This is a genomic window from Bacteroides sp. DH3716P (assembly GCF_025914115.1).
Taxonomy (GTDB): Bacteria; Bacteroidota; Bacteroidia; order Bacteroidales; family Bacteroidaceae; genus Bacteroides; species Bacteroides ovatus.
Window position 1 is genome coordinate 3,261,963 of sequence record NZ_CP083673.1, and the last position, 51,476, is coordinate 3,313,438.

Consider the following 51,476-nt stretch of genomic DNA (forward strand, 5'->3'; position numbering starts at 1 on the left):
CAAGCTTGGGGATAACCAATGATCTCCTTTACTGTCGGTGACTACGGAATATTGACTGATATTATCCAGATAAAGGAAACGGGCTGAACCGAAGGCGTCGTTACCAACTTTTCCCCAAGAAGCTCTTAACTTCAGATTGGTCAAAACCGGATTATCCTGAAGGAAGCCCTCATTAGTAATCAGCCAACCGAAAGAGGCAGCCGGGAAGAGACCAAATCGTTTGTCCGGTGAAAATTGTTCAGAGCCGTTATAACCTACGTTGACCTCTGCAAAATAACGTCTGTCATAGTCATAAGTTGCACGTCCGGCAATACCGATGACGTTGTAAGGAAGCAGTAGGTCACCGGATGTTTCTTTGGATTCTTTGATGTCCCGTTGAGCTAGAAACATAGCAGTGACATTATGCTTTCCGGCGAAGGTCTGGTTATAGTTGATTTGTCCCTGTAAGTTCATAACCCAATAAGATTCGGAAGACTTTGTGAGTTCAATCGGGCCGTCTTCGTCCTCCAGGCTAGGATGGCGATTGATAAACAAATGCTCTCCTGAAGCTAATGTCTGATACGTATACCAGGTATAGGAACGTTTTCCGATTGTTTTCCCAAATCCTTTGGAGTCGAAAGATACCTGGCCTTTGACAGAGAGCCCTTTAGTGATAAATCCCAAATCTATTTCTACTCCTCCGATAACATTGATTCCCGATCTGGTTTCCAGTTGATAGCCCGAACGGTTGATTAGCGGATATGCACTCAATGAATTGTTGGCGGGATCTTCTACGGATAATCCGGCACCAATAGGGAAAGTACGTATAGCATCAGTAGCGTATGCACCTTCCGGGGTGAGATACATGGAAGTAGGGCGTGAGGTCAAAGCGCTGTTGAATACACTTGACATACTTGCGGAAGTTCCGTTGATCCGTTCCAGATAAGAGGAAGCGTTTAAGTTAATCTTTACCGACTTATTGACTTTGTAGTCGATATTTGAGCGGAAGTTGTAGCGGTCTAATGAAGACTGGGCATTGTATCCCAACCTGGATTTAGGTTCTACGTTGAACATACCTCCCTGATGCAGATAGCCTGCACTTACAAAGTATTGAAGTTTGTCCGAACCTCCCGAAACGTTCATGTTGGCTCTGGTCATGGGAGCATAATCTCTGAACAAGATATCTTGCCAGTTATTATTCGGATAAAAATCCGGGTCTACAGGATTACCTGTTTTCCATGAGTCGAACTTATCAATGTCCGGCCCGAGGAATTCAGCGGAATTTCCGTCGTTCACGAGTGCTTCATTGCGAAGTCTGACCCAGTCCCATGAATCCAGACGTTCGGGCTTGAAAGCGATTTCCTGCATGCTGAATTCTACATTGGCACTGATACGGGCAGTTCCTTTTTCACCTCTACGAGTGGTAATCATTATCACTCCGTTGGCACCACGTACTCCGAATACTGCTGTTGCGGAAGCATCTTTCAATACGGAGATATTAGCAATCTCGTTCGGGTCGATAGATCGCATATCGTCTACAGCTACTCCATCTACCATAATTAATGGGTTTGTTCCGTTTGTAGTGGCAGCACCACGCAGGAACATGGTGACTTCGTCACGTCCCGGTTCACCGGAGGTCTGGATAGTTGTCAATCCTGGGAGTTTTCCGGATAAAGCGGAACTTAGGTTGGGCGATGAGGATTTCATCAAATCTTTTCGATCAATGGAAGCTACGGAACCGATGACAGAAACCTTTTTCTGGGTACCGTAAGCTACCACTACAACTTCCTCCAGGTTCGCTACGTCCGGATGCATGATGATACGCATGTCTTTTTTAGCAGGAATGTCCTGCTTTTGATAACCTACATAACTGATTTCCAGTATAGCGTTGGGGGCAACCGATAAAGAGAAACGACCGTCTATGTCTGTAATAGTACCATTCGTTGCTGCTCCTTTTTCTATGACGGAAGCTCCGATCAGGCTTTCACCGGACTCGTCTACGACGACTCCAGAGGCTGTTATTTTAGACTGTTGCTGTGTCAGGGTAGCATCTCCGATATCCGATGCATTTCCTGTAACGGGAATACAGATTCCCAACCCAAGCAACAGGCACATTTTGTATAGCCAATAACTTTTTTTCATAACTATAACGTTTAAGATTGTTTTCTGTCTAATTAAATGAACTCAACATTTTATCCTTGTCGTATCCTATGTATTCATAGCGTTCTATCCGGACACCTTGATTCTTTGCGGTAATACATGGGCTTGTGCCATTCCATGGGCTATCCATCCACCATTCTTCTACTAGTAGCTTCCTTTGAGTTGAAGAGCTGTCGGTAAATGAGAACTGAACTTTTGAGGCATCTACAGCTCCACCGGAGTAACCTAGTACGGAATAAGTACCTGCCAGATTACGCAGATCAACATAAGTGAGCGGACAACCGGATGCATTTAGTGATGTGATGGATTTGCACCGGTTTATATCCAGATATGCTAATCCCGGATTGTTGCTCACATCTATAGAGGTTATCATATACTGATCGCCAGAAATGAATTTGGTTAATCCTGCATTCTTGGCACTGAAAGTCTGAATTCCTTTCTCATCTACCGGACCTGCCGTGTAGCTGGTACTGATTGCGTATTTACTAAGATCGATTTCTCCCAGATTATTTCCATCCAGAATGAGGTTTTTGTATCCGCAGAAGTATTGTAGTCCTTCCAGATTAGTGATTCCCTTATTGCTAAGATCAAGGGTCGTGTTATTCCTGAAGTATTCAGTATTCAGAGCAGCCACTGTCAGAACTTTATCTCCATCGAATACATCCGGAACCAATGCTTTGAGTGCGTTTCGCAGATTGATATCAGGAATTTCTCCGTACTTTTTCATTGTCTTCTGATATTTTCCGTAACTGTAATAATAGTTGTTGTTTCCATCGGGATAGTCGTGCATCCAGTCGTACCCTTCCACTGTCACTCCATTATTGATGGCATCTACGATAGAACCGCTATTGCTGTAGTATGAGTCCATCCACCAGGATTCCATTTTCAGGAGTCGTTCTTTACTTGCGTCATCGCTGAAAGTAAATTTGAAGTCTGTGCTGTTGTAGTTCAGACATCCGCCATAGATACTGTGGTAATTGCGTACATCCAGATATACCAGTTTACAGTTTAGAGCAGAGAACTTCTCAATGTTATAACAATAATACAGGTCGACAGATTCTAGTTTGGTACTTCCATCTATGTTGAGAGATACCAATGTCGTGTTCGGCTGTTCCGAAGTGGCTAGTTCCAGTTTGGTCAGACCAGTGTTTTGTGCAGTCAGTTCAGACAGTCTGGATAGTACTTCTGCAGGAATTTCACTGATATCATTATTGTTGCAGATCAGTTTCCGAATGTTGCTGAAATATTCGAGTCCCTCCAGAGAAGTGATATTTTTATCGCTGATATTTAGTGTGCCATCAGTGAAAGTGACATATTTAGCACTGGAAGATATCTTTTCTCCTTTAAATATATCAGGGAAAAGAGCAGACAAGGCATTACGCAGGTTTTCGTCGGGCATAACTCCAACAGTACTGTTGATGACGCCTAATGTTCGCATTTTGCTACCGCGTACCAATACAAGTCCATAAGAATCTTTGGTGGCCGTAGAGGGGTAAAGTACCGTGATATGATCGGATTGTACTTCTCTGGTTTCCATGTAGATGGGCTGTTCGGTTCCTCCTGAAAGGGGAGAAAGAGCCAGTACATCACAGTCGATAAAGCCATTTCCCTGAATGGTAATCTCTGTGCCCAGGGATTCTTCCGAAATATCCGGAAGCACTACATTGGTTACTCCTAGGTCTGTGCCTAACTTTTCGTCTTCACATCCCAAAAGGAATACCATTCCAAGCATTAATAAAATGTAGAAATGTGTTTTCATAAATACTATTTGTTTAATGAATAAATAGAGTACATAGTTATTCTTGTTTTAAGACGATCACAGAATGAGCCGGAAGTAAACATAGAATTTTATCGTTCACTTTGAGAGGCTGGGCGTCCGGAGCCAACATTTGGTCTGTGGTAGGTAAACCGTCTTTGATATAACGGTAAACCTGATAATTCCCTTTGGTTTGCGTATGTTGGTTGATTAGGCTTATTGCTTTCTCCTGGTCCATTCCATTGGCGAAAACATATACCCATTTGCCATTTGTGTTTCGAACAGCAGTTCCTGCATACCATTCTTCCGGTGTTGCTATCGGATAGATTTCAGCTCCCGGGCGTATGAAACGTGTCAACAGAGAATAGGCATAGTACTGTGGGCGTACCTCGTAATCACTTTTGATATCGTTGTAGTATGGTTCCGAAGCGTATGTTTTCTTTACATACTTCCATAAACCCAGTTGCTGCATTGCTCCGTAGTCTGCATCCTTACCATAGTATTGGTCTATCAGGCTCCAATAGCTAACACCGCTTGCTCCTGCATTGAGTAGATTGATGGCTATGCGTGTCATGAGTACTCCTCGTTCATACAAGTCGATATCTTTTTGTCTGGTGGCACCTACGCATTGATTACCTCCGAATTCACCGATGAAATGGGCTTTTCCAACTGAAGAGGCCAATTGAGAGTTTTGTTTTTCCCAATCCAGAATTGTGGAGTTCGGAGTTTCGTAGCCGAAGATATAGGTGTGGGAGTTGAATACGTCAGCAACGTTCGCCAGTCCTTTCGTGCAGGCTGCCAGATATTTATGCGTTCCTGTACCTCCGTCTGAATTGTCAGAAAGGCTGAAATGTACTTTATTTCTTATTCCATCCTCTTTGAAACGTCTGTCGAGTACTTTACACATTTCAATATAGTCGGCGGTGGGAGCAGCTTTACCTTTGATGATATATGACCAATCTGGTTCGTTGATCGGAGTAATCTCTTTGACGCACGTGTATTTTTTGTTGTTGAGCAGGTGTTGTACAAGTGCGGAAAAGTTCTCGCTCCATTCTTCATAGTTAGTCGGGGCTACTACCCAGTTACCATAATTCCCTTCGGCCAGGAAATGTCCCGGAGGGGCTCCCCAAAGTACAAGGGTGACTTCCATTTTCTGTTCTTGTGCCATATCCAATACTTTGTAGAGTGATTGCATTTCTACAGAGTTGAAAGTGAAATTATGCCAGTCGATTTTGGATGCATCCGGATTGTCATTCTTTGGCTCATACCATTGTGGCATCACCATCACCCGTAAGCTTTGCAGTCCCATTTCTTTGACACGTTTCACAACGATGCGATCCCAGTCTTCAGCTTTAGCTCCATCATTGCGGGTCACATTTTGTGAGAGAAAGTGGGGATCTAGTTCTGCACCTATAGCACGGAGCTTTACACCGGTTTTCTTTCCTACAGAAAGTTTCTGTATGGCAGTTGTTGAACTTTGGTATTTGATTATCAGACTACTTTGCGGGTTATCCAGTGTCAGCGTGAAGCCGTTAGCCAGTTCTTTACCGGTTTTCTTTATAGCTTCTCCTGTATCTTTATTGGTGAGTATATAAGTGTGGTCAGGGTGTAGCCCTGATAAATTGACAGTATAGCTCTTGTCCGGATTGTCTTTGCGGCGGAAAGCTACGATGTATCCGCTGTCATCCGACGGACGATAAAGTTGGTATGCTAGCCAGATATTTTCCGAAGTAATGTTGTTTATTCCACTCAACGGATAGTAATCTTCATAGAAATAGGGGCGGAGTTCTTTGAACTCTGCCTGGCGGTCGCGCATATCATAGATGGATTGTCCGGCTTCGGTTATTTTCCAGTTGTAGATAATAGAGGTTCCGAGGCTGGAACGGAAAGTGAATTTATCGGCACTCACAGTTCCTGTACCATGCAGGGGAAGGTATAAGTTCAATCCGTAAGTATGGCATTGATAGCCGATTGGTTCTCCATAACTGTAATCTGTTCTCCACATCGGTGCACTGCGTGAGATACTTTCGAGGTCAATACGGCGTCCGCCACTGGCACAATTATCAACCAGCAAGCCCGGAAAGCGGTTCAGCAGATATTCCCAGAAAGAATAAAGTCCTTCAATGTATCGGATTTCGCAGATACCTTGTCTGCCAGGTTCATCATTGGCAGCCCAGAAACCTTCCGGCTCTATATTGAAATCCTGGCGGTAGTAGTCTATGCCATTTTCTTCGAGGAAGTCTCCGATATATTTACTCATCCATCGACATGCCTCCGGATTTCCGAGATTGAATAGATAAGAGTCGTGCTCACTATCTTTTGTCCAGTCTTCCTGTTTGGCTTTTCCTCTGGCATCCAACATCCATTGAGGGTGTTGCAGTGCCCAAGCTGAGCCTTTCATAACACGCTCCGGTTCAAACCATACCATGAACTTGGAACCAACTCTATGCACTTCGTCGGCGATGGGGCGTAATCCTTCGGGGAAACGAATAGAGTCGACGGTCCAGTTTCCTACGGTGTTCGCCCAATTCTTATGATTGGCTACATCTGCAGAGTGATTGTACCATCCGGCATCCAGCCAGAATACTTCGGGTACTAATTTGAATTGTTCATACCGTTTCACCATAGCAATGGCATAATCTGTAGTCAGGCAGGTATATTCATTACAGGGAGTAGGATCACCGTAGTTGAAACTGGTCGATATTGGATATACGGTCGGTTTACCACCTACTTTCCAAGTGTGGTGGGCTTGCACGAAACGGCGGAACTGGTTGTGTCCTTTCATCCGGTCGGAACCGTTCCAGAATGACAGGCATACACTGGAAGTGCGGATGCTCTCTTCCGGATACAGATAGGTTTTCAAACGTTCAATTCCGGAGGTAAGCGCTACGCTTTGCTGGTCTGCACAGCGCACATCGGCAAACCAGGTTCCTGTCCATCCGATGGCTACGATAACTCCTTGATTAGCCGGAGATTCAATATTGAAGAATGGCATACGCATTTGTGAAGAGCGTCCACCTTCCGGTCTCATATAAAGATTATCACCCGGAGACAAGATTGTAAGTTGCTGGCTGAAATCTGATTTGGATGCATGGCTGCCTTCGGAATGATGAAGGTTGAATGCTCCCGGATGCTGGTAGCGGAATGTGATATCAGACACTTTTATGTTGGCAATCTCCGGCGTATTTTTCTTTCCCTGGTTGGTGAAACGGAGTACCCATTCCACCGTATTGAAGTCGGTAAAGCCTTTCACTTCACATTCGACTTTTAATCCTCCGGATGGTTCACGATAAGTATAAAGGTATTTCAGAACCTTGGGATCGTCACTTTTCTGACGCGTAGCCGTATAAGACCAGCTTTTGATAAATTCCTGTGAAGGTTTACCTCCATATTCGAAAGAGAAAGGAGGGACCACACCGCGGGCAAAGTGGGTGGTTATCCATTGGCTGGTGTTTACCGGGCGGTCGCTCATGCGGGCTACCGTCTGTCCTGTTCCATTATGAGGGAACAGAAGCAGAATGAATAGATAATATAGTATTCTTTTTTTCATTCTTTATTCGGTTTTTCGTTGGTAACTTTATATTTTAGTAATAAGGAACTATGTGGCTTTTCGAGGATCAGTGGCAACTGACTGGTCAGTTCTTTTCCCTGATAGATTTTGCTCTGTCGGCTATCCATGTCTGTCACTGTATAGTATTTTTCCGGATCCACTCCTGAAAGTCTGACGGTGATTTTTTTGTCTTTGGAGGCGGTTCTGCGGAAAGCAACGATAATACCACTGTCGTCCGACGGACGATGCATTTGATAGGCTAGCCAGATATTATCCCGCGTCATGTCTTCTGTACCCGTCAGTGGGTAATAATCTTCGTAATAGTAAGGTCTGATTTCGTGGAATTCTTTCAGACAACGTTGCATTTCGTAAACGGAGGCATTTTTATCGGTTATTTTCCAGTTATAAATCAAAGCTGTGCTGACGCTTGAGCGGAAAGAATACGGATCGGTCTGTAAACTACCTGTTCCATGTAAAGGTAGGAAGAAATTCAGGCCATACGTGTGACATTGGTAGCCGTCCGGATCGTCGTAATGATAATAATCACTCCTCCATAGTGGTGCGCTTCGGCCGATTGTTTCCCAGTCAATACGTCGTCCCCCACTGGCACAGTTGTCTATGAGCAGGTTCGGGAATCGGCTCAGCAGATAATCCCAGAAGTAGTATAGTCCTTCGATGTGTCGTATCTCTTTCATTCCTGTACGTCCGGGCTCATCGTTGGCTGCCCAGTAGATATCCGGCTGCATATTGAAATCCTGACGGTAATAGTCTATGCCGTTTTCTTCGAGCATATCGCCTATATATTTACTCATCCAGTGGCAGGCTTCCGGATTTCCCAGATCGAACAGTAGGTAGGTGTCATTGTTGTGTTCGGGAATGTCGAGCATCCAGTCGGGGTGTTCTACTGCCCATTGGGTACCACGGATGACACGCTCGGGTTCGAACCAGACCATAAATTTAGCTCCTACTTTGTGTATTTCGTCGGCTACAGGACGAAGTCCTTTGGGGAAGCGCAATGTATCTACAGTCCAGTTACCGGCTGTGTTGGCCCAGGTCTTGCCATGTTCGAAGTCTGCAGCATCGGTGTTCCATCCGGCATCCAGCCAGAATACTTCGGGTTTCAATCCGAACTGTATGTAACGTTTCACCATGGCAATGGCATAATCGGCTGTCAGGCATGAGTATTCCGTACAAGGTGCGGGGTCCCGATAGTTGAATCCGCTGGAAAGAGGATATTCGGCAAATTTTCCGTTGATTTTCCGTGACTTGTGTGCCAGGACAAAACGGCGGAATTTATTGTGTCCTGCCATCCGGTCGATATTTTCCCAAAACATCAGACTGATACTTGGGGTACGAATTGTTTCCTGTGGACGTAAGTATAATTTCATGGTTTTCATTCCCGAAGCCATGGATATTGTACGATTATCTTGTGCGCATACATCTGCATACCAGGTGCCCGACCAGCCTACTCCTAATATGACTCCCTGTCCGGCAGGTGATTCAATGTTGAAGAAAGGAAGATAGTCCCCTTCTGAAGAGCGTCCTCCTTGTGGAGACATCTGTTTGGTTTCACCCGTTGCCAGAGTAACCGAACGTGGATGGAAATCATATTTGGAGATATGGTTTCCGTCTGCATAGTGTAACTTGAATTCTCCTTTAGAAGCGTATTGCATGGCAAGGTCCACTACTTTCACTTGTTCCAGAGTGGGAGAGTTGCTCGTACCTTTGTTGGTGAAGTTCAATACCCATTCGGCAGCCTGATAACTGGGATAGCCTTTTACGGTACATTCTACTTTCAGTCCGTTGGTAGGATTGTAGTAGGTAAAGAGATACTTTATCACATCCGCTTCTTCGGATTCTATCTTTTGCTGGGAATAGTCCCATTGGCGGATAAATTCTGCGGAAGGTTTCCCGTCACATATAAACGAGAACGGAGGTGTTTTTCCTTTAGCGAATTGTTTCTGAATCCATTTTTCGATTTCAGGAATGTGTTTGGAGATTTTAGCCGTCGTCTGACCCACGGCTATGATGCTCCACACACTCATAATCAGTAATGAGAACAGGAATTTCGATTCGATTTTCTTGAAATGTTTCATTAGAATATAGGTTTATGTGGTTTTTATTTTTCTCATTATTCCGATCAGATAGCACCATACAATGGCAAGTACTATGATTGCAGATAACTGACTGTGGAATGAATCGGTAATTACTCCTAAAATAGGCGGGAGGACGGCACCGCCAGATACACCGACGATAAGAAGTGCAGATACTTCGTTCGCTTTCTCGGGAACACGTTTCAAAGACAGAGAGAAGATGATGGAAAACAGATTGGCATATCCTATCCCGAAAACTGCTACACATCCGAGGATAAACCAGAGATTAGTGCTAATGGTCATCAGTATCAATCCTGCGAGAGCTATCCAGACGCTATAAATATAGAATTTACTTTCTGAATATTTCATCAGTAGGATACCACCCAAAAAGGCTCCTACAGTGCGGGCGAAGAAATACACACTATTTCCCATTCCTGCATCTGTCAGTGGTAGATCACAACGTTCCATCAGGAATTTAGGGAAAGTCATATTGATACCTACGTCTACACCTACCAGCACGAGAATACCGATAAAGAAAGCAAGAATGTATTTGTCTTTGAATAATTCAAGAGTGACTTTGAAAGAAATGTTCTTCCGTTCCTGTTGTTTTTCTTGTATAGGGGTAAGCCATAGCCATATCAAAGCGAGCAGTGACAGTCCGGCATAAATGGGGAATATCATTTTCCATCCGAAAAAACTACCAGTCACCCAAGCTGCCAGGATAGGACCCAGGAATGAACTGACTGCTTTGACAAATTGTCCTAGGGTTAATGTACCTGTCAACTTATCGTTTGCAACGACATCCGTTACTAATGGATTGAGTGAAACTTGCAATAGAGTGTTACCGATACCTATCAAGGCAAATGCGATTAATATGGCGGTAAAGTCGTATGCAACGAGTGGAAGGCACATGGCTAATACATGGAATGCGAAGCTAAGTAGTACGGTTTTCTTGCGTCCGATGCGATTCATTAACATTCCGGTGGGAATAGAAAGCACCAGGAACCACAAGAAACAGGATAGAGAGATGAGATTAACCATCGTATCGGTGAGATGGCTGAAATCATTCTTCACATAGCTCGTGGTTATTCCGACAATGTCAACAAATCCCATAACGAAGAATCCGAACATGACGGAGAGCATTTTTACTATGGATATTTCTTTTTTCATTCGTGTACTTTTGATGATAAATTACTTGGTTGGTGGGCATATATATCCAGCACGGTGGATATATATGGCTAACATGGTGAATATATATGCCCAATACGGTGTATATATATCCCCACTAAATGGGGTGTATATACTTCTATTTTTGTACTAATACCCTGATTGATGAACGAGATAATTTAAGTTTTAGGTTATTCTCTTGCGTGTTGACCGTTTCTGTTGATTCTATAAGATTATCACCTTCCGGTAGGCGTCCTTCCATATATTTGTAGACATTGTATTCTCCATTGGCACCTTCTTTATCATTTTCCAACTGTATCATCTTGTCTTTGTCTGTAGCGTTGGAAAGTACATACGTCCATTTTCCCTCTGTGTTGAGAAAAGCACTTCCGGCTATCAACTCGTCGCCGAGATCCAATGGATATACTTCGTCGCCCTGGCGGACAAAACGTGTCAACAGACTATATGCATAGTATTGAGGACGTACCTCGTAGTCTTCCTTGATTTTGGAATATACATCTGGGTCTTCGGTATAAGCGGATTTTAGATATTTCCATAAACCGAGTTGCTGCATTTCCGAATAGGAGGCATTGCGGTTATAATATTGATCGATCAGACTCCAGTAGCTTACTCCGCAAGCACCGGCATTCAGATAGTTCAGAGCAACGCGGATTATCTGTACCCCTCGCGTATACGTGTCTATACCATATTGACGGGCACTTCCGTATCCAGGAAAACCGAATTCTCCAACAAAATGTCTTTTACCTCCTGCAGAAGCTATATTTTGACGTTCCCAATTTACGAGAGTCGAATTAGGGGTGTTGTAGTCAAACTTGTATACATGAGAGTTATACAGGTCGGCTTCATCGTTTGTGAAAGCGGAAACACAGGCGGCGATATATCCGGGTGTACCGTCTGTATTGTCAGAAAGGTTGAAGTGTACCTTACTGCGTATTCCATCTGCTTTAAACTTGGCATCCAGTGCTTTCACCATGGGGGCGTAGGTGTCCTGCCAACCCATGGTTTCAAAATCACCTTGCCACATGATGCGGCCGTAACCTGCTATATGACTGTCAGGTTCATTGAATGGAGTAATTTGATTGATACAGGTATAATGCTTTTCTTCAATCAGGTATTTCACCATTGTGGAGAAGTTTTCAGCAAATTCTTCATAGTTATCTATACCGGCAATCCAACCCGGATTAACGTTATAACTTCGTGCATCACACAAGAAATGCTTTTGACCATTGTTAATGCCTGATAGTAAGTCGATATTGGTAATGGCTCCCCATACGACTAATGTCACTCCGATATTATTCTCCTGGGCCAGATCCAATACTTTGTATACAGATTGCATTTCTTCCGAATCAAAAGTGAATTTGCTCATATCCGCGACATTAGGATCGTTGTTGTCATTGGAGGGTTCCCACCATTGTGGCTGCATCATGATTCGGAATTGTTGTACTTTCATTTTCTTTACCCGTTGTACAACTATATTTTCCCAATCTTCAGCCTTTGAACCATCATTGCGGGTGATGTTTTGTGAGAAGAAGTGTGGATCCATCTCGACACCGATAGCATGAACCGGAGTTCCTGTTGAATTCCCTACTGCAACAGGATAATAGTTGCAAGCCGGGCAATCGTCATATTTGTTATAATCATCCGAGCAGGCGGACATTCCCCAAAGTGTGCAAACAATACTCAATAGAGTTTTACTGATATGTGTCATTTTCATTGCCATATTGATTAAATTTAGTAGGTTATTATTCAAAGCCTAATTCTGCCTCAATTGCCTGAATCAGAATGTGGATAACTTTGATGTGAATTTCTTGTATTCTGTCGGAATGTGCTGCTCGTGGCGCGCAGACTGCAATGTCTGCCAGTCGTGACAGTTCATTCTCTCCTTTTGAAGTCAGCGCTATCACTTTCATTCCATTGTTGTGTGCTTGTACGGCAGCTTTCAGTATGTTCTCGGAATGTCCGCTTGTGCTGATGGCCAATAATACATCTCCCTTACATCCCATAGCTTCTACATAGCGGGAGAAGATCTCGTTGAACGAAAAATCATTTCCCACACAGGTCATGTAAGCCGGGTCATTGATTGCAATTGCCGGTAGCGGGATGCGGTTGTTGCGGTAACGTCCGGTTAGTTCTTCTGCAAAGTGGGTGGCGTCACATAAAGAACCTCCATTACCACAGCTGATAATCTTATTTCCGGCTTTTAATGCTTCGGCGCAGGTAGAGGCTGCCTGTGAAATAATCCCGACTGTTGTTGTTTCCTCAAGAAAGCTCTCCAACGTTTGCCGAGCCTCTTCCAGTGTTGTTTCAATAAGCTCTTTCATAATAGTTAATCGGTTAAGTTAGCGGCTACAGAAAGAGCTGCATAATCTCCTATCTGCTCTCCCAAGGCGGCTGGTTTCACTTTACATACTCTGTTTGCACAGGATAATGCTTCCTGATCGATTATCTTTTGCATGATGGGTTCCATCATATTTTTATTCCGGGTATAGATGCCACCTATCACAATGACTTCCGGATTCAAGATATCGATCACCATGGATAATCCTTTTCCCAGATAAATAGCAGACGTCTCATATATGCTTTGGGCTAATTTATCACCTTTGGCAGCTTCTTCAGCCACTTTTCGGGCAGTAAGCTGATCTAGTTCCTGTAAGGTACACCATTCAACTTTCTGTCCGGTCTGCAATTTCTCCATCACATACATTTTGGAGAGTTGAGCAATACCTCCACCGCTGGCAAATCCCTCAAAAGAGCCCTTTTTACCGTAACCTATCGGACCGAAATCCGACAGGCGGATATGTCCCAGTTCTCCGGCATTGTCATTGGTGCCCGTATACAGTTTGCCATTTAATATTAATCCTGCTCCCAGTCCCGTACCGAATGTGAGAAAGACCATATTCTTAGTTCCTTTTCCTGCTCCGAACTTCCATTCGGCTAAAGCACAGGCATTGGCATCATTGTGTAGATTGGTTTTAATGCCCGTCTTTTTTTCCACCATTGCCACAATGGGGATGTTGTCCCATCCCGGTAGGTTAGGGGGAGACATCACGATGCCTGTTTCACTGTTGAGAGGACCTCCGCAACAGATTCCAATCGCTTTTGTGTTAGTAGGGGTTAGCTGGTGGAGGTTCATCATCTTTTCGGTTTCACAGAGAATTCTGTCTATTGTTTCGTCGACTGTGGTCGTATCAAATTTCTTTTTGTCGATGATATGTAGCTCGTCGTTTTCTTTGATACCGTAGATGATGGCGCATTTGGTGCCTCCTACGTCAATTCCTAACAAGTTCTCTTTCATAACTATTATTTTTTAGCGTATAATCCGGTTTTTTGTAACAGCCGCTTGTATTCTTTCAAGTTGAAAGGTGCCTTGCCGTATAGGTAATGATTCATGAATTTCTGATTACCGATCTGGTATTGGATCAGATAGATTCCTTGACCGCTTTCTTCCGGTAGTGAGGCTATTCTGACCTTTTGATTGGCTGGAATACGGAAAGTGCTCTCATAGATTTTACGTCCCGAGGATGTATCTGTTACCGTTACATTACCACTTTGTACGTTGCGTGTGTCATTCGTTCCTATCAGTGGGTAATTTCCGCCTTCTGCATCATTGATTAGTACACAAACATCCTGTTGAACATTCTTGATGAAATAATATGCCATCTTCTTTGAATTGTAGTAGTCAACAATCGCATCAGAGATCACTGGCCATCCATCCCGCAGGTTCCACCAGACAATACCAGTCTTGTCGTCAAACTTCTTTCCACGCCACATTTCTATGAAATATTTCATAGCTTCTGCCTGTACGGATTGAGAAGCGAATATAAAATCATCCAGTTTGGAGGGAACTTCACCAAAAAGTAAACGTACCTGATTAATCATAAGATTATTGCGATCGAATGTCTTTCCCCATTCTGGGAATCTACGAACAGATTTGGTAACCCATTCATCATTCCATTCATGATTTTTTGTCCAGGGATATACGGCATCTTTTGTCATCATTTTCTGGAGACTTTCTAAATTAGGGCAGCCGTGATAGCCGATTTCACTGACAAAGCAGCAGGTAGCATCCGTATAGAATTTGTCTTTGTAATATCCTCTGGGACCCCATAAATGGTTTTCTGGTAAATATTGGTCAGCACTTCCTCTTTCATATACCGCTTGGCTGTAGTAAGGAGAGCTGGGAAGATAAGGGCGAGTAGGGTCAAACTCATAAATAACTGCCGGGAGGACCTTGCGGCTAACTACATCCTGATTTGGATTAATATTAAATGGTTGCAAAGACCAGCGCAGTGCACAATCGTCTTCATTATTTCCTGACCATAAAACGAGTGATGGATGATTGCGTAACTTGCATACAACGGAAATGGCCTCTTCTTCCAATGCTTGTGTAAATGAGCTGCGTTGAGGATAGAAAGTGCATCCCATCGTAAAATCCTGCCATACCATAATGCCGTTTTCATCGCATAAATTAAAGAAATGATGATCTTCATACACGTTGCCACCCCAACAACGTATCATATTGCAGTTTAATTCTACAGCCATGCGGATAGATTCGTCTACGAAAGAATGATCCCGGCTATGGAGTGCATCCATGGGTACCCAATTGGTTCCGTGAATAAAAATAGGTTCTCCATTGACTATGAAACAGAATTTACCCGGATGATCCGGTGGGAGGTTGATGTCTGTAATGTCTAGTTGAATCGTGCGGAGGCCTACCCGTTTATTATCTGTTGATAAAATAGTGCCGTCAGAATCTACTAACTCTACTTTTGCATCATATAAAGCCGGTTCTCCATATCCTCTTGGCCACCATAAATCAGCATTCTTGATTTCCATTATATATCGGAATGCTGGGGAAACGACAACAGAGCTTCCTTTATATATTTCTTTCCCATGGCGACTTAATGTATATACGGCTTTCACTTTGTCGAACTTTTCGAAAGGTAGTTTTACTTGTACATCAGTATACAAACGTACATTTCTGGTAGCAGTGTCTACATTGGCGACCATATAGTGAACATCTGTGAGACGTGCCGGATTCAATACGCGTAATTCTACATCTCTCCACAAACCTGCACTGACTAATCGTGGCAGAATGTCCCATCCATAGGTGTGCGGAGCTTTTCTGATGAATACGGATTCTTCAGACGGGAAGTTTCCAATACTGAATGTCCCTAACAGATGTTTTTGTCCTTCAATAACAGATGAACGGAGTATCACTTGGAGTTGATTGCTTTCTCCTGCTTTTATTTCTTTAGTTACATCAAAAGCATGTTCAATCATCATATTTTCTGCTTTGCCAATGTGCTTTCCATTCAGCCATATATCGGCCAGACAGTCTATTCCGGCAAAGAAGAGTTGATATTGTTGTCCTGGTTTTAGTTGTGGCGCTACGAATGATTTGGAATAACACCATTGATAGCCTTCCCATTTGCGTAATTCATTTACATTACTGCCAATCATCGGATCTTTAATTAAGTTGGCAGCCATTAGGTCTAGTTCTACATTACCGGGGACTTGGGCTGATAGATGTTTCACTTCAGCTAGTTGCATGTCCTTGGGCGAAGTTATAGGTTCTTCAGGTTGCATCCAATAAGAGAGTTCCCATGTTCCATTTAAGGAGATGGAACTACCGGAATCGGCAAAAACACCACTTGTACAAGTGAGAAATATCAAAAATAGCAGTGTACTGATTTTATTCATTGTTAATAGATTTGATTGATGGTGTGACAAAGTAACTAGTGTTATATTTTTATAGTATTACATAACGGTCTCATTTTTGCTTCTTTATATACCTCTATTAAACCTCCTTTCTTTTGTTTCAATTAAAATGTGAGTTGATGTTTTCCTGACCTTAAATCTATCTTTTTACCATTATATTCTACTGTTGCATTCGTATTGACTGGGATCGTGACTTTGAGAATCACTTGTTCTCCTTTACGTTCCCATTCAGAACGAATGATTCCGTTTACAGATTTATATTCTGCTTTTACCCAGTCAAGACCTTTTACGAAATGAGGTTGGATAAGAATATGTTTGAATCCGGGTTTCTGTTCATCATAATTAATGCCTGCCAATATATTGTACATCCATGCATTAATGTCTCCAAGAAACATGTGATTTACGGAGGCATCTCTAAATTCAGGTGAAAGTATCCATGTTTCTGCTAGTGTAGTGAAACCTTGTTTTATCCAATTGCCCCAAGATGGAGCTTCTTCTTGTGCGGCCATCTGATATGCCAAGTCAGCATATCCATATTTGGAAAGCATCCGCAGGACTGTTTTACTGCCTAAAACTCCAAAATCGAGCAGGTTTTTATTGGCTTTTATCATCGTAGAAAGATTATCTGCAACCTGCTGTTCGTATTCTTTAGGAACGATTCCAAGGTATAAGGCAACTCCTTGTGCTGCTTGCGAACCATTGGCATAAATAGCTTTGGATGTGTCGAAGTATTTGTGATTGATAAGCAATTTCAATTCTTCTGCTTTCTTAGCATAACTACTACCATCTTTTCCAATGAGTTCTGCAAATTTAGCCATATACAGATTGTCTAAATAATAATAGCAGGTAGTGGTGAATTCTGTAGGGGTTTGTGTTTTATGGAATACCCAGTCACCAATTCCGTAAGTTACGGTTCCTTCCGCGTCCTCGCGTCCTGCGAGGTAGGCAAGGTATTTGGTGCATACAGGCCATAGTTTTTCGATGCTTCTTGTATCTCCATAGTAGTGGTAAATTGCCATTGGCACGATAAACATGGCAGCATCCCATACAGGACCTATCCAGTCATCATAGCCCCATCCGGAACTAGGAATGATTCCCGATATACGTCCTTCTTCATTTTGATTATCAATCATATCATCCAGCCATTTTTCATAGAAAGTAATACCATCGAAGTTTAATAATCCTAAATCCATTGTTATGTGTGCATCGGCAGTCCATCCATTTTTCTCTCGTTGGGGACAGTCAGTCGGGATACTCATCAGATTTGATAAATATGATTGATTAGCAGCTTTCCATATTTTATTTAATAGTTCATTTGAACAACTGAATTTACCAACAGGAGGAACAGCCGTATGTATGAATTGAGCGGTTAAGCTCTCTTTAGTAAGTTTTACAGGACGATCTGAACGAACTTCTACATATTGAAATCCATGATATGTAAAATCTGGAGTGAATGTACCTTGTTTTCCGTCCAATATATAAGTGTCTGTTTGAAAAGCGAGGCCAGGTAATGGTTTGTAGTAAATATCTAAGTTGCGCATTTCCAAGCGTCCGTTATCTTTTAGCAATTCGCCGTGTTGCATACTGACTTTAGTGCCTTTCTTGCCATTGATAGAAAGAGTACAGACCCCTGACATATTAACTCCAAAATCGTATACATAGACTGTATCACCAAAAGAACGCATATTGATTGGAGTGATAAATTGTTCCGTTTCAATAGCAGGCATGTTTTGTGATACTAGTAGGGGAGAAGGGGCAGCCACCTGAATTGCATTTGTCCATTTAGAGTCATCAAAACCCGGTTTGTCCCATCCAGCAATTGCAAGACATGCATCATAGGTATCACCACTATAAATATTGTTTTGTATATAAGGACCGGTACTCGTTTTCCAAGTAGAATCTGAATGGATGGTTTGCTTTTCTCCATTTTTATATAATATCTCCATTTCGCAGATCATTCTTGGGCGGTTACGCCAGCGGGCTTGCTCATAGCTCCATGTTGCTACAGGGGCCGATTCGTTGTAGAATCCGTTCCCAAGTATTGCAGATAGTACGTTCTCTCCTTTGAGCAGTTGTGAAGTGACGTCGTATGTGTTATACAGATTTCTTTTATCATAATGAGTAAAACCCGGATTGAGATGTGATGATGTTATTGATTTACCATTTAATGTCATTTTATAATATGCAGCGGCACTTACATATAATCTTGCTTGTTGTATATCATCTTGAGCGATAAACGACTTGCGCAACATGGGCGCTGGCGTATAATCTTTATCATGATTATCAGTAATCCATACTCCTGTCCAGTCACTTTGGTTGAGTTGAGCTGTTTCAAAACTGGATATAGGAGAGATAATCTTATGTTCCTTTGTTTTATCCCATGCTATTACTTGCCAGTAATAACGAGTTCTGGATTTCAATTTTTCTGATCCTTGATAGGTCGCATGAGGAGTGTCAGAGTAAATAGTGTCAGATTGCCAGCTATTATCGGATGAGTTTCTCAAATCTTGTTCCCGGGTGGCGATATATAGCTGATAGCTGTCTTGAGAAAACTCTGTTGCATCTTCATTATTGGTTGTGTAATTCCAAGTAAAACGCGGTGCTGGTGAATCAATGCCAATTGGAGAAATTTGATATTCACATCGCATATTTTCAATATCAATGTTGTTACTGCTGCATGCCCATACTAGAAGTCCTAATAGAGCCAGCATGTATTTTTCATTTTTAATTTGGAACTTCATAATTCTGTATCTTTATGTTAATAATTAGAGGGCTATTTTCTTTATTGTTACATTTGTTAATTTGATATCATTATTTATTTTCACTAAACCGGTTAAGTGATTGAAGAAAAAATGTAAAATCATGACTAGGGTAATGAACATGGCAGGACAAGTGTTTCTACTTCTTTTTTTTCGGTCGAATTTTCCAAGCGATATTTGATATCGCCAAGTAGAATCCTTACGGCATTCTTACCGATCTCTTCTATTGGCATTCTTGCGATGTTCATATTAGGTGCTAAGACACGGAATGCTGATACTCCATGAATACAAGCCAATTCATATCCTTTATTTATATTGATTCCTTTTTCATAAAAGTAACGGAATGCTTCCAGAGCCAAAATATGGGTTGTGAAGAAGAACCCATCTACATCAGGTACTTTGCTGAATATTTGATCAAGAGTCTTGAAAACATTCTTCTCATAATCAACAAAGGTCACCTCTCCATATAGATCAGGATCAACGGGTAGGTTGGCTTCAATTAAAGCTCTTGCATACCCTTCTCGTCTCATATTCATTGTGCGGAGATGAGGATTCGTGGTAATAATAGCTATTTTAGATGAACCGTTATCGATCATTTTCTTTACTAACTCGTAGCTACTGCCTTCATTGTCAATAATGATGTAGTTTGTCTGCATCTCAGGAAAGTAGCGGTCAAATAAGACTAATGGATAGCCTTCTTTGACTAGATTCTGTATTTCAATTTTAGAAACTTTTGTGGGGGCTACTATAATTCCATCCACCTGTTTCGCTTTGAATAACCGGATCATTCTGTTTTCTCTTTCTATTTCAGATTCAGAGCTACAAATCATTAATGAATAGCCTTGTGTTTCCGCTTCCTTTTCTATAGAACGGGCAACTTTGGAGTAAAAAGAGTCTGTAATATCCGGTATGATTAATCCGATTGTGCCTGATATACCCGTATTTAGGCTTCTGGCTAATAAATTAGGCTGGTAATTCAACTGTTTGGCGCATTGAAAGACTTTTTCTTGTGTAGCAAGACTAATACCTTTTTCATCCCCCTTACCAGAAAGTACCCAAGAGATTGTTGTCTTGGATAATTTTAAGGTTTCTGCTATGTCTTTAAGGGATGTTTTCATAAACAGTATCTATTTAATCGGTTAAGTGATGGCAAATATATGAAAAAATATCTCATTATATAATAGTTGAGTAATATTTAACTAAATATTATTTTTTGATATAATAATTTGCAATTTAAAAATAACATAGAAATAAGGTGTAAACCAAAGAAAGTAACTATATTTGTATCATTCAAACGAAAGATATATGAAAGTAAAGAAAATTAGTGCGGCTAACGTGGAGGCTTGTTCGCTTCCTAAACTATTCGATGAAGAAAAAATAGATTTTCAGTCGATTCAGTGTGTCAATTGGGCTGAATATCCTTACAAACCTAAAGTGAATTTTCGAATTGCTCACACACAGAACTCGATTTTGCTACATTTTAAAGTGAAAGAGGAGAGTGTACGTGCCAAGTATGGAAAAGATAACGGTTCTGTATGGACTGACTCCTGCGTGGAATTCTTTTCCATACCTGCAGGCGACGGGATCTATTATAATATAGAATGCAATTGCATCGGAACTATTCTGGTGGGTGCCGGACCTGTGCGTAACAACCGCGAACATGCACCGAAAGAGGTGACTGCTCTTGTACAACGCTGGTCTAGTCTGGGTAATCAGCCTTTTGCTGAACGCATCGGTGAAACGGACTGGGAAGTGGCCCTTATTATTCCGTATTCTGTGTTCTTTAAGCACCAGATTGATTCGCTCGACGGAAAGGAGATAAAAGCTAATTTCTATAAATGTGGCGATGAATTGCAGACCCCTCATTTCCTTTCATGGAATCCGATACAGATTGAACAGCCGGATTTCCACCGCCCTGATTTCTTCGGAACGTTGGAGTTTGAATAGTGAATTGAATCTTTGAATTTGAATATAAAAAAGAAGGTTGATACTTGAAAAAGTATCAACCTTCTTTATATGGACTCACTTTGTTTATTTCACAATCCCTCTTTCCGAGTTCTTCACGAAATTTACAATATTCTCGATCTCCTCACTCATAGGAACCTGATCGATGATCTTCTGTACAGCATCCTGAACGCTAAAATTACCCTGATAAATCAAACGGTATGCGTTGGCGATGTGACGGAGGACTCTTTCCGATGTATTGCGATGTTGCGAGAGAACCACAGCATTTACACCGTGATATGCCACCGGATTTCCTGACATGATAACGTATGGAGGCACATCCTTAGATATACGGCATCCACTTTGTACCAGTGTCCAGCTACCTATATGACAATATTGGTGTAAGGTGACATTGCCACTTAGGATAGCGCAGTCATCCAGCATACACTCTCCTGCAATGGTAGTACCTATGCCTACTACACAGTTATTGCTGATTTGTACATCATGGCAAAGGTGTACCTTATCCATCAGGTAGTTTCCATTTCCGATTTTGGTAGCATTGCCGGCAAATGTAGCGCGGCTGATTACCACATTCTCACGAATATCGTTGTTATCTCCAATAATCAGGCTACTTTCTTCTCCTGTGTAGTGGAAATCTTGCGGTTCCGCTCCGAGGACGGCATTCTGATGTACCTTATTTCCTTTTCCCATTTTAGTACCTTGCAAGATACTAGCGTAAGACATGATGACGCAGTCATCTCCGATCTCTACATTCTTTTCGATGTAGGCAAAAGGCAGAACAGTTACATTCTTGCCCAGCTTTGCTTCGGGATCTACGTAAGCTAACGGACTAATCATAATAGTATATGTTTAAAGTTATTCTTCTCTTCCACCACCCAGTGCCTGGTAAAGGCTTACTACTGCCTGCATTCGATCAAAGCAATCAGAAACCTGAGAGATTTGTGCGCTCAGGTAAGACTGTTGTGCAGACAATACTTCCAGGTAGGTTGAGGTCCCTAAGTTAAACAATTCTTTTGTATCTTCCGAAGCTTTTTTAGCAGATTCTACCTGCATTTGGCGAGATTCTACCTTTTCACTGGTCTTTTGGTATAAACTTAGCGCATTGCTAACCTCACTACCAGCATTCAATAAGGCTTGTTGGAAAGATAATTTCGCTTGTTCTTCCTGCGCTTTAGCAGCTTTCAGGCGAGCGATGTTCTGTCCGCGGTAGAACAATGGCTGTGTCAGTGAACCGACAACAGAGGCCAACAATTTGCCGGGATTAACGATTCCGGCTCCTGAATTATTTGTCCATCCTGCTGAACCGCTAAGTGTGATTTGCGGATAGAAAGCGGCACGAGCCGAGTTGGTATTATAATAGCAACTAGCCAATGACATTTCGGCTGCTTTTACGTCCGGACGATTGGATAATAGCTGAATAGGCACACCGGCGGAAAGTTCGGTTGGAAGTACTTGTGCTTCCAATTCACCACGCTTGATGGCATGGGGAGCCTCTCCCAAAAGAGTAGACAGTGCATTTTCCGTTTCGCGGATACTCTGCTCGATATCAGGAATACTGGCAAGTACCTGTGCGTAAGCGGCTTTACTTTGTTCTACACCAGCTGAATTGATGCTATACATGGCCGCATCTTTCATGGCTTCCATCGTTTCTGCATTCTTTTTCAGAATTTCTGCTGTAGCCTTGGTTATTTCCAGTTGGCGGTCCAACATCATTAATGTATAATACATATTGGCGATGTTAGAGACAACTTGTGTTTGTACTGCCTGGCGGTAAGCTTTCATTTGCTTCAGTGTAACTTGCGCATTTCGTTTCGAGTTCAGCAACTGACCGAATAAATCGACTTGCCAACTGGCTGTGACAGGTAATGAATAAGTTTTTGTAGCTGCATTCTTGTCAAAGCTGCTGATCGTTCCTTGCGGAGACAATCCCAATGACGGGGCATAAGCCAGGCGTGCCGACATGAGGGATGCTTCTGCTGCTTTCACATTTTGAGCGGCGGACAAGAGGTCCGTATTTTGTTTCAGTCCCGTTTCGATGAGAGACTGGAGTTGCGGGTCGGTGAAGACTTCTCTCCACGGCAGATTACCGAAGTTGGCTGTATCCGAAACCAGTGTATCATTATCCGCTACCGGATCGCGATACAGGCCGGAAGTGGTGATATCTTCGGGTCTGTCATACGACTTATAGATGTGGCAGCTGCTCAAGAGAGCAGTTGCGCACAACATATATAGAATCTGTTTCTTCATATCGAATTTCATTATTTAGCGTATTGTTCAATCTCTGTTACGGCATCTGTATTGTCGATATCTTCCCATTCCATCGGTTTAACCTTCTCTTGTAAGTACTGGAAGACTACAAACAGCGCAGGAACGATAAAAATTTGGCAAATCATACCGATTAACATACCACCGATAGAAGCTGTACCCAGTGTACGGTTACCGTGAGCACCTACACCGAAGGCAAACATCAACGGAAGCAAACCGACTACCATAGCCAATGATGTCATCAAAATCGGGCGGAGACGGGCACCGGCACCCAATACGGCTGCCCATGTGATACTCATACCCATCTTACGACGGTCGAGGGCGAACTCTACAATCAAGATGGCATTCTTTGCCAACAGACCCATCAACATGATTAATGCGATCTGCATATAGATATTATTGGACATCGTACCCAGAATCATCTTCAATGCCGAAATATTACCGATAGCACTTACACCGTTCACAAACAGGAAGCTGCCTAACAGACCGAACGGAACGGATAACAATACAGCCAGCGGAAGAATGTAACTTTCGTACTGTGCACTCAACAATAAGTAAACGAATACGAAACAGAGCACAAAAATCAGTCCGGTAGCACTTCCGCTACTTTGAGCCTCTTCACGCGCCATACCTCCTAGTTCATACGTATAACCGGTAGGCAGGTTTTCTTGAGCAACTTCGGCAAGAGCCGTCAATGCCTGACCGGATGTATAACCACTTGCCGGAGCTACCATTACTTTCATAGAGGTATAAAGGTTGAAACGACTAATAATATCCGGACCATATACTTTCTCCACAGAAATGAACTGGGCAATCGGGGCCATCTCGCCTGCACTATTACGCACCTTGATATTTTTTAAAGATTCCAGGTTTTTGCGTGATAACGGATCTGACTGAATCATAACACGATACATCTTACCGAAACGATTGAAGTTGGATGCGTACAAACCTCCGTAATATCCTTGCATAGTAGTGAGGATATCGCTCGGGCTGATGCCAGCTTTTTTACAAGCTGCCGCATCAATGTCAATCATGTATTGCGGGAAATTCGGGTTGAAGGAAGTCTTTGCTGAATTAATTTCCGGACGTGCTTCCAATGCTGCCGTATAATCATTAACCACATCGAAGAATTTGTTCAGATCACCACCGGTCTTATCCTGCATATTCACTTCAATATCCGTAGATGCCGAGTAACCCGGGATCATAGGAGGAGCGAAGAACAATACTTGTGCTTCTTTGATAATCTTCTGTGCACGCATATATAAGGAGCCGACCACAACGTCTGAATTCTGTATCATGGAACGTTCGTCCCAGTCTTTCAGTTTGATAATGAAAGAACCATAGGAAGGTCCCTGACCACCGATAAAGCTGAATCCGGAAATCATAGTACGTGACAATACCGCAGGATCGGAAGCGATCAGACTGTCTACACGTGCCAAAATCTCTTCGGAACGGTCTTGAGAAGTACCCGGAGGTAATGTTACTGCTCCCATCAGTGTTCCGGTATCTTCATTAGGTACCATACCTGTCGGGGTGGTGTTCATGAAGAATACAAGTATCGCAATGGAAGCGACAACTAATCCCATAGACAACCATTTCTTCTGGATAAAGAACAGTACTCGTTTCTTATAACGTTTCAGGATTGATTCGTATGTATCGTTGAATCTGTTTTTAAACTTCTTCGTACTCATTCCGATCAGTGCCAGAATACTAAGCACTACGAAAATTGCAGTAACTATCGGATTGATACTGAACAAACCAAAGATCATGCCAAGAATGGCAATAAGCGTGAAAGTAAGTGTAATTCCCGGATGCAACATCTTTCCGATAGCCTCGGTATATCTGTTGATCATGGTTGTATGGGCTGCCGTATAGGCTACTTTCATACGTTCTTTCAATGTGGAGTCTTCCGTTGTTCCGTCTTCTTTTTTGTGAGGTTTCAGAAGAACGGCACACAAAGCCGGACTCAAAGTCAATGCGTTCAATGCGGACAGACCGATAGCGATTGCCATAGTCATACCGAACTGACGATAGAATGTTCCTGCTGTACCTCCCATGAAACTTACCGGAACGAATACGGCCATCATGACCAGCGTAATAGATACGATAGCACCACCCAATTCATTCATGGCATCGATAGAAGCCAGACGGGCAGATGTATAACCTTGGTCAAGCTTGGCATGCACACCCTCGACGACCACAATCGCATCGTCGACCACAATCGCGATAGCAAGCACGAGCGCACATAACGTCAACAAGTTCAAACTGAATCCTACCAGGGACAAGATGAAGAAAGTACCGATCAGAGCTACCGGAATGGCGATAGTCGGAATCAATGTGGAACGTAAATCCTGCAAGAAGATATACACTACGATAAACACCAGGATAAATGCTTCGATCAACGTCTTCAACACTTCATGGATAGAAGCGAAAAGGAAGTCGTTGGCATTCATGGAGATGTTCAGTTTCAATCCGGTAGGCAACGTTTTTGATGCTTCATCCAACAATGCCTCAATATCACTGATAGTCTGTGTCGCGTTGGTTCCTGCCATCTGGTATACGATACAAGTCACAGACTTGTGTCCGTCTACCCGGTTGGTAAAGTTATATCCCAAGCGGTCCAGCTGAATTTCTGCTATATCTTTCAGACGGAGTACTTCACCGTCAGGAAGAGATTTGATAACGATATTTTCAAACTCTTCAGGCTGTTGCAAGCGTCCTTTATAACGGATGGTGTATTGGAAAGTCTGGTTACTGCGTTCACCGAACTGTCCTGGAGCAGCTTCGACATTCTGTTCTGCCAGAGCAGCGGAAACATCACCGGGAACGAGCTTGTATTGTGCCATGACGTCCGGTCGTAACCAGATACGCATGGAATAATCCTGACCCAAAACGTTGGCGTCACCCACACCCGGTACACGTTGTACTTGAGGAATCAAGTTGATCTTAGCATAGTTTTCAATAAACGATTCGCTATATGTATCTGTCTCGTCATAGAGAGAGAATACTACCAGCATGGAAGTCTGGCGTTTTTGAGTGGTTACACCGACTTTAGTTACTTCGGCTGGCAACAGACCTTGTGCCATAGAAACACGGTTTTGTACATTGACGGCGGCCATGTCCGGGTTTGTTCCTTGTTTGAAATATATGGATATCTCACCGGAACCCGTGTTTGACGCAGTTGAGGTCATATACATCATGTTTTCTACACCGTTGATTTGTTCCTCCAACGGAGCAATCACGGAATTCAATACGGTCGATGCACTGGCTCCCGTATAGGTGGCTCTTACCGAAACGGTAGGAGGCGCGATGTCCGGATACTGCGTGATAGGCAGTGTCGCCAATCCGATAGCCCCCAGGATGACTATCAGGATAGAAATAACGGTTGATAGTACCGGACGGTTAATAAATCTATCTAATTTCATAATGATTATCTGATTATTAGTTAAAGGCTGTGGCTAAATTACCGTCGTGTTGGTCTTTCAAATGTTGTTGATAGTTTGCTTCTTTTTGCGCCGGTGTGATAGGCTGAACCTTCTGACCGTCTTTCAGGTTTTGTACTCCTTCGATTACGATTTTATCTCCTGAATTCAAACCGGAAGTAACCAAGTACTCTTTTCCGTTATCCAGATTGAAGATTTTGATTTCTGTATATTTTACCGTGTTGTCCGGTTGCAAAACATAAACGAACTTCTTATCTTGGATTTCTACTGTTGCAGACTGCGGTATAGTGATTACATTCTCCATGGTATAAGGAATCAGAACGTTTGCAGTACCTCCGCTACGCAATACATGTTCCTTATTCGGGAAGATAGCACGGATGCTTACCGAACCGGTAGATTGGTCGATAACACCTGTGATAGCATCTACTTTACCCTCTATATCGTATGTGGAACCATCAATTAATTGCAGTTTGATAGTCGGTATTTTGCTGATTTCTTCTTTGATAGTGCTACCGGACTTGGTCATTGCCAGCAATTCCTTTTCTGTCATTGAGAAGTATACATATACTTCGTCAATCTCGGAAACAGTAGTCATTGGTGTAGCGATAGAAGGGCTTACCAATGCTCCTACACGATAAGGGATATTGTTGATAACGCCATCTGACGGACTTTTAACCTGTGTGAATGACAAGTTCTGTTGAGCAGTGGTCAGTTGCGCTTTTGCTTGTGCCAATTGGGCTTTGGTCTGTGCCAGGGAGTTTTCTGCCATTGCCAGGTCATAGTCACTGATGATTTGCTTTTTGTTCAATTCTTTCTTATTGTCATACGTCATCTGTTGAGTACTCACTGCTGCTTCTGCTGTAGCCACTGCTGCTTTGGCAGTGCGTACAGCTGCTTCGTATTGAGTCGGATCAACAATGAACAACACTTGTCCTTTACGTACAGTTGCTCCTTCGTCTACACAGAGTTTCGTGATGAAGCCCGATACTTGGGGGCGGATTTCTACATCTTGTTTTCCTTTAATTGTAGCCGGATAGGCAGTTGTTAAATTAGCAGTCGTTTTTTGTAACTCTTGTACTGCATATTCAGGAACCTTTCCTGTGTCATTGCCCTTATTGCCACAACTAGACAAGAGGGCTACGCAAAATGCAAATAAAACAATTCTACTTTTCATACTTATAAATATCTGTTTTTTAATTTAATGCGTTTGTTGCCAGTGTGCTGTTCATCCATATAGATAAGGGGGTTAAGGAAGAAAAACCGGAAACTAAATTCCTTAATTTAGTTTCCGGTTGCAAAAGTACTTTAAATTCGGTATTCTTGTTCTCTGATACCGTGTTTTTTAACTATGTTTTTTACTTTATTTTATGATATACAGGAGTCATAATAAAACTTAACTCATAATCCTGATAAGGAAGACGATATTTTTCCAGTGGGATAGCTCCCCAACTGTTGACACAGGCAAGTCCGGTTTGTGCCTTGTCGATACAGAAGTTGGTGAAGTCTGCCTTTTCTACTTCCGGTGAGTGACGCTGGTCTTTGCTGTCGCCGTCATCCAATGACTCGATGGTGTAATTCAGGGCAGAAGCGGAGAAAGGAGCACTCGATACGAATTGCAGTCCGTTGCCACTGATGTTCAGAAGTCTCCACCAGCGGATATCCGTTTTTGTTCCGGTTTCCTGCGGGCGGATGTAGGGATAGAATTGTTCTTCCACTGTCTGGCGATATTTTCCTAACATTGCCGCGTGGTTGCGGTCGGCATAGTTTTCTCCCGGACCACGGCCGTAATATTCTATCTCGTTGAAGTTGACCGGCATACGCATTTGCATACCGAAACGGAACATGTCAGAAACTTTCTTGCTCTTGTCTGCCGCCATCTTTTGGGTAACTTTCACTGCTCCCTTGTTGTTAATGGTGTAAGTCAGCGATAATGTTCCGCCAATCGACTTCATATCATATTCGGCACGAACTACTGCCTGATCGTTTTCAATAGCATGTTTCAGAGAAGTCAGTTTTAGTTCAGGATTCTTCCAGGCGGCATATTTGCGTTGCAGTCCGGCTCCGAAGTCATTGTCGGTCGGTGCGCGCCAGAAGTTAGGAGTCAGTGCGCTGCCATCTTCCATCAGTTGCATGCCGTTGACGTCGTAACGGCAGAGGTAACCATTGTGTTTGTTGAAATCCATAGAGAAGTTTTCACCTTTCACAATCAGGAAGTTGCGGTCGTTGTCCAAAATAGTGGGCACGATGACCGGAAGGTTAGATGCCTGTTGGTTTTCCAGCTTTAGTTCCGGTGCTTTGTAGTCACGGATGCTTAGTTGGTCGTAAGCGATGGTAGCTCCTGCCGGCAGCAGTGTTTCGGCGGCTTTCAGTTTGTAGCTCACGTTGAGCAGCAGTTCTTTGCAAGGACAGATGTTCTTTGTGTCAAATGGAATTTGCACTTTCACAGTTTGTTGGGGCGCTACTTTCAGGTCGGATACGATGCCTGTTTGCACTACTTCTCCGTTTGCCAGTAATTGCCATTCCATGTAATAAGCAGATAAGTCGCGGAAGAAATACTCGTTGAAGATGTTGATTTCGCCTTTGGCAAGATCAGCAGGAGTCGTCCATATATCCTGATAGAAATAAGCTACTTCGTATGCATGCGGATTGGGTACGCGGTCGGGGCTAATCAAACCGTTGTCGTTGAAGTTATTATCCGAAGCGTCGTATTTGTTGAAGTCGCCGCCATAGCCGTAGATGCTTACTCCGTCTTTGTTTTTCCAGTGGCAGGACTGGTCTACGAAGTCCCAGATAAATCCGCCCTGATATTTCGGATATTTGCGGATGATGTCCCAGTATTCTTTGAATCCGCCTTCGGAGTTACCCATAGCGTGTGCGTATTCACATTGGATTAACGGCTTTTGGATATTGCCTTCGCTATATTTGATACAAGCGTTGTAGTCATAGTACATTGGGCAAAAAATATCGGTGAATTCGCTGGTTCCTGCTTGTTCGTACTGTACGGCACGTGTCTTGTCTTCATTCTTGATCCAGGTGTAGCATTTTTCAAAGTTCGGTCCCATGCCGGCTTCGTTACCCAGTGACCAGAAGATGATGGACGGATGGTTGTATCCGCGTTGTACGTTGCGTTGGTTGCGTTCCATGTGAGCTTTGGCGTAACTTGGGTTCTTTGCCAGTGTCTGGTCGCCGTAACCCATTCCGTGAGATTCTACGTTTGCCTCGGCTACTACATACAGACCGTATTGGTCGCACAGGTCATACCAACGGTTGTCGTCTGGGTAATGGCAGGTACGCACGGCGTTGATATTGAGTTCTTTCATCACTTTGATATCTTGCAGCATACGTTCGGTAGAAACCACATAACCGCCGTCCGGGTCCATTTCGTGACGGTCGGCTCCTTTGAAGAGTACCGGTTGTCCGTTTACGAGTATCTGTCCGCCTTTCAATTCAATCTTGCGGAAACCTACTTTAACAGGGATTACTTCTACTACGTTGTTGCCGTTTTTCAGTGTAGCGGTCAGTGTGTAGAGATTAGGCGTTTCAGCAGTCCATTTCGCCGGATTGGAGACGGATAGGGTTGTGTTTAATTTGCCCGAACCTTTCAGGTCGGCAGTCGCTACGCTGTTGCCTTGAGCATCTGTCAAGTTTAAAGCTACTGTGCCGCTTCCTTTCAGGTCAACGGCTATATTCAATGTACCGTCTTTATATTGGCTGTCCAAATCGGGAGTGATGCGAATATCCTGGATGTATTTCTTGTCGCGTGCGTAAAGATAACAGTCGCGTCCTACGCCGGAGTAGCGGAAGAAGTCCTGATCTTCCAGGTAACTACCGTCGCACCAGCGGAAAACTTGAAAGGCGATGACGTTCTTACCTGGTTTCAGGTAGTTAGTCAGGTTGAATTCAGCTTCCAGTTTGCTGTCTTCACTATATCCTACGTAGCGTCCGTTCACCCAAAGGTACATATTGGACGTTACCGAGCCGAAATGTGCGAAAATTTCTTTGCCTTTCCAGTCGGCAGGAAGGATGATTTCTTTGCGGTAAGAGCCTACGTGGTTGTTTTCTGTCGGCACTAGCGGAGGGTTGTTTTTGAATTGACTTCTCCAGGCATATCCTACGTTGACATAGATAGGGTCACCGTAGCCGTTCAACTCCCAAACGCCGGGAACTTGAAGGTCATCCCAACCTTTGTCGTTGAAATTAGTCTGATAAAAGTCGGTCGGGCGTGCGTCTGCGTGTCTTACCCAGTTGAATTTCCAAAGACCGTTCAAGGTCATGAAATTTGTGGAATTTTCTTTAATGCCGGCTTTAGCTTCATCAGCCGATGCGAAAGCAAAGTAATTAGTGTGCATAGCGGAACGGTTTACGGAATTCACTTCCGGATCTTTCCACTCGTTGAAGCTTTGCGCTTGAATTGCTGTCAGTCCCAATGCAGCCAAGCAGCAAGAGAGTAGTTGTTTCTTCATGGGTTTTTTGTATTAGGTTTGAATTTCTGGAGTCAAAGATAGGGAATAATTTGATTAATAAAGGAGAATAATAAGTCTAATAGGTATGTCAATAGTTCAATTTTAATTTATTTATGAACTATTCAATGGAGTCTGGTAATGGTATGTGAAGTTGGCATAGATTTATGATGAAAGAAGAACTTGGTAAATTAACTTTTTGAGTATCACCTCTCGAGTATGGTAAAGTCAGGAAGAAACGATGAATAGGCTGTATTTTTCTAACGTGACATCCTGATACTATGAGTAATACAGCTAATTTTAATGCTTTTTATTTCTTGTTTTGTACTATTTTGTCCCTTTTTAGTATGATAATTGTATCTTAAAAACTGTTATATTCACTTATTTTGCGGCGAGTGTTTTTAACAAACCTATTTCAAATTCTTAAATTTATTATTATGAACAAACTAACGAGACTAAAAAGATGCAAGAGGTGCATTAGTACGTTAATGCTTATGTGTTGTTCGCTCTTGGCATGGGCGCAAAATACAGTAACGGGAACTGTATTGGATGAATCCAACTTAGAGGTGATTGGTGCCAATGTAAAGGAAAAAGGCACGGCTAACGGTGCTATTACTGACATGAATGGTGTTTTCCATTTAAAAGTAAGCAATCTTCAAAAAGCAGTTCTGCAAATTTCGTTCATGGGATATGAACCTCAAGAAGTGCCATTAAATGGACGCAAACAACTGAAAATTATTTTAAAAGAAACGGCCAATGAACTTCAGGAAGTTACAGTTGTGGCCTATGGTACACAAAAGAAAGAAACTCTGACAGGAGCTATTTCTGCTGTAAACAATGAGGCGTTGATACGTTCGCCGAATGCAAGTGTGGCCAATTCGCTGGCGGGCCAGATTACAGGACTTTCATCCGTTCAGACTAGCGGTCAGCCGGGGCAGGAGGACCCTAAGGTATTTATTCGCGGAGTGGGTTCCTTAACAGAAAGTGCTTCCTCTCCTTTGATTTTGGTGGATGGTATAGAACGTTCGTTTTATCAAATGGACCCGAATGAAATAGAGAGCGTGACGGTTCTGAAAGACGCTTCTGCTACTGCCGTGTTCGGTGTGCGTGGTGCAAATGGTGTAATTTTGGTGACTACACGTCGTGGTAAAGAAGGTAAAGCGAAAATCTCAGTGAATTCTTCAGTTGGTATCCAGATGCCTACCCGAATGCTTAAAATGGCAGATAGCTATACGTATGCTACTTTGAGAAATGAGATTATAACAAATGATAAGCCAAATGCTACCGAGAACGATTTGGTGTTTAATAATTATGCAGTTGAACGGTTCAGATTGAATGATGAACCTATTATGTACCCCAGTATCGACTGGAGAAAGTACCTGCTTAATAAAACATCTGTGCAAACGCAGCATAACCTTAATATTTCCGGAGGAACAAAGGATATACGTTACTTCATATCTTTAGGTTTCTTATATCAGAATGGCTTGCTGAAACAGTTTGAAGGAGTGGGGTATGATAATAATTATAAATACAAAAGATATAATTATCGCGCGAATTTAGACTTTAATGTAACTAAGACTACCACGCTGAAGATCGGTATCGGCGGGATTGTAGGTAACCGAAATGAGCCGATGATTAATGATGCGACTAATTCGATTTGGACACTGATTAATCAGACAACTCCGTTCAGTAGTCCGGGTGTGATTGACGGACAACTCATAGTTACCCCCGAAGAACGTTTTGATAATAAAATCAATCTGGGCAATAGTGCTTTGCCTAAGTGTTATGGGACAGGTTACTCAACAGCTATTAATAATACGATGAATCTGGACCTTCTGTTGAATCAGAAGTTGGACTTCATAACCAAAGGGTTGTCGGCGGAAATAAAAGGTGCTTATAATACGAGTTATGGCTTTACCAAAAAACGTAAAGGGCAAGTGGAACAATTTATGCCTTTCTATCAATCTTCTTTGGAAGATCCGTCACTTGGTTATGATTCGCCGGATTTCAACAAGAATATTGTTTATAAGATCAAAGGAGAAAATAAGAACTTGCAATATGAGGAAACTTCTTCGCGGGCACGAGACTGGTATCTGGAAGCAAGCTTGAGATATAACCGTAAGTTTGGTTTTCATAATGTCGGGGGATTGTTCTTGTACAATCAGAGTAAGAAATACTATCCCGCTCAGTGGGTGGGAGTACCGTCTGCTTACATCGGTTTTGTAGGCCGTCTGACGTATGATTACAAATCTCGTTATATGGCAGAAGTTAACTTCGGTTATAATGGTTCTGAGAATTTTGCTCCGGGTAAGAGATTCGGTGCGTTTCCTGCCGGTTCCATCGGTTATATCCTGTCGGAAGAGGCCTTCATGAAAAAACAGAAGGTGGTTGATTATCTGAAATTCCGTGCTTCTGTCGGCTTGGTCGGAAATGACAATCTTGGAAATAACCGCTTTTTGTTCTTGCCGGATTCTTATGATGTGAATCTGAGCGGAGTAGACGGGTGGAATAACAATAAGTATGGATTCAACTTTGGTTATAACAGTAAGGCGTTAATTTTGGGTGCATTGGAGAAGCGTTTGGGCAATCCGAATGTGACTTGGGAAACTGCGCTGAAACAGAACTATGGATTGGACGTTCATTTCTTGAAGAGCCGTCTGAAAATCTCTTTGGACTATTTCCTCGAAGAACGTAAGGATATTCTCATCAATCGTAAGACAGTACCTTTATTAACGGGATTGACTTCATCTATTCTACCTGCTGTAAATATGGGTAAAGTGAAAAACCGTGGATATGAGGTAGAAGTGAGGTGGAATGACAAGATCGGGCAGGTTCAGTATAATGTTCAGGCAAACGTTTCCTATTCAAAGAATAAGATTATTTTCCAAGACGAAGTTGAGCCTAATGAACCTTATATGTGGCGGACAGGAAATCCGGTCGGAACACTCTTCGGGTATGTGGCGGACGGTTTCTATACAGAAGCGGACTTCGGAGAGAACGGCAAACTGGTGGCAGGTCTGCCCGATCCGGGTGTGTCTGTGAAGCCGGGTGATGTGAAATACCGGGATTTGAACGGTGATGAGGAAATTACTTCCGACGACCAGACTATTATTGGAAACCCGACTCGTCCGGCTTATACATTCGGATTGAATTATGGTATCAATTACAAAGGCTTTTTCCTGACGATGAACTGGACTGGTGCTGCACAACGCTCTTTGTTGCTGGACGGAGCTTTCAGAGAACCTTTTGGTAATGGTAAAATCCGTGGTTTGATGCAGTTCCATGCAGATACGCGCTGGACACCGGAAACAGCTAATACAGCTACTACACCGCGGTTTACAGAGACAAATGCAGTCTATAATATGCGTTCCTCCTCTTTGTGGGTGCGAGACGGTTCTTATTTGAAGCTGAAGAATGTGACAATAGGATATAACTTCACAGATAAGAAGATGTTGAAGAAACTGGGTATCCAGCAGTTAGGCATAAAACTGACAGGCTATAATCTGCTGACTTTTGATAAGTTTGACATCATGGACCCTGAATGTAATCCGAATAATGCGGATTCTTACCCTATCATTAAAATATATAATTTAGGTATTAATCTAACCTTTTAATAGTGCTGACAATGAAAAACTATAAAAAATATATAGGTTGTCTTTCTCTCTCTGTATTGACACTGATAGGGTGCGAAGACCTTAAATTTGGAGAGAAATTTCTGGATAAGCCGATAAGTAACGAACAGAATATCGATTCTGTTTTTAACAAAAAGGTATATGCTGAGCAGGCACTGGCGGAAACTTATCATTCCCTGCCGGATTATCTGCCGATGCAAGGACGTCTGGGATATGGCGTTCTGGAAATGCTAACCGATCTGGGTGACTGGACGAAAAAGGGAGCGCCTAAATTCTATACAGGAACAGTGGACGGAACAAATACATATCTGGAACATCTTCCATATCGGTTGGATGTCGCCAATACTACGATAGGAGTAGGGCCGGTTTATGGTATTCGAAGAGCCTACATTTACATTGAGAATGTGGATAGAGTGCCGGATATGACTGCGGATGAGAAAGCGATAGGGAAAGCGGAAGCGCAAGTAATCATTGCCTATCATTATTCTCAAATGCTCCGTTATTATGGTGGTATGCCGTGGATAGACCATGCATATACGGCAGAAGATGCGATGAAATTTCCCCGTATGACAGTAGAAGAAACCGTACAGAAGATTGTTGGATTACTGGATGCGGCGGCCTCTGTACTGCCTTGGCAGGTGAATGCAGATAATGACGGACGAATGACGGCTGCTTCTGCTTTAGCGTTAAAGTCCAGAGTGCTTCAGTTTGTGGCGAGTCCTTTATTTAATGCTGAAAAGCCCTATCTGGAAGGAGATGCTTCGTCTCAGTTCCTTACTTGGTATGGCAACTATTCACCGGACAGGTGGCAGAAGGCGTTGGATGCCGGGTTAGAATTTATGCGGGCTAATAAAAAGAACTCAGATGCTTATCAACTGGTGAATACAGGTAATCCCCGCGATGATTTTGCAGCAGGATATTTCAATCGCCATAACGGTGAAGTCTTGATTTCTTCCAGAAGATTCACCACTTATGCTACGGGAAAGCTTCCGTTTGCCCAGGTACGTTATGGAGTTGCTTCTCCTACATTGACTTATGTCGATATGTTTCAGATGAAAGACGGAACAGAATTCGACTGGAACAATCCGGACCATAAAAAATTCCCTTTCTTTGATAAGGACGGAAACCCCAGAAGAGACATCCGCTTATATGAAACGGTTGCTGTGAATGGAGATAAGTTTAGGGGCGCCCAGAAAGTGCAAATTTACGAAGGAGCCACCCAGGCGCCTTATAAAGACGGACGAATGAGTTACAATGGGGTTGCCATGAGAAAATTCATACGGAACTTCAATGACGAAGTGAATGGTAAATTTTATTCTTGTCCGTTGATCCGCCTTCCGGAGGTCTATTTGAATATGGCCGAAGCGATGAACGAATTGAATAAGGCGGAAGTCCGTGATGAGTTTGGTAATACGGCTTATGATTATCTGAATAAAACCAGACTGCGTGCGGGTATGCCTGCGATTTCGGCAACAGATGTTCCGGCCGGCAAACCGTTGCGTGAAGCAATATTACGCGAAAGAGCCATTGAATTCGGCTATGAAGAAGTACGTTATTTCGATCTGGTACGTTGGAAACGCTCAGATATATTTACCGGACAATTGTCACGTCTGATTATTAAAAAAGCGGCCGGTGAGCCAAGCGGCTTTTCTTATACCGTATCTCATGCAATGGCGGAAACGCGTCAGTATGCAAAACCTGAAAAGTGGAACGACAAGTATTTCCTGTTGCCTCTGCCTATAGATGAGATAAACAAGAAATATGGATTGATTCAGAATCCGGGTTGGTAATAATCAAATCGTTGAACAATAAGAAGAATGATTATGAATAAATCACTTTATATCGTAGCTTTCTCGTTGGCGTTTGCCACTACGGGTATAGCGCAAAATAATGAAGGACAAGATAAGGTAATCGATCTGGGCACACAGACGACTACCGAATTACGGAAGACACAGGCTGTCTCTACCATTTATTCGAATGAATTAGATAAAAATGCTGCCACTAGTCCTTACAATGCCATTTATGGCTTGTTGCCGGGATTGAGTGTGATGCAGAACACTAGTTGGGGCACAGATAAATCTCGTCTCAATGTGCGGGGACGCGGTTCTTTGAATGGAGATACACCTTTATTTGTAGTAGATGGTTTTGCACGCCCTCTCGAATATATCAACCTTTCGGAAATAGAATCAATATCCGTTTTGAAAGACGGTGCTGCTACTGCTCTTTGGGGAGGCAGAGGCGCCAACGGAGTGGTATTGATAACTACCAAACGCGGTATATATAGCCAGAAGGATATAAAAGTAGACTATAAGTTTGGTTTAGGCTTCCCTGTTAATCAGCCGGAATTTGCCGATGCTTATACCTATGCCAAAGCCCGTAATGAAGCATTGAGATATGATGGTTTGCAACCGGACATGGATGAAGCTTCTTTCCTGTCCGGAGGCAATAGCGATCTTTATCCGAATGTGGACTGGCAGAAAGAAGCGTTACGCAATCATACAACCAGTCATCAACTGGACATCACTTTCCGCGGAGGTGGCAAGCGGCTTCGTTATTTCAGTGTCCTCAATTACAAAAACGATATGGGACTGCTGAATAGCAAGTACACTGATTATACAGATCGCTATAACTCCCAGATGAAGAAATACTTCCTCAATCTTCGCATGAATCTGGATGTGGATATTACGGACGCGACAAAATTGAAATTGAGTATGCTCGGTATGCTGCGAGAGACCAAGCGTCCCACCACATCGGAAGCTACTTTGTTTGAACAGATTTTCAACACCCCGTCCGCTGCATTTCCCGTGCAGACACAGAATGGATTCTGGGGCAGTAACAATGTGCTGAAAACAAACCCGATAGCCAATCTGGCGGACGTAGGTTATTATAAACTGAATCAGCGTATGTTGCAGGCGGATTTGCGGTTGGTGCAGGATTTGTCTGTATTGACTCGCGGGTTGAGTGCGGAACTCGCTATTGCTTATGATAATAATGCAACCTATCAGGAAACAGCCAAGAAAAGTTTTATGTACCAGACCATTGAAAAAGGCACAGACGGAGAACCGATTTACACGAATTACGGAAATCCTAACGATGAACTGGAAATCAGCAACAAAGGATTGGCCAATCAATACATACATGCCAATTTTGAAGCGAAGGTCAATTATCACCGGACATGGGATAAACATGATTTTACGGCCAGTGCTATGTTTCGTCAAGAATCAATGACGTTGACAGGGGCTAATAACAGTCGTTACCGTCAATACATCATCGGAACCGCAGGTTATAATTTTGACAACCGTTATATGGTGGATATCGTAGCCAACTGTTTTGGCAGCAGCGTATTGGGGAAGAATGACAAGTATCGTGCATATCCCGCCATTTCTGCCGCCTGGATACTTTCGAACGAGAATTTCATGAAAGAAATTTCTGCTTTTGATTATCTGAAACTTCGTGCTTCTTACGGACGCTCCGGATATGATATTTATGATTATGACATGGATAAGCAATATTGGGTAGGAAGCGGTGCTTACTATTTTCAGGCCGGAAATACTTCTGCCGGAAGTAGCCTGAAGGAAGGAGTGTTGGCAATGGAACAACTGGATCTGGAAGTTGCGGATAAATATAATATCGGTTTGGATATGAGCCTGTTCAAGGGACTGACTTTTTCTATTGACGGTTTTTATGACAAGCGCACTAATATCCTGATTGACGGAAGTGGGCTGATCTCATCGGCAATCGGGGTTACTATTCCGCAGATGAATGCAGGAAAAGTGGAAACAAAAGGAACGGAACTCTCTGCCATGTGGAAAAAGGAATACAAGGACTTCAACTATTATATCGGAGCCAACTTCTCCTATGCCAAAAGTAAAGTCGTAGAAAATGGTGAGGGATATCAGCCGTATGGCTATTTGTCTAAAAAAGGTTACCCTGTCGGGCAGTGTTTTGGCTGGGAGGCTATCGGTTATTTCAGAGATGAGGCGGACATAAAGAGCAGTCCTGTGCAGAAATTCTCGGAAGTACGTCCGGGTGATGTCAAGTACAGAGATCTGAATGGCGATAACGTGATTGACAACAATGACCAGAAGGCGATAGGATATTCCACTGCCATACCGGAGATTTATTATGGCATTAATTTGGGATTTGAATATAAAGGTTTCGGCGTGGATGCTCTGTTTCAAGGAGTAGCCCATTATAGTGTGATGTTGAACACTGCCAGCGTATACTGGCCGTTGAGAAACAACACGAATATTTCCAGCTGGTATCTGAACGACAGAATCCGCTGGACGGAAGAAACGAAAGATATCGCAAATGTCCCCCGCCTGACTACGCTGGATAATGCCAATAACTTCAGAAACAGTACACAGTGGTTGGAGAACGGTAGCTATTTCAAACTTCGTAACCTGAATGTCTACTATAACCTTCCTTCCTCTTGGGCGAAGAAAGTGAAAATGGAAAAGATTCAGGTATATGCGAGAGCTAACAATCTTTTTTCGCTCGATCATGTGAAGTATATGAACAGTGAAGATCTGAAAATCAATTATCCGGATATGACTTCCGTTTATTTCGGGTTGAATATTAACTTCTAAAATGTGAAATGACCATGAGAAAATATATCCTTTTATATACAGGTTTGCTATTATCCGTATCGGGGTGTAGCTTGCTCGAATTGGACGAATCGACAGGCTTGGACAGGGAAGAGGCCTATTCCTACTTTAGCAATGTGAAAGGTTTGGCTACCTACGTTTATAGCCAGTTGCCCGGAGATCTCGGAGTGCTCGACGGGGCTTTGAGGGAGTCTGCAACGGATAATTCTGTTTATGTCTGGAGTGATAATAGTGTTCACGACTTTTATAACAATGCCTGGAGTCCCAACAATGCAGTCGATAATATGTGGTCGAAGTGCTATGGAGCTATCCGTTCCGTCAATTCATTTCTTGAAAACTATTCACAGGAAAAACTGGAGCGTTTCCGCTGGAACGACACGTATGAAGAAGACATTGCCAAAGCTACCATGTATCGTGAAGAATTACGGGTGTTGCGAGCTTTTTATCTGTTCGAACTGGCTAAACGATACGGTGATATTCCACTTTTGACACGTACGTATGCTTTGGATGAAATCAACGGCGTGGAAAAGACTTCTTTCAATGAAGTGATAAAATATATCTGTGACGAATGTAGTGACGCGGCCAAAACTCTGCCTGTCAGTCATCAGGACTTTTGGGCGGAGACGGGACGTGTGACCAAAGGTACAGCGTTGGCATTGAAATCCCGTGCTCTTCTTTATGCGGCGAGTTTGTTGCATAATCCCGCACAGGATGCCGATAAATGGAAAGCGGCTGCCGATGCGGCTTATGCTATCATAAAAGAGAACTGGTACAGTTTGCCGAAGACGAATGTAGATCCTCTGTATGACAAGAATGGTGGAAACGATGTATTGAAATCTCCGCAATTAATTTTTGAACGTAGAAATGGGGAAAGCTTTGATTTTGAAGCTAACAATTTGCCCATCAGTTATGAAAAGGGGAAAACAGGCAACGTGCCCACCCAGAACCTGGTGGATGCCTTCCAGATGACTAATGGAAAAGACTTTGACTGGGAACAGATTACACCGGGGCAGAATCCGTATGAAGGCAGAGACCCGAGATTCTATAAAACGGTGCTTTGCAATGGCGATACATGGATGAACTCGATCATCCAGTCTTATGAAGGAGGAAAAGACGGTGCCGGAACAACCGGAGCGACTACCACAGGTTATTATTTGAAGAAGTATATGAATGAGACTGTTTCTCTAGCTCCTTCCAATGAGAAAAAGAAACCGCACCATTTCATCATATTCCGTTATGCGGAAATTCTCCTGAACTATGCGGAAGCAATGGATGCCTGGAAAGACGCTGATTATACGGATAATGACCATCCGTTGTCTGCACGTGCGGCACTGAATCAGGTGCGTGCTGCTGCTGATATGCCTGCCATTACAACAAGCGGCAATGCGTTTACTGAAAGCGTCCGTCGTGAAAGACGAGTGGAACTTGCGTTCGAAGACCATAGGTTCTGGGATATCCGCCGTTGGAAAATCGGTGATAAAACCAAAGCTATTTATTGCATCAAGATCACTATGGAAAACGGCTTGCCTGTTTATAAGAAAGAATTGCTTGAAACACGTAACTGGGATGATAAGATGTACTTATATCCTATACCACAGACTGAATATTATAAGAATCCTAATTTAGGTCAAAATACAGGCTGGTAACTATGACTAAGCGAACCCTAAAAGTTTTTGTCTAACTTTTAGGGTTCATTTTTATGGGAAGAAGTTCTTTTCTATGTGTGGTCCCTTGTTCCAGTTTTATGCTGCAGGATCCGGGGCCTCACCGCTACCGCCTTCGTCCGGATTTTCCGGTTTATTTCCCCCTCCATTTCCGGAAGAGGTGCCGCCGTTTCCTTCCGTCTTGTAAATACTTACATTATCCAGCATATCCTTAAATTTATATCCCGGCGTAAATACAATTTTCACCCGACGAACGGTATCGGCATCTACATCTTTTTCTTCATTCTGACTTTTACAGTTCATGCCCGGACGGAAACATCCGAAATCGCCTAATTGTACAGACAATCCTTTGTTGAGATTGGTGTTCAATGTATCAATCAGTGCGTCAATCACGTGTTTCACTGCGCCTTCGGGAATCATACCGAACATGGATACTTCCTTGCATAAATCTCTGAAATTTACCGTATTGGTAATTACATTCTGTGCTACATACTTTTCAGTCTTTGTTTTGTCAAAGCCGAAAACTCTTTTCTTGACAACATACTTTAATGCCATAGTCTTTCTTCTTTTAATAGTTAGTTAATCTGTTTTATTGTTGTTTTGTGATCACGATGCAAAGATATGGTTTCCGAAATTCATGACCAAGCTGAAAAAGAATTGTGCGTTAATAAATTAGTTAATAAGTAGAATGCTGCTGTATTGGGAAATTCTATGTAAAAAAGATTTCGCAGAAAGATAGAAAAAGAGGATGCCGATCAAGATATTGGGGTATCAAGTGTGGGGAAGGCATCCTCTTCGAAGATAGAACGAAAGGACTACTTGCACAAGCAATCTTTTTCGCTTTGTTGTCTATCTTCTATATATACTGGTAAGGAGTATGATTCTGAATTATTCCGTATCTTCTTTGGTTCGCAGGCTGACTAACTCTGTCCACTTGCTTATACTTAAGTCGAACCCTCCTTTCTCCAGATGTTGGAGGGCGGTTCTAAAATGTCGTATTACTTTTTCTGTATCATTGGTTGTTTGATACTCAAGCTCTCCAAGTGCATATTCAAGACGTGCCATTTGGATGTAATCTAACAAGGTATAGTTTTCGTCAACGGATAAAGTTGAAAGATAGTTCAACAAGTCGAATGCTTTTTCTCGTTCTTCATCTGATAAGTTGGAGATGGGGCGGCGCGCGATAGGGTGCTGCATTAATAGAATAATGTTTTCTTTCAAGTCATCGTACATATCTTTGTTATGTTTGTCGCATCATTTCCCTGTGGTGCGCGGTTTAAAAAAGAGAGCGTGGGAAACTACCAACTGTACGCCAACCATAGGCTCGGCAAAGACCCTCCGCGACATAAGTGATAGTCCCACGCCCATTGGGTATATAAACAAATTATATATACAGAAGTGTGCGCGAGACCTGACATCACTTATTGCCATTCGCGGTAAATTTTTGCCGAATTTATGGTTGAATGCAATAAATAATCGTTCTCTATAAAAAAATAAAATGTTCCTCTCTACGTATGAAAGGAAACCGCTACAAAAGTAGCAATAAATATTGATAAAGCAAGTAATCTTGTTTTATAATTTCATAGATAGTTCTGATTTACTAAAAGTCAGTATAAATATGATTAATATAAAAAGAACCCTACACTGAATTATTGTTTTTTTTGTTCAGTTCAGAATTGGAATTCTAGGTAATTCTGCTAGATGATTTTAACTTAACTTTCTGTTTTCTTTGCATAAACCACCTGTTTGCCTGTTCCATAACGGATTAAGAGTCCACGTTCGATAAAAGCATTCAGTTCTTTCAAAGCACGTTTTTTGTCGTGTCCTGTCAATCGGCTATAGTCGGTGCGGGTCAGGCAGGGATATTTGTTCAGATGCTGGTTGATTATTGTCAAACATTCTTCTTCGCTGTGCCCTTTTCTGTGGTGACGAGTCATCGATTCTCCACGTTCCAGTCTCATTTGCTGGCCTACTTCTTTCTTAAACTGGCTACTTACCCGGAAATTGACATTTTTCAGTTCTATGGATTGTGCGTGTACATCTTTTTTCTTCATTACACGAGGTCCCTTCAAAGACACTGAAAAATATCCGATATCTCCCAGTTCCACAATCCATCCGTTGGCAATCAGGTCTCTCAACTCGTTTTGGAAAGACTGCATGGCGCCCGCCAGTAAACTGCGGCTTATTCCTGTGAATTTGTGTACACGGTCTAGAAATTCTTCCTGATCGACGGTTCCTTTGAATACTACGCGGGGATGAAGCGGTTGTGCGTCGCCTGTTTGTTGAATGTCAGGTGTGTCGTAAAGGTCATATTGTATACTCATATTCGTTTTTATTTAGTGTAGGCACATTGATAAATCCGTTTGCCTATCCGGATTTACTTCACTTGCTACTTTTATTTCGTTCCACTATAGTTTCTCTTTCGTCCCACTATAGTGCTCCGCAAGGGAAACTATAGTGTTCTTTGCGGAACACTATAGTGGAACGAAAAAAGATTAGGCAACAAAGGTAATCTCTTTAGGCAATAAAACTAATTATATTAGCAGGAAAGAAATAAAAACGTCGCAAATATTGTTTATTACCTTAAGTCACCCTTTCCTTTTTTAATAAATTAGCTAGAAAGTGTGGTGTTTATTGAATAAGAACCCTTATTTTTGCAGCATGTTACAATTTGAGAATCAAAAGATAAAGCAAATAGTTCGCAAGGTGCTTCCGGTAGTAACGCTGGGAGCTATGTTATATTCCTGCGCCAGTATTGGACGGCCGGACGGAGGCCCTTATGATGAGACGCCGCCCCGTTTCATCGGTAGTACTCCTGCTGCGGGCGCTCTGAATAATGAAAGGACTAAAATTTCTTTGATGTTTGATGAGTTTATTAAGCTGGAGAAAGCAACCGAAAAAGTCGTTGTTTCTCCTCCCCAGATACAGCAACCGGAAATCAAGGCTTCCGGCAAGAGAATACAAGTCAACCTACTCGACTCTTTGAAGCCTAACACGACCTATACGATTGACTTCTCGGATGCAATTGTCGACAATAATGAAGGTAACCCGCTAGGGAATTTTGCATTTACGTTTTCTACCGGTACGGAAATCGATACGATGGAAGTAGCAGGAACAATGCTCGACGCCTCTAACCTGGAACCTATTAAAGGTATGCTTGTCGGACTACATTCCAACCTGAATGATTCGGCTTTCAACAAATTGCCTTTCGACCGTGTGGCACGTACAGACAGCCGTGGACGTTTCTCCATCCGTGGTGTAGCTCCCGGCAAATATCGCATCTATGGATTGATGGATGCCGACCAAAACTTTACTTTTAATCAGAAGAGCGAGATGATCGCTTTCCATGATTCGTTGATTATCCCCCGCATGGAAGAACGTATCCGCATGGATACTGCTTGGGTGGACTCATTGACCTACGACACGATTGTTGAGAAGAAATATATGCATTATTTGCCGGATGATGTCATCCTCCGTGCCTTTAAAGAGCTTAATTATTCGCAATATCTTATCAAGTCGGAAAGACTGGTTCCTCATAAGTTCACTTTTTATTTTGCCGGTAAGGCGGACACTTTGCCAGTCTTGAAAGGCTTAAACTTCGATGAAAAGGATGCTTTTGTCATCGAAAAGAATCAGCGGAACGATACAATCCATTATTGGGTGAAAGATTCTTTGCTCTTCAAACAGGATACTCTTGCCATGAGTCTGACTTATCTTTATACAGATACTTTAAACCAATTAGTACCCCGTACAGATACGCTGAATCTTGTTTCGAAGCAGAAATATAAGAAAGAGGAGTCGGATAAGGACAAAAAGAAAAAGAAGAAAAAGAAAGGGGAAGAGGATGAACCCGAACCGACGAAATTCTTGCCGGTGAATGTTAGTGCCCCTTCGTCAATGGATGTATATGGATATATTTCTTTGAATTTTGAAGAACCGATAGCCAGCTACGACACTGCCGCCATACATCTGCGGCAAAAGGTGGATACGCTCTGGAAGGATATACCGTTTGAATTTGAGCAGGATTCCGTAAATCTGAAGAAGTTTAATGTGTATTATGATTGGGAACCGACGCTGGAATATGAATTTTCGGTGGATTCGACCGCATTTCATGGTATATACGGATTGTTTACAGACAAAATAAAACAAGGGTTCAAGGTGCGTAGTTTGGAAGAATATGCCAAAATCACGTTTGTGGTGACGGGAGCGGAACCTAATGCTTTCGTTGAACTGTTGGATGCGCAGGATAAAGTGGTACGCCGAAGAAGAGTAGAGGAAGGAGGTTATGCCGACTTTTATTACTTAAATCCCGGTAAGTACTCCGCCCGGTTGATTAACGACCGGAATGGAAACGGTGAATGGGATACCGGCAATTTTGAAAAAGGGGTGCAGCCCGAAGAGGTGTATTATTATAATCAGATTTTAGAGCCGAAAGCCAACTGGGATCTAGAACAAAGTTGGGATATTCATGCAGTTCCGCTGGATAAGCAAAAGCTGGATGAACTTAAAAAACAAAAACCAGATGAAGACAAGAAGAAAAAGGATCGGGAACGAAATAGTCAGAACCGCCGTCGTTAGCGTTCGACGCAATTTTATTATCGGATTAGTGGCCTTACTGATGGGAGCTTTCGCCCTCCCAGCCAGTGCTCAATGTGAAGCGAAGAATGATGCGTTTCAATCCGGCGAACACGTAATGTATGATTTATATTTTAACTGGAAGTTTGTCTGGGTGAAAGCCGGACTTGCCAGTCTGACGACGAATGCTACTACTTATCATTCACAACCTGCCTACCGGATCAATCTGCTTGCTTTGGGCAGTAAACGGGCAGACTTCTTTTTCAAGATGCGCGATACGCTGACTTGTGTGATCGGTGAAAAACTGGAACCGCGCTATTTCCGCAAAGGTGCTGAAGAGGGAAAACGTTACACGGTTGATGAGGCTTGGTTTTCTTATAAGGACGGTCTTTGCCTCGTAAACCAGAAACGTACTTATCGGGATGGAGCGTTTGATGAATCTGAAGCTAGCGATAGCCGTTGTATATACGATATGTTAAGCATCTTGGCGCAGGCACGTTCTTACGACCCTGCAGATTATAAGGTGGGAGACAAAATCAAGTTCCCGATGGCTACGGGCCGTAAAGTGGAAGAGCAAACGCTTATCTACCGTGGAAAAGAAAATGTGAAAGCGGAGAATGGAGTTACTTACCGTTGCCTGATCTTCTCATTGGTAGAATATGATAAGAAAGGAAAAGAAAAGGAGGTGATTACTTTCTTCGTGACGGACGACTTGAACCATCTTCCTGTCCGTCTGGATTTATTCCTGAACTTCGGTTCGGCAAAAGCATTCCTGAATAATGTGACGGGTAACCGGCATCCGCTGACTTCTATCGTTAAATAGATATAGAGAAAAAACGAAGGCATATCAGAAGTAAATGGCCCTGCCAACCTGTTATTTTTTAGACGCGGATAACGCGGATGACACGGATTTATTATCTTTTTATCCGTATCATCCGCGTTATCTGTTTCTAAAAGGTATACTTTTAAAAGTGTTGATGCGCTTTCCTGTTTTATTCCTGAACTTCGAAAGGCACTTTCTGATCCTTTCGGAATACGCTAGATTCAAAAGTTGCAATCAACTCTCCGTCTTGGTTTGTTATATCTACCTGATAGCAACCTGTACTTCGACCGATATAGCGTTCGCGTGCTTCGGCAAAGAGAGTATCTCCGGGGCCGCTGGCACGCAGAAAAGTAATAGTGGACGAGAGAGAGAAAGCTAGTGTGCCGTGCGAGTTGGCAGCTGCGGCAAGCGCAAGGTCTGCCAGCGTAAAGATCGCTCCTCCTTGTGTGCGGGCACCTGCGTTAAGATGTTCGGGTTTTATTTCTAATTTGGCTTTACTGTAACCTTTGCGTACTTCCAGCAGTACTACTCCTGCATTTTCGGCAAACAGATCGTTCTTAAAAAACTCTTGTGCGGTCATGATATTATTTTTGAAGATTCTTTAATCGTTTCTTATTTTTTCAATGAATGGATATATACCTTATCTTTTTCAATTGAGTAGCTAAATTTATTTGTTTCAGACATAATATCCAATATTTTCTCTAAATTATTTGTTTCTATAATAAAACTTCCATGGAAAATCAAATTCTTGAGTTGCTCTGACTCAAATGCGAATGTCACATCAAACTGGCGCTCCAACTCTTTAGAAATGATCGACATAGGAACTTCATCCCAGAATACTTTGCAGTTGATCCACTGTTCAGCATAGTCAGCACTCTCGGTCAGCTTATAAGTTTGGTCAAGCTTATTAACTGTCATCGTTTGATTAGGCTTCATTATAAACTCTTGGTTGATGCACAATAAGACAATGGAACCTTCTAGGAGTGATACCTTTATATAATTCTCATCACCATAATTTTTAACGTTAAACTTAGTACCCAGTACCTTGATCTGTGCGGAGTCTGTTTGTATAACAAATGGATGCTCTCCATGCTCTACCTCAAAATACCCTTCGCCTTCCAGCCGGACATTGCGATTCTTTCGACTAAAACTCTCGGAGTAAGAAAGCTTGGAATCTGCGTTTAACCACACTATAGAACCGTCAGGAAGCTTCATTTTTAATTTCGATTTTCTTGGAGCGTATACTTCGGAAATCAAAGAATCATCAGGTGTTGTAAAATTATAAATTATAAAAGGAGTGGTAAACAGTAATATAATGATTGCCGCTGCGTAACCTGCATACTTCACAAATAAGGCTCTTCTCATCTTTCCTGCCGGAGCACTCTTATGTTTGCGGATTCGTTTCGCAAATCTGTTATAGGCTTGTTCTTCGTGTACAGATACATTTTTATACTCGGCAGACAGAAGCCAGATTCGTTTCTGCTGTTCAAAATATTTCTGATTCTCCGGATCGGAGTATATCCATTCGTTCAACTTATGCAAGTCCTCTTTGGTGATACTTCCCGAGAGGAAATCATATATCAGTCTGTCAAATTCTTCTTTCATACCATCTTAAACTTAATATCTATTGAAAATCATATACCTGCGCTATCATCAGGACAGTTTGTCAATAGAAGAAGTATAGTGAATTACTTTGCTTTTTAATATTAATTAAATATATTCGTAATAAACATTACAATCAGGGCAAGATAAGATCTTGCTGCTTCCTTCAGTTTATCCAGTGCACTTCGCATGTGATATTTCACTGTATGAATAGTGATTCCCATGATTTCGGCAATTTCTTCTTGTCTTTTGTTCTCAAAACGACTCAATAAAAATACCTTCCGGGTTTCCGGAGATAAGCCGTCAATCGTCTTCTGGATAATAGAATGTAGCTCTTTACCCTCTAAATGCTCAACCGGATTTTCGCCCAAGGACCATAAATCGCTGTAAATGACCAGGTCTTCTGACGAGCAGGCCGTTTCCCTTCTCACATATTCAAGCTGAAGATAATTGATACACTTATTGGCTACACTTCTGAAAAGGTAGTTCTTCAATGAGGTGTTAATTGTTATTTTAGAGCGGTTTTCCCATAGACTATACACCAAATCTTCTACTATAGATTCTGATAGATAAGAGTCTGTCAAATACCCTCTCGCTATCCGGCAAAGATCTGTATAGTAAGTTTTATAGATGTATCGGAATGCCTCCTCTTTACCCGATTTCAGGGCCTCGATAATCTCTGTTTCCAGGTTTTTTTCCATTATGTCTTTCAGAAATCGTATATTTGATTTATTAGTTAATATATTAAGGTGAATACTCACAGGTTCTGTTTCTCCGATGGATAATTCGGGGGCAAGGTATTGAAAAAATGTAAGATGACCAAACTCACTAATAAAAAGATGAGTTGAAGGGCTGAACGAATAAAAAAATCATTTCTCACTATACTTTTTATTAATCTGGCTGTCATATTAATGAATAGGCCAATAAAGCATATTTTAACCTGAATCTCTATGAATGGTAAAAAGAAGGATTGTAAAAGAGCATAGCGCGACACTCTTTTTTAAGTTATAAGGTATACAAACAGCTGTTTTAGTTTAGTCATGCAGGATAAAGATTGTTTTCAGGAATAACAGAAAATAAGCTATTTCTTATTTAAATAATATTGTATGAAGAAACTACATTTTCTATTAAGCACATTCCTTGTGTTTATATTCACGTCATGCGGAGAAGATGAACTGAAAGGTGTTGTCTTATCCGAAGATCCGGGGTACGTAAAAGAACCATTGGTAGCCATACAGGCAGAAGATGGCACAGGGAACTGGATAAATGGTCTTATTGACCAGAACAGTAGGGTCATAGCCTTAGATTTTCGCATTTTGGACGACCAAAGTGCGGTGAATGTGAAACTCAAACTGGCGGATGAATGGGCAAAGCCCATTGATCCGCTTACTACTGATGCTGTACTGGACTTGAGCAGCGGTATCACCCGTATTAAAGTGAATGATGGAGCAGATGATATCGAATATACCATTTTCAGCACTTCTACTCAGCTACTTCGAGGCGTAACGGCTACTTGTAACACAGAGCAGGTTAGTGCTAACTTTATTAATGGCATCGCTTCGTTACGTTTCAAACAAAACACTGCATTTGCAAACGTTGTGTTGATGCCGACTTTGGCAGATAACGCAGAAATCATCTCTACGGATCCCGTCAGTCAAAAGGATGAAAACGGAAACCTGATTGTTGACCTAAGTAGCACACTTACTATTACTGTAAAAGACAATACGAACAACATGACTAAAAAATATCAGTTGAGTGCTGTAAATGGAATTATTGACGCAGGGGTAAACTGGAAAAATATTACTGCTGATCTAAAAAGCCAACACAGTAGTATTTGTATTCCTGATTTCATGATTGTCTATGAAAATAAAAACTTGCATGGAAGGAGCGGTAATACGGGATGGTTGATAACTATTCCTGCCGGTAGAATAAATATGAAGGTTAGCTGGGATATGAATAAAGACAATGTAACATGGGCTGAACCCACTGCTCAACATCGTACAACAGCTATCATGAATGATAATATGGATTATTCATTGTTTGTTCCGGGATTGTCCGGGCAATTCTGGGTACCGATATTTTATAGCCTCGGGTGGAATGATAGTGGGCTGCTATCCGCACCGCGTCTCGGATATAACCTATCTACTTCTTTGAAGTATTGTCCGGGAACTCTGGGAATTACAGCTGATGGAAAAGCGGAGATTTCGTATGCAGAAGTGATAGATAATAACTTGTATAAGTTTACCAGCGGCGGAGCCGGCAAACAAGCTGCCAATGGAGTACAGTGGTCCCCAACCAGTGCTGTCAGTGGATATTCCTATCCGTTGCAAAAAGGGCAGATCATGATTGCCGGAGAAAATGCAGAACTTTACAAGACATTTGCTACTAATGAAGGAAGAAATACTTCGACCCGTAACAGAGGAATGGATGGAGCATTGTCAGGAAGTAATTCATGGGCTGCTAATCCGGTAAGCATTTGGACTTTTGATGGCAAGCCTGTAGGACGCCGGGCTGTCGGTATCACGGAAGAAGGAGACTTGGTCATTTTTGTAAGTAATCGTTTTACGAATTCTTATAACTCGGTAAAAGCAGCTTGGAATGTCTTTAGTGATGGCTCTTCTTTACGGGAAGTTGCTGTGGCATTGCAGGAAGTGGGTTGTACGGATGCCATTGTGTTTGGTGAGAACTATCATAGTCCTGTTGTTATTCGGGATGATAGTAGAGGGGTGCCTTTAGGAAAGGTAGCCGGTAGATACGACTGGGAAACGAACGGCAATGTTAAAAATGCGGATAATGAGGCTAGTTCGCAATCCTGGATAATGTTTAAATAAGAATATTGTAAAACAATGAGTTAGTAACAAAAGATATACACATAAAAACTTAAATCAATGAGTAAAATCATCAAATGCATGTTCTTCGTGCTATTAGCTGCAGTTCTTCCACTGTCGGTTCATGCACAACAGGTGACCTTACATTTGCAGGACGTAACGGTGCGCAAAGCGTTCCGGGAGTTGGAGGTCAAAGGAAATGTATCCTTAGTATATGAGAAAAATGATGTGGACCTGACCCGTAAGGTAACTGTAAAGGTAGATAATCAACCGATAAGCAAGGCACTGGATCAGATTCTGAAAGGGCAGGAGTTGATTTATAAAATAAACAGATAGCTAAAAAGTAAATTTGAGAAAAGCGTAGCGATTCAACTGAAAGAGTGGTCGTTACGCTTTTGCTTTTGAT

31 protein-coding genes (1 of these 31 only partly in view) are annotated in these 51,476 nt (G+C 42.4%); 9 read left to right on the plus strand and 22 right to left on the minus strand.

What is annotated here, in order from left to right:
• The 11 genes from KQP79_RS12000 to KQP79_RS12050 form a co-directional block, all read right to left on the minus strand.
• Positions 1-2,121 carry the 5' portion of a SusC/RagA family TonB-linked outer membrane protein gene (locus KQP79_RS12000; protein WP_008776109.1) on the minus strand. 1,119 nt of this gene lie to the left of the window's left edge, so 2,121 of the gene's 3,240 nt are visible here — the first part of the coding sequence; the start codon lies at positions 2,119-2,121; the stop codon falls past the left edge of the window.
• A 28-nt stretch (positions 2,122-2,149) separates the two neighbouring features.
• The gene (locus KQP79_RS12005; protein ID WP_004310365.1) at positions 2,150-3,898 is read right to left on the minus strand and encodes a hypothetical protein; all 1,749 of its coding nucleotides are present in this window, start codon (positions 3,896-3,898) and stop codon (positions 2,150-2,152) included.
• Positions 3,899-3,935: 37 nt separating this feature from the next.
• The gene (locus tag KQP79_RS12010) at positions 3,936-7,445 is read right to left on the minus strand and encodes an alpha-galactosidase (RefSeq protein ID WP_234120592.1); all 3,510 of its coding nucleotides are present in this window, start codon (positions 7,443-7,445) and stop codon (positions 3,936-3,938) included.
• A complete protein-coding gene (locus tag KQP79_RS12015) occupies positions 7,442-9,541 on the minus strand; it encodes a glycoside hydrolase family 36 protein (RefSeq protein ID WP_004310368.1) in 2,100 nt (699 codons plus the stop codon). Before KQP79_RS12015 ends, KQP79_RS12010 begins: the two co-directional genes overlap by 4 nt.
• Positions 9,542-9,553: 12 nt before the next feature.
• The gene (locus KQP79_RS12020) at positions 9,554-10,708 is read right to left on the minus strand and encodes an MFS transporter (protein WP_004310370.1); all 1,155 of its coding nucleotides are present in this window, start codon (positions 10,706-10,708) and stop codon (positions 9,554-9,556) included.
• Between the two features lie 136 nt (positions 10,709-10,844).
• On the minus strand, positions 10,845-12,446 hold the full coding sequence (locus KQP79_RS12025; protein WP_008641751.1) for a hypothetical protein: 1,602 nt from the start codon (positions 12,444-12,446) through the stop codon (positions 10,845-10,847).
• 22 nt (positions 12,447-12,468) lie between these two features.
• Complete coding sequence (locus KQP79_RS12030) at positions 12,469-13,047, minus strand: SIS domain-containing protein (RefSeq protein WP_004310374.1); 579 nt, start codon at positions 13,045-13,047, stop codon at positions 12,469-12,471.
• Positions 13,048-13,052: 5 nt separating this feature from the next.
• The gene (locus tag KQP79_RS12035; protein WP_004310376.1) at positions 13,053-14,021 is read right to left on the minus strand and encodes an ROK family protein; all 969 of its coding nucleotides are present in this window, start codon (positions 14,019-14,021) and stop codon (positions 13,053-13,055) included.
• Positions 14,022-14,026: 5 nt separating this feature from the next.
• The gene (locus KQP79_RS12040) at positions 14,027-16,429 is read right to left on the minus strand and encodes a glycoside hydrolase family 2 protein (RefSeq protein ID WP_004310379.1); all 2,403 of its coding nucleotides are present in this window, start codon (positions 16,427-16,429) and stop codon (positions 14,027-14,029) included.
• 122 nt (positions 16,430-16,551) lie between these two features.
• Entirely contained in the window at positions 16,552-19,188 is a 2,637-nt protein-coding gene (locus tag KQP79_RS12045; protein WP_004310380.1) for a family 78 glycoside hydrolase catalytic domain, read from the minus strand.
• A 125-nt stretch (positions 19,189-19,313) separates the two neighbouring features.
• Complete coding sequence (locus KQP79_RS12050) at positions 19,314-20,324, minus strand: LacI family DNA-binding transcriptional regulator (RefSeq protein ID WP_004310382.1); 1,011 nt, start codon at positions 20,322-20,324, stop codon at positions 19,314-19,316.
• A 187-nt stretch (positions 20,325-20,511) separates the two neighbouring features.
• On the opposite strand from KQP79_RS12050, the gene KQP79_RS12055 reads away from it, so the two are divergent.
• Positions 20,512-21,153, plus strand: coding sequence for a carbohydrate-binding family 9-like protein (locus KQP79_RS12055; protein WP_004310385.1), 642 nt, complete (start codon positions 20,512-20,514; stop codon positions 21,151-21,153).
• 84 nt (positions 21,154-21,237) lie between these two features.
• Here KQP79_RS12055 and lpxA read toward each other — a convergent pair whose 3' ends face one another.
• The 5 genes from lpxA to KQP79_RS12080 all read right to left on the minus strand — a co-directional run bounded on the left by lpxA (position 21,238) and on the right by KQP79_RS12080 (position 31,342).
• On the minus strand, positions 21,238-22,008 hold the full coding sequence (gene lpxA, locus KQP79_RS12060) for an acyl-ACP--UDP-N-acetylglucosamine O-acyltransferase (protein ID WP_004307481.1): 771 nt from the start codon (positions 22,006-22,008) through the stop codon (positions 21,238-21,240).
• Positions 22,009-22,026: 18 nt separating this feature from the next.
• The gene (locus KQP79_RS12065) at positions 22,027-23,418 is read right to left on the minus strand and encodes a TolC family protein (RefSeq protein ID WP_061447859.1); all 1,392 of its coding nucleotides are present in this window, start codon (positions 23,416-23,418) and stop codon (positions 22,027-22,029) included.
• An 11-nt stretch (positions 23,419-23,429) separates the two neighbouring features.
• Entirely contained in the window at positions 23,430-26,861 is a 3,432-nt protein-coding gene (locus tag KQP79_RS12070; protein WP_138343098.1) for an efflux RND transporter permease subunit, read from the minus strand.
• A gap of 16 nt (positions 26,862-26,877) precedes the next feature.
• Positions 26,878-28,053, minus strand: coding sequence for an efflux RND transporter periplasmic adaptor subunit (locus KQP79_RS12075; protein WP_008023959.1), 1,176 nt, complete (start codon positions 28,051-28,053; stop codon positions 26,878-26,880).
• Positions 28,054-28,234: 181 nt separating this feature from the next.
• Positions 28,235-31,342, minus strand: a complete 3,108-nt coding sequence (locus KQP79_RS12080; RefSeq protein WP_138343099.1) for a glycoside hydrolase family 2 TIM barrel-domain containing protein — start codon at positions 31,340-31,342, stop codon at positions 28,235-28,237.
• 485 nt (positions 31,343-31,827) lie between these two features.
• Here KQP79_RS12080 and KQP79_RS12085 point away from each other — a divergent pair, with 485 nt between their 5' ends.
• The 4 genes from KQP79_RS12085 to KQP79_RS12100 are packed head-to-tail and all read left to right on the plus strand — an operon-like array spanning position 31,828 to position 41,224.
• The gene (locus KQP79_RS12085) at positions 31,828-34,953 is read left to right on the plus strand and encodes a SusC/RagA family TonB-linked outer membrane protein (RefSeq protein ID WP_008776101.1); all 3,126 of its coding nucleotides are present in this window, start codon (positions 31,828-31,830) and stop codon (positions 34,951-34,953) included.
• Between the two features lie 11 nt (positions 34,954-34,964).
• Positions 34,965-36,761, plus strand: a complete 1,797-nt coding sequence (locus KQP79_RS12090; protein ID WP_055235792.1) for a RagB/SusD family nutrient uptake outer membrane protein — start codon at positions 34,965-34,967, stop codon at positions 36,759-36,761.
• A 27-nt stretch (positions 36,762-36,788) separates the two neighbouring features.
• A complete protein-coding gene (locus tag KQP79_RS12095) occupies positions 36,789-39,560 on the plus strand; it encodes a SusC/RagA family TonB-linked outer membrane protein (protein ID WP_138343100.1) in 2,772 nt (923 codons plus the stop codon).
• 8 nt (positions 39,561-39,568) lie between these two features.
• Positions 39,569-41,224: a RagB/SusD family nutrient uptake outer membrane protein gene (locus KQP79_RS12100; protein WP_138343101.1), complete on the plus strand. Its 1,656-nt coding sequence runs from the start codon at positions 39,569-39,571 to the stop codon at positions 41,222-41,224.
• A 96-nt stretch (positions 41,225-41,320) separates the two neighbouring features.
• On the opposite strand, the gene KQP79_RS12105 is transcribed toward KQP79_RS12100, so the two are convergent.
• The 3 genes from KQP79_RS12105 to KQP79_RS12115 form a co-directional block, all read right to left on the minus strand.
• Positions 41,321-41,797: an HU family DNA-binding protein gene (locus KQP79_RS12105; RefSeq protein ID WP_004310403.1), complete on the minus strand. Its 477-nt coding sequence runs from the start codon at positions 41,795-41,797 to the stop codon at positions 41,321-41,323.
• A 333-nt stretch (positions 41,798-42,130) separates the two neighbouring features.
• Entirely contained in the window at positions 42,131-42,475 is a 345-nt protein-coding gene (locus KQP79_RS12110) for a hypothetical protein (RefSeq protein WP_009039104.1), read from the minus strand.
• 479 nt (positions 42,476-42,954) lie between these two features.
• Positions 42,955-43,566, minus strand: coding sequence for a DsbA family protein (locus tag KQP79_RS12115; protein ID WP_004324286.1), 612 nt, complete (start codon positions 43,564-43,566; stop codon positions 42,955-42,957).
• Positions 43,567-43,903: 337 nt separating this feature from the next.
• Here KQP79_RS12115 and KQP79_RS12120 point away from each other — a divergent pair, with 337 nt between their 5' ends.
• Together KQP79_RS12120 and KQP79_RS12125 are read left to right on the plus strand one after the other, a co-directional pair.
• Positions 43,904-45,820: an Ig-like domain-containing protein gene (locus KQP79_RS12120; protein WP_004298332.1), complete on the plus strand. Its 1,917-nt coding sequence runs from the start codon at positions 43,904-43,906 to the stop codon at positions 45,818-45,820.
• Entirely contained in the window at positions 45,765-46,640 is an 876-nt protein-coding gene (locus KQP79_RS12125) for a DUF3108 domain-containing protein (RefSeq protein WP_008641759.1), read from the plus strand. The genes KQP79_RS12120 and KQP79_RS12125 overlap by 56 nt, the downstream gene beginning before the upstream one ends.
• 169 nt (positions 46,641-46,809) lie before the next feature.
• Here KQP79_RS12125 and KQP79_RS12130 read toward each other — a convergent pair whose 3' ends face one another.
• The 3 genes from KQP79_RS12130 to KQP79_RS12140 all read right to left on the minus strand — a co-directional run bounded on the left by KQP79_RS12130 (position 46,810) and on the right by KQP79_RS12140 (position 48,943).
• Positions 46,810-47,220, minus strand: a complete 411-nt coding sequence (locus KQP79_RS12130; protein WP_004298330.1) for a PaaI family thioesterase — start codon at positions 47,218-47,220, stop codon at positions 46,810-46,812.
• A gap of 32 nt (positions 47,221-47,252) precedes the next feature.
• The gene (locus KQP79_RS12135) at positions 47,253-48,245 is read right to left on the minus strand and encodes a FecR family protein (RefSeq protein WP_004307470.1); all 993 of its coding nucleotides are present in this window, start codon (positions 48,243-48,245) and stop codon (positions 47,253-47,255) included.
• Positions 48,246-48,346: 101 nt separating this feature from the next.
• Positions 48,347-48,943, minus strand: a complete 597-nt coding sequence (locus KQP79_RS12140; protein WP_004310927.1) for an RNA polymerase sigma-70 factor — start codon at positions 48,941-48,943, stop codon at positions 48,347-48,349.
• Between the two features lie 405 nt (positions 48,944-49,348).
• Between KQP79_RS12140 and KQP79_RS12145 the strand changes: the two genes are divergently transcribed.
• Together KQP79_RS12145 and KQP79_RS12150 are read left to right on the plus strand one after the other, a co-directional pair.
• Positions 49,349-51,073, plus strand: coding sequence for a hypothetical protein (locus tag KQP79_RS12145; RefSeq protein ID WP_008776096.1), 1,725 nt, complete (start codon positions 49,349-49,351; stop codon positions 51,071-51,073).
• A gap of 57 nt (positions 51,074-51,130) precedes the next feature.
• Positions 51,131-51,406: an STN domain-containing protein gene (locus KQP79_RS12150; RefSeq protein WP_264386639.1), complete on the plus strand. Its 276-nt coding sequence runs from the start codon at positions 51,131-51,133 to the stop codon at positions 51,404-51,406.
• The last annotated feature ends 70 nt before the right edge of the window (positions 51,407-51,476 follow it).

Coding starts and splice junctions, on each gene's coding strand:
- KQP79_RS12055 (WP_004310385.1), top strand. CDS start 20,512: ATGAAAGTAAAGAAAATTAGTGCGGCTAACGTGGAGGCTTGTTCGCTT.
- KQP79_RS12020 (WP_004310370.1), bottom strand. CDS start 10,708: ATGAAAAAAGAAATATCCATAGTAAAAATGCTCTCCGTCATGTTCGGA.
- KQP79_RS12080 (WP_138343099.1), bottom strand. CDS start 31,342: ATGAAGAAACAACTACTCTCTTGCTGCTTGGCTGCATTGGGACTGACA.
- KQP79_RS12065 (WP_061447859.1), bottom strand. CDS start 23,418: ATGAAGAAACAGATTCTATATATGTTGTGCGCAACTGCTCTCTTGAGC.
- KQP79_RS12110 (WP_009039104.1), bottom strand. CDS start 42,475: ATGTACGATGACTTGAAAGAAAACATTATTCTATTAATGCAGCACCCT.
- KQP79_RS12030 (WP_004310374.1), bottom strand. CDS start 13,047: ATGAAAGAGCTTATTGAAACAACACTGGAAGAGGCTCGGCAAACGTTG.
- KQP79_RS12130 (WP_004298330.1), bottom strand. CDS start 47,220: ATGACCGCACAAGAGTTTTTTAAGAACGATCTGTTTGCCGAAAATGCA.
- KQP79_RS12025 (WP_008641751.1), bottom strand. CDS start 12,446: ATGGCAATGAAAATGACACATATCAGTAAAACTCTATTGAGTATTGTT.
- KQP79_RS12135 (WP_004307470.1), bottom strand. CDS start 48,245: ATGAAAGAAGAATTTGACAGACTGATATATGATTTCCTCTCGGGAAGT.
- KQP79_RS12150 (WP_264386639.1), top strand. CDS start 51,131: ATGAGTAAAATCATCAAATGCATGTTCTTCGTGCTATTAGCTGCAGTT.
- KQP79_RS12085 (WP_008776101.1), top strand. CDS start 31,828: ATGCTTATGTGTTGTTCGCTCTTGGCATGGGCGCAAAATACAGTAACG.
- KQP79_RS12145 (WP_008776096.1), top strand. CDS start 49,349: ATGAAGAAACTACATTTTCTATTAAGCACATTCCTTGTGTTTATATTC.
- lpxA (WP_004307481.1), bottom strand. CDS start 22,008: ATGATTAGTCCGTTAGCTTACGTAGATCCCGAAGCAAAGCTGGGCAAG.
- KQP79_RS12050 (WP_004310382.1), bottom strand. CDS start 20,324: ATGAAAACATCCCTTAAAGACATAGCAGAAACCTTAAAATTATCCAAG.
- KQP79_RS12075 (WP_008023959.1), bottom strand. CDS start 28,053: ATGAAAAGTAGAATTGTTTTATTTGCATTTTGCGTAGCCCTCTTGTCT.
- KQP79_RS12090 (WP_055235792.1), top strand. CDS start 34,965: ATGAAAAACTATAAAAAATATATAGGTTGTCTTTCTCTCTCTGTATTG.
- KQP79_RS12120 (WP_004298332.1), top strand. CDS start 43,904: ATGTTACAATTTGAGAATCAAAAGATAAAGCAAATAGTTCGCAAGGTG.
- KQP79_RS12095 (WP_138343100.1), top strand. CDS start 36,789: ATGATTATGAATAAATCACTTTATATCGTAGCTTTCTCGTTGGCGTTT.
- KQP79_RS12005 (WP_004310365.1), bottom strand. CDS start 3,898: ATGAAAACACATTTCTACATTTTATTAATGCTTGGAATGGTATTCCTT.
- KQP79_RS12105 (WP_004310403.1), bottom strand. CDS start 41,797: ATGGCATTAAAGTATGTTGTCAAGAAAAGAGTTTTCGGCTTTGACAAA.
- KQP79_RS12125 (WP_008641759.1), top strand. CDS start 45,765: ATGAAGACAAGAAGAAAAAGGATCGGGAACGAAATAGTCAGAACCGCC.
- KQP79_RS12010 (WP_234120592.1), bottom strand. CDS start 7,445: ATGAAAAAAAGAATACTATATTATCTATTCATTCTGCTTCTGTTCCCT.
- KQP79_RS12100 (WP_138343101.1), top strand. CDS start 39,569: ATGACCATGAGAAAATATATCCTTTTATATACAGGTTTGCTATTATCC.
- KQP79_RS12140 (WP_004310927.1), bottom strand. CDS start 48,943: ATGGAAAAAAACCTGGAAACAGAGATTATCGAGGCCCTGAAATCGGGT.
- KQP79_RS12070 (WP_138343098.1), bottom strand. CDS start 26,861: ATGAAATTAGATAGATTTATTAACCGTCCGGTACTATCAACCGTTATT.
- KQP79_RS12115 (WP_004324286.1), bottom strand. CDS start 43,566: ATGAGTATACAATATGACCTTTACGACACACCTGACATTCAACAAACA.
- KQP79_RS12015 (WP_004310368.1), bottom strand. CDS start 9,541: ATGAAACATTTCAAGAAAATCGAATCGAAATTCCTGTTCTCATTACTG.
- KQP79_RS12035 (WP_004310376.1), bottom strand. CDS start 14,021: ATGAAAGAGAACTTGTTAGGAATTGACGTAGGAGGCACCAAATGCGCC.
- KQP79_RS12045 (WP_004310380.1), bottom strand. CDS start 19,188: ATGAAGTTCCAAATTAAAAATGAAAAATACATGCTGGCTCTATTAGGA.
- KQP79_RS12040 (WP_004310379.1), bottom strand. CDS start 16,429: ATGAATAAAATCAGTACACTGCTATTTTTGATATTTCTCACTTGTACA.